Origin of the sequence: Enterococcus sp. DIV0174 (genome assembly GCF_050529065.1) — a bacterium.
Classification (GTDB): domain Bacteria; phylum Bacillota; class Bacilli; order Lactobacillales; family Enterococcaceae; genus Enterococcus_B; species Enterococcus_B thailandicus.
The window spans coordinates 57,672-114,488 of sequence record NZ_CP172881.1 but is presented as its reverse complement, the minus strand read 5'-3'; the positions used below and the strand labels follow the sequence as shown (position 1 = coordinate 114,488).

The following is a 56,817-nucleotide window of genomic DNA, read 5'->3' as shown; positions in this document are numbered from 1 at the left end:
TAAAGGGTGCTGTTCAAATGTTTTCGTCAATTGATTCGCCCGGGTGATTGCTGTTTGCTCAGCAATCACTTTTCCATAGTGACCAAATTGGACTGCCTCTTTTTGCGCCACTTTGATCTCTTCGGTCAATTCTTTTAAGTAATTATTTTGATGGACCTTTTCTTCTAACTCTTTATAGCGGATAATAATTTCATTGTTGCTTAGAAGTTTGGTCAGTTGCTCAACTGTTTCTTGTATCTCTGGTTCATTTTCTAAAAAAGCCATTGATCTGCCTCATTCCATAAATGGTCGGTCGTCATTGATTTGGATCAATTGGATATCTTTTGCTTTTCCAGTTGCATCATCAATTTCTAACAAACAACCACATAAAATAGCGCGACCTTCTTCCACAACTTCAAAACGTTTTGGCATTGCCGTTAAAAATTTTTCGATAATTACATCCCGACGCATTCCTAAAATACCATCATATGGTCCTGTCATACCGACATCCGTTAAGTACGCGGTTCCTTTTGGCAAAATCCGTGCATCATTGGTCTGGACATGTGTATGTGTTCCAACAACAGCTGACACTTCACCATCTAAAAACCAGCCCATTGCTTGTTTTTCGCTAGTCGTTTCTCCATGGAAATCGACAAAAATGATTGGCGTTCTTTTTCTTGCTTCAGCAACTAATGCTTGCATTTTACGAAATGGGTCATCCAAATCCGTCATAAATGAACGAGCTTGCATATTGATAACAGCAAGTTCCACTTGATTGACTTTGACAAATACCATTCCTTGACCTGGTGTTCCTTCTGGAAAGTTTGCTGGACGAACCATTTTTTTCGCGTCATCAATAAATTCAAAAATATCGCGATTGTCCCATGTATGGTTTCCCATAGTCACAACATCCACACCATCTTGTAAAAGTTTTTTATAGATTTTTTCAGTGATACCTCTTCCAGAAGCTGCATTTTCACCATTCACGATGGTTACTTGTGGACGATATTTTTTCTTTAAACGAGGGACATATTCCGTAATCATTTCTCTCCCCATCGAACCCACTACATCACCAATAAACAATACCCGCACATTGATTCCTCTTCTCTTTTAACATCATTCTATTATTATAGTAGTTTTTTTTAAGAAAGAAAAGCTCTCTGAGAAGGTTGTAACTATGAGGCGTAAGACAAACGATTGAACAAAAAAAGTCCGAGACGAAAGAAAGTCTCGAACTTTTTTATCAAGGGTCAACAATCACGAATTGACTATTTGTGTTTAAATTACAGCTAATTTTTTCAGTGCTTTCCAAATGCCATCTTGGTCATTCGTGTCAGTTACCAAATTAGCTGTAGCTTGAACTTCTGCTGACGCATTTCCCATTGCCACACCAATCCCCGATTCACGTAACATTTCTCGATCATTCAATCCATCACCAAAACTGATGATAGATTCGCGAGGAATTCCAACTTGGTCTGCCAAATGAAGAATCGTTGCAGCTTTTGAACCATCGTGTGGTACAACATCTACACTGTTTTCATGCCAACGAACAAAACGAAGTTTGTCATATTTTTGAAATTGTGTGTCGTAGCTTTTATTGAAGAATGCTAAAGCTTGATAAATGTCTTGGTCTTCAACAAAAAATTGATCCAACTCAGGCAACACAGCGCCAAATGAATGCATCGCCTCTTCCATGATTTGAACATCATTAGAAGAAGATCGTTTCATATTGTCCAAACTAACAAAGGCTGTATCAATTTCTTTTGTCTGCGCTTCTTCAACAAACGTATCTAGCTGGTCACGATCCAACAGATTTTTGTAAACTTGTTCGTGATCCAAGAACCCAGCTGCACCATTACATAAAATATAATTTTCAAATTCTAACTCACGAATAATTTCTTGCGCATGAAAACGACTACGCCCTGTTGCAATTGTCACTAAATGTCCTGCTCGACGCAATTGTTGCAATGCCTCTTTTGTACTATCCAATGCTTGCTTGTTCGTGTCCAATAACGTTCCGTCAATATCAAAGGCAAATAAGCCTCGTTTCATGTCTGCTCGTCTCGCTTTCTTATAAGTATTTACTGGCTTCTCTTACTGCTAACTTACTTAATGCTTCTTGTTCTAATAAATCTTTTACCCAACCAGGATTCGTTTTGCTATAATCGCGTAATGCCCAGCCAATCCCTTTTTGAATAAAAAATTCTGTTGTTTCTCGATCTTGCAGGATTGCTTTTTTCAATAGCGACTGGTTTACCTTTTCTTTTAATCCCAGCTGTAAAGTAATTGCGATCCTTCGCAGCCAAAAATCTTCTTGTTGAATGAACAAGTTAAATACTTGCTCTAGCTGATCTGGGTGAGCTTTACACCACGTCGTGTATACTTTACGCCAAGAATCAATACTGTCCCACCACTCTTTTTCTTGCACGAGTGATAACAGCATTACCAAGTCAGAGAATGCCAGACGCCTTACATTGAGTTGAATCAACTCAATTGCTACATATTGATATTCTCTTTCTGCTTTTTGATAATATTTTTTTGCAAGTGACAAAACTTCTGTCACTTCTAGTTGTTTGCTTTGTACCAAAAACTTTTTTTGTAAACGCGCACGTTCCGGCTTTGGCACGCCCGCAAACGGAAAATGATTTTTCATATACTTTGCCATGGGCACAGCTTGTTCTTCATTCCTAGGAAAAATAAGTTCTTCCAAGTTAGCTCCTCCGCTCAAAATAATAAGCGATTTTCCTTTACCGTTCCCTTACCATTTCATGATTTATGCTTATTTTAAAAATTTTCTTTACTGTCAGCTAAATTGATTTGACAGACACCTTCTCATTTTATAGAGCATCTGATCGTTTGTAAAGCGTTTTTACGTGTTTATCTACTTGACACTTGCCATTTAAATCAACTATACTGTAGTTTGTGTAAAATAATGCAGCAGGAAAATAATAGCTCGTCCCTAGTTTGTTGCCCCGATTCGGGTTCAATTGTGTAACCGCGGCTGCAAAGGTGAAGATTGAAGAACAAACTAAACGAATATGAATTTTTTAACGGATTATTTTACTCCAAAAACTAAATTTAATTTATTGGAGGAAATCTCAATGTCTCGTTATACTGGACCATCATGGAAAATTTCTCGTCGCTTAGGTATTTCATTATCAGGCACAGGTAAAGAATTAGCACGTCGCCCTTACGCACCAGGTCAACATGGACCTAACAGCCGTGGCAAACAATCTGAATACGGTATGCAATTAACTGAAAAACAAAAACTTCGTCACATGTACGGAATGAACGAACGTCAATTCCGTAACTTGTTCGTTAAAGCTAGCAAAATCAAAGAAGGTAAACACGGTGTTAACTTCATGATCTTACTAGAACAACGTTTAGACAATGTTGTTTATCGTCTAGGTCTTGCAACTACTCGTCGTCAAGCACGTCAATTAGTTAACCATGGCCACATTACTGTTGATGGCAAACGTGTTGATATTCCTTCATACCACGTAGAAATCGGTCAAGTAATCGGTGTTCGTGAAAAATCACAAAACATCGTAACTGTTAAAGAAGCTGTAGAAGCTACTGTTGGACGTCCAGCATTTGTAAGCTTTGACGCTGAAAAATTGGAAGGTTCATTAACTCGTTTACCAGAACGTGACGAACTATATCCAGAAATCGACGAAGCTCTTGTCGTTGAATACTACAACCAAAGCCTATAATTCATGGCTTCAAAACCAAAGCAACTATCTTCGGATGGTTGGCTTTGGTTTTTTTTTTGCAAAAAACACTTTACAAATTAAATTTTTTCTTCTAAACTATCGTTAACCAATATAAAAAACGAAGTTAACGAAAAGAGGAAATTATGAAAACGTCATTGAAGCCACTTATTATTGCTGCAGAATTTTCAGCTATTATTGCTATCTTATCTCAATTTACGATTCCATTAAGTATTGTTCCATTGACTGGGCAAACTTTCGCGATTGGACTAACAGCTACTTTATTGGGGCGACGTAGTGGGACACTTTCTGTCTTGATTTATTTATTATTAGGAATTATTGGACTACCTGTTTTCGCAGGACTATCAGGTGGATTGAGTATTGTTTTTGGACCCACTGGTGGCTATCTGATTGGTTTCATTTTTCAAGCATGGCTTACTGGCTACCTCGTTGAAAAAAATGTTTCTAGTTATACTTGGGTAATCTTTGCTAACGTGATTGGTTCATTTGTCACACTCATTTTTGGTGTCATTTGGCTAAAAGCTAGTGGCGATTTATCATGGAATACAGCCATAGTTAGCGGATTCATTCCATTTATTTTACCAGGAATCATCAAAGCAGTTGCTGCCGGTTACCTAGGAACAGTCATTCGTCATCGTTTACCAAAATATTTTTCATTTGAACAGCCACAGTCATAAAATAGAGGTTTTGCTTCATATCATTGACTCAAAAAAGTTCAAAGCAGAGCAACTTTCAGCAGAAAAAAGAGTGGAACAAAACGGCTTAGCGTTTCGTTCCACTCTTTTTCTGTCTTTAATTTGAACTAGAATCAAGCATTTCATTAATTTGTTCGTCGTATAAGTTTTCAACGCTTTCGACAAATTTTTCAACCTCAGCTTTCGTACTTGTCCCCTCTTCCCACTTTACATAAAAGAGAAAATATTCTTTTTCCAACTCGTTGATAAACTTAGAGATAGCTAACGTCTGCTCCTCAAAATTTTTCCACGTTTGCAACCCCTGAAGTACAGCCACGATTGCACTGATAATCGAGATGACCGTTAATAGATACATGTGCTCAGGCACCATTGATGCTAGAACGGGTATACAGGAAGACAAAACCAATTTCGATGCATTGCTAACAAAGATGACTTTCTTCAATCGTTTTCTTTTTTTGCGTAGATGAATAATTGGTTGTTTGATTCTTTTCTCTATGTATTCATTGAAATTATCTTTCGTTTGATTTTTTTCCATACACAAAACTTCTTTCATTTTTATCCTGTCGTTCTATTTAGTATAACTTTAACTCCAAAATAAAAAAAGAGCTTAAGACACTCCCTTAAGCTCTTCACGTAATCGTCCCCACTGCAAGTTCCCATCAAACTCACAATAGACGAATCATTTATTTTGTTAAATCAATTTTTTTACTCATCCAATAGATAATCACACCGCCGACTGCCATTGACACCAACTCTCCTAAAGCAATGATTGCCCAGTTAAAGAAAAAGGGAGCTTGATAGAAAAAAGTCAACTGACCTGCCACCGTAAACATTGAAAAAGCAAAAATCAATGCAGTAATAACCATTTTTATTTTCATATTCTTGACACGTTTGGTTACTTGATAATTAATTAGCAAAACAATCAATGTACTGACACTTCCAACGACGACATCGACGAGTCCCAATGGCGAAGCCAGATTGGCCAAGGCAACACCAAGAGTTACTGAAATAATATATTTCTTATTGTACAACGATAAATAATTAAACATTTCTGATAAACGAATTTGGATTGCACCAAAACTAATGACAGCTAAAAAGACGGTCACTGCCACATAAAGTCCAGTAACTAACGCCATTGTTGCCACTTCTTTCGTCGTCCAGCGACTAGCAGTCTGGCTATTTTTCTGTTCCATAATTGTTCTCCTTTGCAAGATCAACATCTTGGTAATAACTACGGCCAAAGGATGGGAATCTTCTTCCAACTGAAGTGCCGTAGTGCGGAAATTCCGCTACATTTATCATACAGGAATCAAGAAAAAACTCAAGATTATTTTAGCAACCAGCCACCATCGATTGGCACAACTGCTCCTTGGATATAACTCGCTTGGGGCGTCGCCAAGAACAAAGTCAGTTCTGCCACTTCTTCTGGTTTCGCCCAACGTTTAACTGGTGTTTCATCTGCTACCCACTGAGCCATTTCTCCTGTTCCTGCGAAATCAGCTGCGTTCATCGGTGTTTCGATTGCACCTGGCGCAATCGCCTTTATCCGAATCCCTTTTGCAGCATAATCCAAAGCAAGCTGTTTCGTAAAACCAACGATTGCATGTTTGGCACTCGTATAAGCAATTCCACCGCCGCCAGCTACTAAGCCGGCAATGGAAGCCATGTTGATAATCACACCAGCTTGCTGGGCGAGCATTTCAGGTAACAATACCTTCGTCACGCGAAACATGCTTTTTACATTTGTTTCATAGATGTTTTCCCACAAGTCTTCACTTGTTTCAAGTAGTGGTTTATAGTCGTCCAGAATGCCGGCAGTATTTAACAAAATAGTCACAGTGCCAAAATGCTCATGACATTGTTTAACTGCTTGTTCTACTGAAGCTTGATCTCTTATATCACCTACAAAAAAAGCAAACTGATCAGGGAAATGTTGCGCTACTGTTGCCATTTTCCCTGCTTGTCGATCAAACCCAAACACAAACGCGTCCTGCGCTAAAAAAGCGTGCGCTTGTGCTTCACCAATCCCTGAAGCCGCACCGGTGACAAAAACGACTTGTCTTGCTAAGTCCGGATACTGGTTGCTCATTCAACTATTTCCCAATCATCGGCTAAAATATCACACACAGTCGGTGCAAAACTTGAGAATCCTTCATCACTTGTCTTGATTAGAAAATAAGGCGTTACTGGACAACCATCAAATTCATCATCTGTGACTAAAACGACATACACCTCAAAGCCGCTCCAGCCTTTGCGAATCATTTTCGCACCTTGTTTCACTTTTGGTAAAATTTCTTCAAATGTCATTGTTGTACCCCTTCTCACTTTTTTCTTTTTGAATTGTCTGTAATTTTTGAGTCAACTGAATATAATCTGTCAACTGTAACTCTTGAGCAACAATAAAATAATCTAGGTCTGCCCAAGGTTTTTTATGCACCTTGCTCGTCGAAATCAGTAAATCAGCTTCTCGCCCACGATAATTCGCCGGTAGAAAAACCAGTCGATAATCATTACGGAAAAAATTATGAAGACTTGCCATCAACAATTCTTCTTCAAAAACGGGGAAATCAGTCATTAACAAAACAGTAATTTCTGGTAATTGTGTCATAAACGCACCTAACGTTTTCATGACCGTTAGATAACGAGCCATCAAAAACCCCTGATTTTGAAACGCTAAACTAGCTTCCGTTTCTCTTGCGTCTTCAAAAAAAGAGAGCAGCCATTGGTTTAATTTAGGATTTCTCACAATCAGATGATTATGAAAATCGCTACTGTTGCCATCAATCGTCGCCTTTGCATCTGGAAATAAAAAAGTAAAGATATGGCTACTAAATAAATAATTCTCTGCTTCCAATGACAAAGGTTCCTCAGGTAGATGCTGCTCTTTTTGATAAAGTAGCAAGGCACGCTCCGCTTCCCGCAAAGCTTTAAATGGCGGGGTTTCTGCTGAATGATGAAACGAGTAGATCATTTCTCTGATTTGAGGATTACAGTAGTACTCTTCCCTAGTCATCAACACTAAAAACAATGCACCTAATTCATCCTCAACTTGAAAATAATTTGGGAACACTGGTGCCATTGCTTGACAAAAACGTTTAAATAACAAATTGTTAGAAATAAGCTCGCGCTTCTTACGATTTAAAATAACAAAATGTTTTTGTGATTTCCGTAAAAAGAATGCACCTAGCATGTATTCGAGTCTTCTTTTTTTGATTTCATTAAGTTGAACGTGGAAAAAATCAATAATTTGATCTGCGATTTTTTTGACATCTGTTTGTGAAATTGTCTCAAATGGCCAGATTTTTCCGCGAAACAATTGCCAAAAAGTCATATGTAAATATAAGCGGATGATTTCTTCTTCCCCTTTTGCGACATAACTTCTCCGTTGTAACGTGATTCCATATGAATGTAACTCTTGTTTCCATTCATTGATTTTTCGGTGCGCTGTTGACTCACTGATATAATTTTTTTGAGCAAACTGGTACATCGTCCGAAACTCTTCAAAAAAAATGTCGTGCAATAACTGAAACTTCAGCGTACTTTGCACGAGATAGATTAAAAATCGTTCATGTTCTATCGGATCCAACGTCGTTGAAAAGTTGTAACCTGATCGCCGATTTTTACGAAAGAGCGCTTGTGTTTTTCCGCTGAAGCGCTGATAACTTTTTGTTAATTCACTTAAATATTTTGTGACACTCCGCGCGTCAAGCTGTACACTTTGTGCAAGCTGAGCCGCAGTGTGCCACTCATGATCCTCGAAGCTTTCCAGCAGGAGAATCTGATAATATAAGTCTTTATCAAACGTCTTGAGATAATCTGATGACAAATACATTTGCTATGCTCCTTTGTGCTAGAACTTTTTGGTTATTGTAGCACAAAACGCCATTTCCCGCATTAAAACCAACTAGCAAAGGGTTGGAAAATCAACGGTAGTAAGAAAACCGTGAGCATCCCGTTAACACAAATAGCAAGCCCAGAAATAATCCCTTCCACTTCACCAATCTCAATCGCTTTTGCAGTCCCAATGGCATGTGAGGTACTACCTAAAGCGACACCTCGTGCAACTGGACTTTTGATTTTAAACAAACGAAAGATGTGTGTTGCAATCAATGAACCAAAAATACCCGTTGATACAACAATTGCTAAAGTAACTGCGTTAACGCCACCCATTGTATGAGAAAGATCAACGGAGATTGCTGTTGTCACAGATTTTGGTAATAAAGAGATGACCATTTCCTTCTTCAACAAAAAAAGAGAGCCAATTCCAACACTAACTAAACAATTCGCCACAATTCCAGCCAGAATCGCTGAAATGACCGGAAAGAAATTTTCTTTGAGTAAATGTAGATTCTTGTATAAAGGAATCGCTAATGCAACTGTTGCAGGAGTAATTAACATCGTTAAAAAATTCCCGCCGACATTATAGTCTGCATAACTAATTCCTGTAAAATGTAAAAAGAAAATAATAACAACTATTGATAGCACTAAAGGATTGATAATCGGCAATTTGTATTTCCGCAAAAATTTATCTGATAATACATACACACCTAAAGTTAGGCTAAGACCAAACAATGGGTTTTTAAGAAACTCACTCAACTTGGTTATCCTCCACTTCATTTTTTTGAATTTTCCGCTCTTGTAAATAGTTGATTGCTGCTTCGACACCTTCTGCTGTTTTCCCAGCAGCAACCATCGTAACAATCGCACAAACAACTACTGCACCCAATAAGATAGGCCAGATGGTCGCAATATCATCATAATATTCCAATAATCCCACGCCAGCAGGTACAAATAAAATGGTCAGATTATTCAATAAAAAATCACCAGTTGCCCCAATTTTTTCAGGGTCTACTAATTTCATTTCAAATGCTAAAAACAAAAAGATAATACCTAAAATACTTCCCGGAATTGGTAGATGGGCAAACACTCGTATTCCCTCGCCTAAGACAGAGAAAAAAAGAATAATGAAAAACTCTTGAAAAAATTTCATGTAATACACTCCTTACGTCTGATTTTCATTTTACTAACAATCTTTTTCTGAAAGTTTCAAAACGTGTTGTTTCTAAGAAGCATCTTTTGAAAAAATAAATAAGTTTTCTTTGGTATATTTAAAAGTGAAGTTGGTGAGTTGTAGGGGACTTTTTTTCTAAAAAAAGGGTTAGCTTGTTCAAGTTGGTCGAAATCATTTTTTCTTTTGATTGATTGCACTTATTACGACCTCGAAGAATGACTAGCACGAGACACCGCACCTGCTTTTGTGTTGATGTTTCTTTTTTTTTGCACTTTTATAAATTTTTGGAGGTATATATGGATTACTCATTAATGACTCGTCTTGCGGCGGAAATGTTGGGTACAGCTTTATTGATTATTTTAGGTAATGGCGCTGTAGCGAATGTAGATTTAAAAGGTACAAAAGGTTATGGTAGTGACTGGATGTTGATTGCTGTCGGTTACGGCTGTGGGGTTATGATTCCTGCAATGGTATTTGGTGGAATCAGTGGAAACCACATCAATCCTGCGTTTACGATTTCTCTAGCAATGAACGGATTATTCCCTTGGGCAGAAGTTGCACCTTATATTGGCGCACAATTCCTTGGAGCAATCATTGGACAGTTAGTCGTTGTTGCTTGTTACAAACCTTACTACGATCAAACAGAAGACGTAAACCACGTGTTAGGAACTTTCTCAACGATCAATAGTGTTGGTTCTAAATTCAACGGTTTCGTTAACGAATTCTTTGGTTCATTTGTTTTATTCTTTGGCGCTTTAGGAATTACCAAAGCACCTTTCTTCCAAGATAATCTTGGAACTGCTCACTTAGCACTTGGTTTCCTTGTTTGGACACTTGTAGCTTCACTAGGTGGTCCTACTGGTCCTGGATTAAATCCAGCTCGTGACCTTGGTCCTCGTTTGTTACATGCAATTTTACCATTGAAACACAAAGGCTCATCACAATGGAGCTATGCTTGGGTACCAGTCGTTGCACCTATCTGCGCTGGGATCGTTGCAGTATTCTTATACAAAGCATTATTTATGGCTTAATCTTATCTATAAAAAAACTCACGATGAAATTTTTCATTGTGAGTTTTTTTTTGAATCAAATGCGTTGATTTTTCAATATAAACAGTCCCACCTTTCCAAATTAGCTTCACTTTCTTGGCGTACATTCATCCTTAACAGAATCATTGCGCTAGAAACAAGCTAGCATTGCAAAAAAGCATGCGAACAATTGACACATTTCAATGAAGGTAGCAGTTTTGTTCATATTTATAACTAAAACGGATGGGACAAAGCAACTACTTGTCCCATCCGTTTTAGTTATCCAATTAATAATCAATGATTGTTAGTGCTCGCTCAAACTCTTCTTGCAAATGCTTTTTTTGATAGGCCAAAAAGGCTGGATAATGATCACGTAAAACACCACGCAATTTCATTGGATTATATTTTTCTACCAGCTTTTCTTGTAACACAAATTGCCTTGTCAGTTGCCATTCATAATAATAACCAAATGGCCGACAACTATATTTCGTTCCTTGAATGACCTGGTCTTCAAATCGACGATGGGTATGCCCAAAAACAACTTGTTTTACATTGGTATATTGATCCAAAAGTTGCCCCATTGAAGCAGAACCCAAAAAAGCATTTAATTTATTCCAACGTTCATAAGGCGCAGATTGATATACAATAAATTCTTTTTTGGGCACAAAATGCGTAGCCAATATGACATCTAATTTTTTTTGCGTAAGTGTTTCAAGGAGTTGCTTGGTTGCTACAAGCACTTGCTCATTGACTTCCAAATCGGTTCCTTCTCGCTCGATCATTCGGTCATACCAGTACAATCGCTTCATCCGCAAAATTTGTTCCTCATCCGTTAGCTCAGAAAACTGATAATCATACCAGCCATTCATTCCAAGTAGAACTGTGTGATCATTTAATGCAAGGTAACGTTCATTCAAAAAATGGTTATCTGGGAAATGATTCATCATTGGTTCACCCGTCACGTCTGCTAGTTCATGATTTCCAAAATTAAACGTCGTCGGCAATCCTTTCATTGCAAAAAAATCAACAACTGCCAAAGCCTGATTGACCTTATTTGCAATGTCACCTGCTAAATGCAGGCGAGTGATTTCCTTTTTTTGTAACACTTGCCACAAATCATTCATTTGCGACTCGCCAAATTTATTAATATCTACGTGTAAATCACTAATTACTGCCAATTTCCCCATTTTTTGTTACCTTCTTATTTGAAATTTTTCAAGCTTTTCGAACGACTGGTAAGTTCCCTTTTAATAAACCACTTGGCCCTTTCAATTGTAAACTTTGATAAGTTGGTTCTAAAGCTAAAGTTGTTGGATCATCTAAATACATCTCGGCACTTTTCTTGATACGAATTGGCCCTAGAGGTGTGTCTGCCAAAATCGAATACAAACTAAGATCAGCCGTTGACTCTTTCTTGAGAAAAATCAAACGAAAAGCTGTATCTAATTGACAAGTAATCCGACTATCAGAAAACGGCCCGTCACCATTTTCTAAATCCAGCAAAATTTGTTCATCTTTTTCCCGATGTTTTTCTAACCAGCTTTGTGCTTCCTTCGTCACTATTAATTCCATGCTTGTTCCCCTCTCATTCATTGATGAGCTGCTGCCCATTCGCTTTTCGTAATGCCTCTTAATATAACCGAAATTACTTTTTCTTTCCAACGTCGCGCATCAGGAATCATTCCTTCTTGTTTCATCCCAAGTTTTTCCATTACGCGACCAGAGTTTGGATTTTCAACATCATGATAAGCAAAAATGCGTACGAGATCTAACTTGGTAAAGCCCAAATCAAGTAAAGCTTCCGCTGCTTCTGCAATATATCCATTTCCCCAATAGTTTTTGTTCAGTACGTAGCCTAACTCAGCAACTGCCGCAACGTCTTCGATTCTCAAATCAATGGTGCCAACCATCTTACCCGTTTCTTTGACTTCGATGGCGTACTTTCCCAGCGGTTCATTCATAAAATAATTGGCGATGGAAATTCTTGTCTCTTCTAGTGTTTGATGGCGAACAAAAACAAAACGAGTCGTCTCTTCATCATTCGCGTATTCAAACATGTCTTTTGCATCCATAATTGAAACGGGACGCAACCATAGTCGTGCTGTTTCTATTTGTTGATGTTCAGCAAAAATCAAGTTTCGGTTTACTTTTAATTCCATTTGCAACACGCACCAATCTCTAGTTTTCTAATTACTGTAGCGAAATTTGCTGTAAGAAGCAAGTATTTACCTAACTATCCTTAGACCTTCCTTAAAAGAACAAGCTGGAAAAGCAAAACAAGAAAGTTTTAATAACTAGTTGAAAAAGAATAATGATTTGTTCACAGTTTGTTAATATCTCTTAGTTATAGTTTTCTTATCAAAGCAAATCAAGTATTTGGAGGAACCATTATGAGCGAGCAAATCAAAAATATTTATTTTATTGAAGAAACTCAGAACATTGAAGGATCATATATTGAAGTCAAAACTCTTTTTGTCAATGAGAACAAAGAAACGGCTCTTCAATTTTACGAAACACAGGCAAAGAAACAACAAAAGTCCTTTGGTTTGACGTTAAGTGAATATAAAATCAAAGCTGAAGCAAGTTATTTTTATCAATTATTAAAACGCTGGAGTCATTTACCTGCCGACTTTTATCGTAAAATGAATATCGTTCAATACCAACCACTTGCAGAATACTATGCGTAAGGTAAGTTAAGCTTCCTTTAAGGTGAATCACTTATGATAGATTTACCCTAAAGGAGGCGATGAACGATGTTCTTACACTGGCTCGCAACTTTTTTAATCGATGAACCGCCGCGAATCAGTCCTTACGAGATTGATAGCGAATGCCTGTTACCAACTGATTTTACGGACTGAGTATGAAAATAGCAAAAAACCAAGGCAAAACGAATAATCGTTTTGCCTTGGTTTTTTCTTTCATCTTTATTCAAATGCTTGATTTACATCCTCTAACATCAATTTCATTGACTCTAATCCGCCACCGCTCAAATACCATACATCTGGTTGTAGTGAAATGATTTTTCCATTTTTACCTGCATTCGTTTGTGCAATCAATTCATTTTCTGCCAAATTATTTTGGCTGTCATCTCCACCAATTGCTTTGGTACGATCAATTACAAATAATAAGTCTGGATTTTTTTCTAACACATATTCAAATGAAACACTTTGACCGTGTGTTGAAGGTTCAATTTCATTATCTGCTTGCGGGAAGCCAAAAACATCATGTACAAATCCGAAACGTGAACCAGAACCATAAGCAGATAGTTGGCCTTCGTTAACTAAAACAACTAATACTTTTTTATCAAGGTCACTTGCTTTGTCTGCTGTCTTTTTGATTTCAGTAGATAGTTCTTTGATTTGTTTCTTCGCTCCAGATTCTTTATCAAAAATTTCACCTAGCGTTAAGACATTTTGTTGAATTGATTCCCATGGTTTTTCCGTATCAACTGATAAAAATAAAGTCGGCGCGATTTTACTTAGTTCTTCTTGAAAATCACTTTGACGACCAGAAATAATAATCAGGTCTGGCTTCATTTGATTGATTTTTTCTAAATCTGGTTCTTTGATTCCACCAGCAGATTCAACTTCTTTGTAACTTGATAAATAAGCAGGTAAATTTTGTGTTGCAGCACCAACAACATGGTCGCCTACGCCTAATGCGTCAAGTGTATCTAGTGACCCATTGTCAAAAACGACAACTTTCTGAGGATTCTTGGTTACATTTACCTCACCATTGCTGTCTTTGACTGTCAGCGTTGTTTCTTCGCTACTAGCAGTTTTTGTTGCTGTTGTTTCTTCTGATTTATTCCCTGTTCCACAAGCTGTTAACAATGATGCAACAACCACGAAACTAAACATCCATTTTTTCATTCCTTGTTCTCCTAACATTTATTTTTAGAAATAAAGACAGAATCTACGACCTTCAATTTCGCAAATTCGAATGTCCATTTCATATAATTCATCGAGTACAGCTTTTTGGATAATCTCATTGGTTTTTCCTTGCGTAAACAATTGTCCTTCTTTCATTGCCACAATTTCATCTGCATAACTAGCCGCAAAATTAATATCATGTAGGACAATTACGACTGTTTTGCCAAGCTCGGTCACCAATTTTTTTAAAATTTGCATGATTTGAACTGCAAAATTCATATCTAAGTTATTCAACGGTTCATCCAGCAAGATATAATCGGTATCTTGAGCTAAGACCATCGCAATATATGCACGCTGAAGTTGTCCGCCAGATAAGGTATGAACGAATTGATCTGTTAGCTTAGTTAACCCCAAATGTTTGAGCGCTTCTTCCACAAGTTGATGGTCTTCTTGTGTCAAGCGTCCTTTTGTATAAGGAAACCGACCAAATTCAACCAATTCTCTAACTGTAATTTGTAAATTCAATTCATTTGATTGACGTAAAATGGCTAATTTTTTCGCTAATTCATTTGACTTCCACGTCCGCACTTCATTATGATCTAAATAAATTTCACCTGTATCTTTAGGAACTAAACGGCTAGCCAAGGAAAGCAAAGTTGATTTTCCCGCGCCATTTGGTCCAATAAAAGCCGTTAATTGTTGTTCTTGAATCGTCAAGTTGATATTATCTACCACTGACTTTCCTTGATAAGCTTTATTCACACCAGCTAAATCAATCATCCTGCTTGCTTCCTTTCACGAATTAATTTTAGTAAAAAGTAACTCCCCCCCAGAAATTCAATCACTACACTAATTGTTGTGTTCCAACCAAAAAGTTGTTCAACAAGCAACTGCCCACCTGTCAGTAACAGCATTGCCACTAAAAAACTACCGACAAATAAAACTTTGTGTTGATATGTTGCAAATAACCGGTAACTAACATTTGCTACGATAAACCCTAAAAAGGTCATAGGACCTACTAACGCTGTCGCTGTTCCCGTCAGTAAGCTAACCACAAACAGCACAAGAAATTGTAATCGTGCAACATCTACACCTAAGTTCATCGCTTTTTCTCTTCCCAAGTGAATAACATCTAGAAAACGATGCAAATAAAACAGCAGACACCAGCCAGCAACAATCAAACAAGTGGCTGGCAAGAGATATTGACTCTGAATATTCCCAAAACTTGCGAACAGCCGACCTTGTAACAAATCATATTCATTAGGATCCATTATGACTTGTAAAAACGTACTCATGCTGCCAAACAACGTTCCTAAGACCATCCCAGTCATCAATAATAAAAATAAGCTAGCTTGCATTTTTTTTAATAAAAAATAGAATAAACTCAAACTCAAGCCAACCATTAGACTAATTGTCAGCAAAAAAAAGACAAGACCTGTTTGCTGTAGCATCGTCACGCCACCTAACAAGAAAAATAAAATTGTTTGAACAAGTACATACAACGAATCTAGTCCCAAAACGGACGGGGTCAAAAATTGATTTTGACTGATTGTTTGAAAGCTAATTGTTGCTCCACTCACTGCTAGTGAAACCAAGAAAAAAGCACCAATTTTTTTACTTCTTAATGCCCAAGCAAACGACCAGTTTCCATAAGTGTTGATGATTAAATAACTTATCGTAACCAAGCACACCACACCAACTAATAACAATAAACGCCAGCGTAGATTGTTTTTCATCGTTTCTCCCCCTTCACTAATAAAAAGAGGAAAATAATTCCGCCAATTATTCCAACAATGACACTCACTGGAATTTCATAAGGATAAATTAGAACGCGAGCCAAAATATCGCAAATTAATAAAAAAATACTTCCGAATAATGCAGTTATTCCTAAAGTTTGATGGACTTGATCCCCATACATTCTCGCCACTAAATTGGGAACAATAACGCCTAAAAACGGCATTGTTCCAACCATAATTAACACGACTGCACTAGCTAAAGAAACTAATCCGACACCTAACAACTGCATTTTGTGATAATTCATACCAAGATTCACCGCAAATGACTCACCCAATCCAACGATCGTAAATTGATACGCAAAATAATAAATAATTCCTAACAAAGGAATCGTTAGATAAAGCAGTTCATAATTGCCACGCAGAATGGTAGAAAAATTTCCTTGCAACCACGAAGACATATTTTGCACCAACTGATATTGGTAAGCAAAAAAAGTTGCGATGGAACCAATAATATTGCCCCACATCACACCAATCAATGGCAGCATCAACTGATTTTTTTGTGGAATCATTCTTGCAAAATAAAGAAACAATCCTGTCCCTAAAAAAGCAAATGCAAAAGCCGTTGCTGAACGTGTGACAATCGACGCATTCGGTAGAAAAAGCATTACAATCAAAATTCCTAAGCGTGCACTGTCCATTGTTCCAGCAGTCGTTGGTGAAACAAATTTATTCTGAGTCAAGTGCTGCATAATCAACCCACAAATACTGCTTGTAGCTCCCACTAGCACAATACAAATGGTACGAGGCAAACGACTAATAAGAAATAATTGCGCACTTTGTGTATCTGCCTGAAAAAATTCTGTTAATTGGACCGATGACACTCCTATCAATAGTGAAAGAAAACTGAGTCCCACTAAGCTGGCAATCAACCAGCGATAACGCATAAAATCCCTCTTTTCTAATTGAGAATGATTTTCATTCTTATTCTAAGTGAGAAGTTGAGCAAAAGCAACCGCTTTTTTACCATTTATCTTATTTCAAGTAATTTGTGTTATAATCGCTGTATCAATCGCTATAAAGGAGGGCTTCTTTTGCCACAAGATGAATTGCAAAGTCACTTGGACAAAGGTCGTTACGGGACACCTTTGGTCAACCCAGATGAACAACATAAATATCTAGGAACTTTTCGTGAGCGTTGCTATGTCAGTATGACCATTGGTGAAATGAAAAAAGCTGAGAATCAAGCAAACTTCACTAAGGAACTTGAAAAATACCCAGATGAACAAATTTTATTAAATGGCAGTATGCCTGAAGACCTTCAAGCACGCTATATCCAATTGGCAACAAAACAAAAAGTTCGTTTCACAGTTATCAATGATTTTGTTAAAAATGATGACGATAGTCTTGGTCTGATTTTAGCTGCTAAAGAAGCGGTCAATGAGCCCGTCATTGATATTGAAAAAAAATATCCAAAAGTTCAAGAACCTGAACAATCAGAAAAATCGAAAAAAAGTCTTTGGGACAAATTATTCCACTAATAAAGCAAAAAGCTCGTGTAAATTCATTAACGAATTTTACACGAGCTTTTTACTTTATTTAAATCAACTTATTTTTCTTTCTCGTTCCAATGGTTCAACGCCCAGACTTCCGGATACAAAAGTTTCAACACCGCTAAAGTTAATCGTCGTCCTGTCCCAGAAAATGGATAAACATGCATGTGCATTGCAGGATTAAAATTGGCTTCGATGATACCATAAGCCTTCTCATCTGTTGACGGATCAATTTCTTTGTCTGGAATAATCAAATCGATTCCGCTGACTTTTGCCCCCAACGCCGTAACGGCTGCGACTGCAATTTCTTTGTACGCATCAGAAAACTCAGCTGTTACATCAATTGAATCTCCACCAGTACTGATATTGGAATTTTCACGTAAATAAACGATTTGATTTTTCGCAGGAATAGAATCAATTGTTAATCCTTGTTCTTTCAACATCAATTGTTCAAGATCACCCAACTGAATTAATTCTAATGGTGCACGATGATTTGTCCCACGTAAAGGATCTTGATTTTTTTGAGCAACTAATTCCGTCACAGTTTGCTCGCCGTTGCCAATAACGTTTGCAGGTATCCGAAGTAAAATTGCTTGAACTTGTCCATCAATCACAAAAAAACGATATTCTGTTCCAGGTAAAAATTCCTCTACTAAAACGGAGGTATCTTCCCGAAAAGCAATTTCTAACCCTTTATGATAATCTTCTTCACTCGCGCCCTCTTTAAAAATTGTGATACCTAATCCATAATTCGTTGACTTTGGTTTAATGACAAATGCTTCCTTTGCAAAACGAGAATAGGCACGTTTTGCTTCAGCCATCGAAGTAAACTCCGCACCAGCAGGAACACGGAAACCTGCTTCTGCTAGAATTTTTTTGGTCACCGTTTTATTTTCCATAATCAAAGGCACAATGTAACTATCTTTACTTGTCATATTCGCATTTTTAACGTATTCGACATGATTTTCAAATTGCAAACGTAAAAACTGATCTGCTTCGTCAATCACTTTCACTTGAATTCCTTTTTGAATTGCATCAAATAGGAAAATTTGTGTGGATAGTTCCATCTCACGAAAGCCCGCCAATTGATATGGTCGCTCATGGCTTTCAGCATCGTATTTTCTGCCTAAGGCAACTGCAACAGCTTTTTGGCTATCACTTTGTGCTTCTGTGTATAATTGGGCAGCAATCGTCTGAGAAGGGTTATTTAAACGTTCAGCTAATTTGTCAATTGTAGGTAACAATTCTTCATGTTGCAAAGCTTGAACCATCTCTTTCATTTGTGTAAAGAGCATTAGACCTTCTTCGTACATCGCGGTTTGATCCAATGGTCCTTCCAAAGCAACTCGATTGTTGTAAAGCGTTCCTTCTTCCACCCACTCGTCGACAGATGATCCTTCGGGTGCCCAGAGCATAAATACTAAAAATAATTGTAAAAACTGGACTTGTTCTTTACTAATTCCTAAATGATGATACGGGTTCAAATCAATATTCCGCAACTCGATATAACGTACACCCATCTTTGCAACGTCCGCAACTCTTTTACCTCCACGGAAACGTACAGGTGCATAGAATTCTTTTTCTTCAGATAACTTGCCTTCTTCAATCATTTGTTCAATATCTGCTAAGTACTGCTCCATTGAGGCATAAGAAACTTTTACATTTGAATGATTAGTGTAGCCATATTCACTATTTCGAATACTACGAACAGGTTCATGAGGATGTAGTTCATCAACGAAATAATTTGCCTCGCTTAATGGAGAAGCTCCATATAAATACGTAATCAACCAGCGATAGCGCAAAAAGTTTCTTGCTACTTTTAAATACACTTCTGTTTTAAAAGCTGCAAACTCTTGAATCTCTGTTTGCTGAACAAACAGAGAACGAATTAATTCCTCACCAAATTCAAAATTAAAATGAATGCCACTGACCATTTGTTTTCGTTTACCATATTCTTTTGCTAAATAGCGACGATACAAAACATCTTCAAATGTTGCTAGTTTGGCAATCATGATTTCCTCATCTTTTTGTGGCAAAGCAGGTGGCATACTTAGTGGCCAAATCATTTCCTCATCTGACATTGACCGAGAAGTCACATCATAAATTGCATCTAAATATTGAAAAAGTTCATCAATGGAATCTGTTACTGGTGTAATCATTTCCACTTGAGTCTCACTAAAATCAGTTTGAATATATGGATGATACGTGCGATCACCAAAAATAGCTGGATGATCTGTTCTTGCTAACTTTCCGTCATGTGTTACCCGTTGTCCTTCACGTTCAATTCCAAATCGAGCTTGATCGATAAACGGTATCGCACTTGAATGTTCTAATAATTTTTTAAAGTTCATCATTACATGTCCTCCACTTCATACATTGACATTATAGTAAAAAACAATCAGAAAAAGAACGATCTTGCCTTAAAATGAGGAGATTATGAAAAACTGCACAAAAAAAGAAGTATACCAGTCTTTTTCCGGCATACTTCTTACATTTAAAACGTCATGTTCCCATGATTTGTTCATAAGTTAATTGATTATTCTTCTTTCAGTAATCCTTTAAACAATCCAACAACAAAATCATTTGGATCAAACGGTTCTAGATCATCTATTCCTTCACCTAATCCAACTAATTTTACTGGTAAATGCAATTCATTTCTGATAGCTAACACAATTCCACCTTTAGCAGTTCCATCTAATTTAGTCAAAACTAGCCCAGTTACATCTGTTGTTTCTTTAAATTGTTTTGCTTGAACCATTGCATTTTGCCCTGTTGTTGCATCTAATACCAATAATGTTTCATGTGGTGCATCTGGTAGTTCACGTTGAATCACACGTTTGATTTTTTCTAACTCTTTCATCAAATTCACTTTGTTTTGCAAGCGTCCAGCTGTATCAACAAGTAAAACATCTGCTTCTTCTGCTTTGGCACGTTCCAATGCATCATAAACAACTGCTGCTGGATCGCCACCAGCATTTCCGTGAACGACTTCCACACCAGCGCGTTCACCCCAGACTACTAATTGGTCAATCGCTCCCGCACGGAATGTATCAGCTGCTGCCATCAAAACTTTTTTGCCTTCATTTTTGTATTGATGTGCAAGTTTCCCAATGCTTGTCGTTTTACCCACACCATTCACACCAACAAAAAGCATTACCGTCAGTCCTTCTGGTTGGATATTCAACTCATTCACTTCATTAAGACCTTCTTGTTCGTACAAATCAACCAGTTTTTCAATGATGGCATTTTGAACTTCTGCTGGTTTCTTCGCATTACGCAACTTCACTTCTTGACGTAAAGACTCTGTAATTTGAATTGCTGTTTCAAAACCAACGTCCGCGCCAATCAATGTTTCTTCTAATTCTTCAAAGAAATCTTCATCAACTGTTCGGAAATTAGCAAACAATTCATTCATTCGCTCGCCAAAAGTTTTTCTCGTTTTTTCTAATCCTTTGTCATACTTTTCTTGGACTTCAACGACTTCTTCTGGTTGCTCTTCACCAGTAAACGCTCGCTTGATTTTGTCAAAAAATCCCATTTGATTCCCCCCTATACTAAAACAAATTTTTCAATTGCTTGTGCAACACCGTCGTCATCATTACTTGCAGTCAAATAGTCTGCACTTTCTTTAACTAAAGGAACAGCATTTGCCATTGCGACACCCATTCCTGCATATTCGATCATTGGTAAATCATTTTCTTCATCACCAATTGCCATGACTTCTGCTTGGGTGATTCCTAGCTCTTCTGCTAATAAAGAAATTCCATACGCTTTAGTAACACCTTTTGGCATAAATTCTAGCAGCATACTACGTGTCTTGATGATTTCAAATTGTTCATGAAACACATTTGGAATTTCTTGAATTTTTGGATCTAATTCTTCTTGTGCATAAGCAATAACTGCTTTGTTCAAAACATCCGCTTTCTTAACATCCAGCAAAGTTCCCGGACGGAAATCCAAAACTTTATTCAGCACATTATAAAGCGATTGTTTTTCAGGAGCTGTTGGTAACTGATAAACAATCCCATCAGATAACACATCTAGTGGCAAAGACAACGCTTGTGCTAACTGGGTCAATTGCTCAACGTCTGCAATAGTCATTACTTTTTTCGCCATGATTTCGCCTGTGTCATTTTTTTGAACAAGCCCACCATTAAACGTAATGCTATAGTCACCTGAATCAAGCAAATCCAATTCCGTTAAATAATGTGCCATAGCCGCCAGTGGACGACCTGTACACAAAACAATTTTAACTCCTTGATTTTTTGCTTGCGCCAAAATTTCTTTATTTCTAGCAGAAATTTGTTTTTCTTCGTTTAGTAATGTTCCATCTAAATCAATGGCAACTAATTTAATCATATTTACTTCCTACTCTTTCACAACAAGATTCTCATCTTCTTTAAGATCTTCCATACGGACAGAAACGATTTTTGAAACACCTGATTCTTGCATCGTTACGCCATACAAAACATTCGCAGCTTCCATTGTTCCTTTACGGTGGGTGACCACAATAAATTGGGTATCATTTTGGAAATTACGCAAATAGTTCCCAAAACGTGTCACGTTTGCCTCATCTAAAGCTGCTTCTACTTCATCAAGAATACAAAACGGTACCGGACGCACACGAATGATTGAAAATAGCAAAGCAATTGCCGTCAATGCGCGCTCTCCACCAGAAAGTAGACTTAGACTTTGTAGTTTTTTACCTGGAGGTTGAACTTCGATTTCAATTCCTGTTTTTAATAAATCAGTGGGATCAGTCAAGACAAGTTCTGCTCGTCCACCGCCAAACATATTCGGAAAGACCACTTTGAATTCTTTGCGGATTGCTTCAAAAACTTCTTTGAAACGAGTGCGAACTTCATCATCCATTTCATCCATTGTATCAAATAACTGATTTTTCGCAGAAAGCAAATCATCTCTTTGAGTAGATAAAAAGGTATAACGTTCATTCACTTGTTCATATTGCTCAATGGCATTCAAGTTAACTGGTCCTAGTGCTTCAATACTTCGTTTCAATGTCGCTACTTTTTCTTTGCTACCGGAAACATCTACTGTTGGTTGATAATCAATCACAGCTTTCTCAAAAGTCATTTGATATTCTGTTTCTAAATACGTAACGTGCTGATCTAGTAGCATCTCTGCACGATCTTTTTTCACTTCAAGTTTTGATTGCTCAGTCAAGCGAACTTTGTGTTCTTGGTTTTGTTGTGCCAATACTTCTGCTAGCTGGTCAATTTCTTTTTGTGTTGTGTCACGGGTTGCTTTCACTTCCTGAAGTTCAGCTTGTAGCTGTTCACGTTGCACAGATAATTCACGAATTTTTTCGTCTAAGCTTTCTTCTGTCAACTCATGATCAGAAAAGTTTGCCGTTAACGCAGCTAGCTGTTGTTCTAAACTTGTCTGGCGTTCCATTGCCTCTGTTTTTTGGACACGTGCACCACGTAACTGGATCTGCAAGTGATTAAACTGTTCTTTTAATACGGCAAGATCCGCTTGTTCTTGCGCTTTTTGTCCTTGGATTTGCGCGCGACGAGCTTCCATTTGATCGCTTTCTTGACTTAAAGATTTGATTTCTTCGTCAATTTTCGTGCGTTGTTCTTCCAATTCTTGTTGCTTCGTTGCTAATTCTGTACGTTGTTTTTCATAAGTTTCGATAAATTGATTTAACTCACGTGTCTCAAAATTAGAAATCTGTTGTTCTTTTTCAAAACGTGTTAAATCATTTGAGATATTTTGAAGTTTATTTGCAACTTCTTGTTCTTCGAAACGCAACTGTTCCATAACACTTCGGGCAGCTTCGTATTCTTCACTAAGTGTCGTAACTTTTTCTTGTAAAGCTTGAACTTTCTTTTCTTGAACTTGTAGTTCTTGATTTGCTTGGTCAAACTCACTAGTCAATTGCTTCAATTCTTGATTTTGAGCGAATAAACTTCCTTGGTTTCCACGCTTATTGGCTCCGCCTGTCATTGAACCACCTGCGTTCATAACGTCTCCCTCTAAAGAAACCACACGATATTGATAATGAATCGTTTGTGCAATCGTATTAGCACTAGCTAGGTCTTTTGCTAAAAGGATCGTTCCCAATAAATTATTCACTACTGATTGGACTGCATCTGGGTAAGTCACTCGTTCACTTGCTACGCCTAAAAAGCCCTCGATAGTAGCTGCTTGTGCCGCAACATGAGCAGGTAATTGACGTGGTTTAATCGTTGTCAATGGTAAGAAAGTTGCACGTCCACCTTTTTGTTGCTTCAAATAAGTGATTGCTTGTCTTGCATCCACTTCATTTTCAACAATAATATGTTGTGCAGCTCCTCCTAATGCGGTTTCGATTGCTAAAGTGAAATCAGCTGGAACATCAATTAGTTCTGCGACTGCACCTACAACGCCAGATAATTGTTGCTTGTGTTGTAACACTAAACGTACACCTTGATAAAAGCCAAAATAGTTTTCTTGGATTTCTTGTAAACTCTTTTGTCGTGCACGTAATTGTTGCACCTGATTCATCAATTGATACATTTTTGGGTGTTCAGTATTCAACTGTTCTTGGAATTTCTTTCCTTCTGTCTGAATAGCTGTCACTTTTGTTTTTGTTTCTTCTGATGATTGAGTCAGTTTCGTTTGTTGCTCCACTAATTCTGCTTTTTTTGCCGACAATTCTGCAACAGTTGCTTGAACTTCTGTTTGCTTTGCCAATGTTTGTTGGCTCTTTGCTGTCTCTTGCTGATACTGACGTTCTAAGTATTTCAATTCATTTCCGACAGCTGCTTGTTCTTGCATTAAATCGACATATTGATCGCGTAATTCGGCTAATAATTCTTTTGTCGATTTTTGATATTTTTCAAGTTCCTGTTGGGTTACCATCAATTGTGCTTCTGCTTGCTGGATTTCCGCTTCTTTTTTATCAACATCTTTTGTTAAACTAGCTTGTTGTTTTTCAAAGTGTTGAACTTTTTTCTGTGCTTCCGCTAAAGATGCTTGATATTCTTGTGTACTTTGTTTGGTATGCTTTGAGCGTTCCAGTAAAACATCTTTTTGTCCTTCTGTTTGCTTTAGGCTTTCTGACAAAGCAAGTAATTTTTGCTGATTCTTTTCAATCAAACGATCAGCTTGCGCATTTTGTTTACGCCAAGTTGCCAGAGTTGATTCACGCACTTGGATTTGCTCGGTTACGGTCGCTAACTCTTGATTAAATTGCTTTAGTTCAGCTTCTCGTTGGGTCCACTCAGTTCTTGCCGCTTTGATTTCTGCAATCATTAGAGCAATATCTGTTTCGGTCAATTCTTCTTTTAAGCGTAAAAACTCCTTTGCTGCCTTACTTTGAGTAGCTAAAGGAGTTAGCTGTTCTTCTAATTCATAGATAATATCTTGAACTCGGCTAAGGTTATCTTCTGTTTCAAAAAGCTTTTGTTCTGCTTTTTTCTTACGTTGTTTATACTTTAAAACACCCGCTGCTTCTTCAAAGATTCCACGACGATCTTCTGGTTTGCTACTAAAAATCGCTTCAACTTTTCCCTGTGAGATAATTGAAAAAGATTCTTTTCCTAAGCCAGAATCTAAAAACAACTCTTGGATATCTTTCAACCGACAAGATTGTTTATTGATAAAAAAATCGCTTTCTCCTGTTCGACGGTAGCGACGTGTCACACTTATTTCATTGTATTCCAATGGTAGATAATGGTCTTCATTATCTAAAATGACCGTTACTTCTGCTACGTTTAGTTGTTTACGAGAATCTGAACCTGCAAAAATAATATCTGGCATTTTTCCACCACGTAAACTTTTTGCTGATTGTTCACCTAAGACCCAGCGAATGGCTTCCGTGATGTTACTTTTTCCGCTACCATTGGGGCCAACAACTGCTGTGACACTGTTTTCGAAGTCAATCACTGTTTTATCAGCGAATGACTTGAATCCAGCGATTTCAATTCGTTTCAAATACACGAAAGCTTTCCCTCACTTACTCTTCCAAGGCTGCTAATGCATTTTCAGCAGCAGCTTGTTCTGCTAATTTTTTTGATTTTCCTTGGCCCGTACCAATCAATTGATCATCAACATAGACTTCAATCCAAAAAATACGTTCATGGGCTGGTCCTTCTTCTTTAATCAAGCGATATTCAATAAAAACATCCCCTGATTTTTGCAAGACTTCTTGCAATTTGGTTTTGTGATCCATCTCATGTGAAAAAGCACCTGCTTTGACTTTTGGGAAGATAACTTGCTTGATGAATGCATGCGCTACTTCGAAGCCTTGGTCCAAATATAAAGCACCTAGAAACGCTTCAAATAGGTCACATAATAACGCAGGACGTGTTCGTCCACCAGAGTTTTCTTCACCTTTACCTAACATGACGTGTTGATCAAAATGACATTCTTTTGCGAATTTTGATAAACTGTCTTCACGAACGATTGCTGCACGCATTTTTGTTAATTTTCCTTCTGGTAAATCGGGATACAAGCGATACAAATACTGAGAAACCATTAATTCTAACACTGCATCTCCCAAAAATTCTAAACGTTCATTGTCTGATAGGTGTAGATTGCGATGCTCATTCACATAGGATGAATGGGTAAAAGCTTGTTCAAGTAAATTTAGATCGTGAAAAACGATTGTATATTTTTCTTTAAGTTCTTTTGTCAGCTGATTGTCCATTTTCCACATTCCTTTTATAGGATATTTTTCATACTTCCTTATTATACTGGTTTTTTGATAATTTTGAAATGTTTGGCTAAAAAGTAAGAAAGCTTTAAGAAAAATGCTGTCGTTCAAAACAGGTTGCTTTACTAATTGGGATTTTTTTAGAAAAGGTTGCTCAAATTTTTGAACAGCTTTGTTCTGATCTGTCACTCTTTTTTCCTTTTAGTATCCAACAAAAAAATAAGGTCAACCAGCAAGTGGTTGACCTTATTCATTGTAAAATTATAAACGAAAATAGTTTCTGTTAAAAATTTTGATTAGCGTGAAGCATCTGTTACAGAAACTTCTGCCCAAGGATTACGTTCGTCGTATGCCCAGTTCCAGTCTTTTACGCGATCATTCACAGGTAAGACTTCATTACGGAATAATGTTGGAATTGCAAAAGCTTCTTTAAACGCATATTCTTGCCATTTTTGGTATGCTTCTTTTTGGAAATCTGCATCAAACGCATCACTTGAATTGATTGCATCAATTAATTTTGTGTTTTCTTCAGATTCGTAACGAGTGTAGTTGAATGCTGCATTTGGTCCCCATAGTCCACTTGGATTTGGATCAGTTCCTGTATTCCAAGCTGCTTGATAAACATCAATTTCAGGATCATCATTTTTTAGTTTGTCATAGAATGAGTTAAACTCAATTAGACGTCCAGTTGTGTATTCAACATTTAAACCAATTTGTTTCCATTGTTGTACATAGTAATCAGCTAATGGTTGTGCTGTTTCGCCACCTGACATTGAAGCAAATTTGATTGTGAATTCTTTGCCATCTTTGTCTTCGCGAATACCATCGCCATCAACATCTTTGAATCCTGCGTCATCTAATAATTTGTTTGCTTTATCAATATCTTGTGTATACCCTTTTAGTTTAGAATCATGGTAAGATTCGAACACTGGAGGAATCAATGACGTTGCGTTGCTTCTTAAACCAGCGTAGAATTTGCTACCAACAGAGTCATTATCTAAAGCGTAACCCATCGCTTGACGTAATGATTTGTCAGCCATTTTTGAATTAGGATCGTATTCAACTGTGCTTTCTTCGTTGTTCCATTTACCTAATTTAAATCCAAGGTAAGTGTATGAAGTTTGTTCACGACCTAAGTTTGTATAGCCTTCAATATCTTTATATGTTTCGTAAGTATCTGTTGGCATTTGGAAAATCATGTCATACAACTTAGAGTTCAATGCTTCTGTTGCACTAGCTGTTTGCACTGACTTCATTGTGATTTTTTTCAATTTTGGTTTGCCATTCCAATAGTACTCATTTGGCAAGTATTCTACTGATTCACCAGCAACAATATTACTCATGTAATAAGGACCAAAAGTTACAGGGTGTTTACGAACTTGATCACTTGATTCCATGTCTTTGATTGCTACGCCTTCAAGTGTATGTTTTGGAGCAGCATATGAGTAAACACCACCGCCGGCTTGTAACATACTTGGCTCAACTTTTTTATATTCAATTTCAACTGTTTTGTCATCTACTTTTTTGATTCCAGAAATCGTATCTGCTTTGCCATCATGATATTCTTCCATACCAATTACATTACGGAAAGTATCGTCATAACGAATACCTGTATAGTCTTTGTGACCAATGATTTCGTAAGAGAAAATTACGTCATCCGCCGTAACATCCACTCCGTCAGACCACTTCACATTGTCTTTCAGTTTGATTGTCGCAACTTTTTTATCTTGGTCTAAGTCTAAAGTAGCTGCTCCATCATCAGTGATTTTGAAATCTGTATCATTTGAGAATAATGCTTCATGTGATGGTGCCATGAATGCCGCATCAAACGCATCTTGATAGAATTCCCATTGGAACAACCCAGCGAATTGACTATCTGTTGCAACTGCGGCTTCTAACTCACCATCTTCAATTGCATCTTTATCATTTTTTGTTGCAAGTGGGAATGATAAAGCTTGGCTATCCCCTTTATCTCCTGAAGCATTTCCAGAAGAATCAGTACCGCTGCCGCCGCCACAAGCTGCTAGTGTTACGACAGATAACAATGTTACTACTCCAAAAATCGTTTTCTTCATTCCTATATCCCCCTTATTTCGTTCTATCCTAAACGTTGACGCGCATCAGCAGAACGCTTAAATGCTTGACCAACATAGTTTATACACAACATCAAAACTAGAATTAGCATTGACGCGGGTAACCAGATCCATTGACGATTTACTAACACTTCACCACTACTTGCGTAACCAATTAAAGTTCCTAAACTTGGTACATTCGTAGGTAATCCAAATCCTAAGAAAGTCAAAGTAGTTTCAATTCCAATATTTGCTGCAAAGTTCATCGTTAAGTTGGTAATAATCAATGAACTTAAATTGGGCATAATTTCACGGAACATGATTTTAAAATCACTTGTTCCCATTGTTTTCGATGCACTGACGTAATCACGTCTTGCTTCTGATAATGTTTTACTTCTAAAGAGTCGCGCTTTCGCTACCCAGTAGAATGCACTCATGATAAAAATGAATGACCAAACATTGTATTTAGGAATAATTGAAACAAATACGATAATAATCAGCATAATTGGTAAAATCATGACGAAATCAACGATTCGCATCAATATATTATCAATCATTCCACCGTAATACCCAGAAATGATTCCTAATCCTACCCCGATGATCGAAGTAATGATCGTAATCGCAAAACCAATTAAAACAGAGTTTCTAGCACCAATCACTAATTGACCGAATACATCTCGGCCACCTTCATCTGCGCCAAGCAAGAACTTATGACCTTGAGTAGAAATCGCTCCAGGTTCAGCGTATTTATCAAAAATACTTACATACATTACTTTATCTTGATCTGTTAAAATAGCGCCAATAAAGACAAACAATAATAAAAGAACTAACAAGCCCAATGAAAACATGGCTATTTTGTCTTTTTTAAATTCACGTGCAATCATGCGCAGGCCCATTGGTGGGACACTTTCTTGCGCTACGACATCTTTCTTTTCACTCATTTGACTCATCCTCCTTTTTTGATTGATTTTTATTGGATTCTAATACGTGGATCAACAATACTCATGATAATATCTGAAAGCAAGGTCCCCACTAATGTTGCAATCCCTAAAATCAATACTAAAGAAGTAATAACAGCATAATCACGTTGGCCAATAGCATCAATAAATAACTTACCAACACCTGGATAACCAAAAATCTTCTCGATAACCACTGAACCAGCAATCAACGAAGTAATTTCGTACCCCATCTGTGACGCCATTGGTAAAGCAGCATTTCTAAAGATATGACGACTGAAGACTTTCTTAGTTGGTACACCTTTCGAACGTGCTGTTCTTACAAAGTCTAATGATTTTGAATCAATTACTTCACTTCGAAGATACTGAATCGTAACCGCCGTAGCCAAAAATGCTTGCGTGATTGATGGTAATAAAATATATTTCATTCGATCGGCAAACTGAGCAAAGAATCCGCCACTTAGTCCTAAAGTCTGTGAACCACTTGTTGGGAACCAACCTAGACGGTAACCAAAAATGAATAACATGATTAGACCGAAAATAAACAATGGTACAGCAAAGCTGAAGAAGTTATAGATAACTACGACTTTGTCTAAAATCGAATTTTGGTAACGACCTGCTAACATTCCTAACGGTACAGCAATCAAATACGTTAAAATAACTGTCAAAATAGATAAGTACAACGTATTGACGATACGCTCACCAATCAAGTCAGCAACTGAACGTTTGTATAAGAAACTTTGACCAAAATCTCCATGCAATGCGTTTCCAATCCAACGGAAATATTGTTCGTACCACGGATCATTTAGTCCAGCAGCTTGTCGCATTTGCTCAATCACAGCTGGATCTTGGTTTGGATTGATTAATCCAGTAAATGGATCACCTGGCATCGCTTTTGCCAACATGAAAATTAAAACACTAAGAATAATAACTTGAGGAATCATCAATAACACACGACGTAGGATTGTTTTCCACATTAGCTAGCACCTCCATCTTTTAACGCTACTTTATGAGTAGTTGATAATGCACGCAAATCGTACACCCGACCAGTTGAATCGTAATAATCTTTTTGACTATTGATGTATTCTTGTTCAACTCTTCGGCGATTCTCTTTATGCAATTCGCGATTCTCAACATCGATTCGAGGAATTGCAGACAGTAAACGTTTTGTATAGATGTGACGTGGGTCATTGTAGATATCTTCCCTTGTTCCGATTTCAACGAAACGGCCTTTATACATGATAGCGATATTATCACACATGTGTTTAACAACACCTAAGTCATGAGAAATAAATAGATAACTAAGTCCAAATTCTTGTTGGATTCGTTTCATAAAGTTCAAAACTTGCGCTTGTACAGATAAATCAAGCGCTGAAACTGGTTCATCCGCTACAATCAATTTTGGATTTGTTGCTACGGCACGAGCAACACCTAAACGTTGACGCTGACCACCAGAAAACTCATGTGGATATTTGTATAACGCATCCTCTGGCATCCCAACAATGTCAAGTAAACTTTTTACTTTTTTCTTTTCTTCTTGATCACTTAAACGTTCAAAATTACGAATTGGTTCCGCAATAATATCTAATACCCGCTTTTTAGGGTTTAAGCTAGACATTGAATCTTGGAAAATCATTTGAACATCTTTGTTGTATTCGATTTTCTTGCGATTACTACGTTTTGTTACATCTGTTCCTTGATAAATGATTTGACCATCCGTCACTTTTTCTAGCCCAACAATCGCCTTACCCGTCGTTGATTTTCCTGAACCAGATTCTCCAACTAAACCATACGTCTTTCCTTTTTCAATAACGAAGTCGACGCCATCTACAGCATAAACATAATCATTTACTCGATTGAAAAAACCGCTGCGAATCGGATAGTGAACTTTTAAATCATTAATTGTGATTAATTCTGTCATCTACACCTCTCCTTTTTCGTCTCTAAAATGAAAATGCTTATAGCATGAGCAACGAACGAGATGGTTCGGTGCTACTTCATGAAGAATTGGGTCTTTCTCATGATCACTTTCTGGAATCCATGGAATCCGTGGAGCGAAACGACAACCCCGACGTGGCATATTTTTCAATGAAGGAACAACTCCTTCAATCACATGTAGTTCTTCTTCATGTTGTCCTTCTTGAGGAATTGAATTCAATAATGAACGTGTATATGGATGTTTTGGATTTTCAAACAATTCTTCAACTTCAGCAACCTCAACGAATTGTCCACCGTACATAACAGCTACGCGATCTGCCATTTCAGCCACAACACCTAAGTCATGGGTAATCAAAATAATTCCTGTTTTTGTTTCTTCTTGTAAGTCTTTTAATAAATCAAGAATCTGTGCTTGAATTGTCACGTCTAACGCTGTTGTTGGTTCATCAGCAATGACAATTGGCGGTTTACATGCAATCGCAATCGCAATAATTACACGTTGACGCATCCCACCAGATAATTCATGAGGATATTGACGTCCCACTCGAGTCGGATTAGGAATCCCCACTTGGTCTAACAATTCAAGTGCTCTTGCTTGACGCTCTTCTGCATTCATCTTTGTATGATAAGAAAGACCTTCTTTAATTTGGTCTTCAATTCTCATTAGAGGATTCAACGCTGACAATGGGTCTTGGAAAATCATTCCAATATCATTTCCACGAATCTTGTTATAAAGTGTTTCATTCAAATCAATTAGATTTAAATCATTATATAAAATTTCTCCTGTAATCTTGGTATTGTTAGGATCCAACAGCCCCATAATAGTAGTGGCTAATGTACTTTTTCCGCAACCAGATTCTCCAACGATTGCTAAGATTTCGTTTTTATCTAAAGTAAAAGAAACGTCGTCTACTGCATCGTAAAATTCATCTTTGATACGGAAGCCTGTGTGTAGGTTCTGAACATCTAATAATTGATTATCCGACAATCGAATACCCCTCTCTGCTCCCTAGATGGAAGTTTTTCGTTAATAAAATAATACTCACACAGAATAAAATCATTTAAACCAATCCTATTCTTAACGAAGTATAATATTTTCTTAATAATTATATAGAAAACCGTTTTACTTTGCAAGCACAATTGAAATTGTTGCCTGAATTGTCTGAAAACTAAATCTACTACAACCGCTACCATTTGCATTAGATTAAAAAAGGTGCTTTTAAAACAAAAGAAAAAGACCTAAAAATCAACGAAGATTTTTAGGTCTTTTGGTTATACGTGGGTTTAACTTATTTTAGATGTTCTGAGATATAATTTACTGCGCCGCCCACCGTTTCAATTTGTTCTGCGTCTTCATCCGAAATTTCTGTTCCAAATTCGTCTTCAAGCTCCAAAACAAATTCCATGATACTAATTGAGTCAGCTTTCAAATCATCCTTGATATTCAAGTCATCTGTAACTTTATCTGTATCCATTTCAAAGTGGTTTGAAATAATTTTCGCTACTTTATTAAATATTTCTTCACGAGTCAATGTTTTCACCTCCAACAATCGAGACAACTGCCTTAACCAAGGCTAATTTTACTGACATTTTTTGAAAATGTCTACCTTTTTTTCATTATCTCATATTTCACATCGTTTACATTAAATGATAATTAATCTGCAGAGCTTTCAAATTGCTCAACTAACTGTCCAACAACGTTCGTTTCTAACATTGTATGGATTTGACGAATCGTATAACGAACGGCGTCTGGTCCAGTTGCGCCATGTGTTTTGATCACAGGAGCTTTTAATCCAAATAAAACCGCACCGCCATGTTTTGAATAATCCATCTCAGATTTTAATGAACGTAACCCATCTTTTAATAATAAAGCGCCCATCTTCCCTTTGATTCCTTCATTCAAAATTGCAGATTTCAATAAATCCATCATATTTAATGCTGTTCCCTCAATTGATTTCAAAACAGCATTTCCAGTAAAACCATCTGTCACAACCACATCAGCAACACCATTCAACAATTCACGTGCTTCTACATTTCCAATGAAGTTCAAGCTTGTTTCATTTTGCAATAACTCATAAGCACGTTTCGTTAACTCACTACCTTTTGTCGCTTCTGTTCCATTATTCAATAAGGCTACGCGAGGACGTCCGATTCCACGAACTTTTCGTGCGTAAAATGAACCTAAAATCCCATATTGGAGTAAGTGTTCTGGTTTATTTTCAGCATTCGCACCTAAATCTAACATATCAAAGCCAGCATTTTCTTTTCCAATGACTGGTAAGGTTGACATCAAGCCAGGACGTTCAACATTTTTGATTCGGCCAACGATAAATAAACCAGCGGCAAGTAGCGCACCCGTATTTCCTGCTGAAAAAACCGCATCTGCTTCGCCATTTTTAACAGCTTGTGCAGCAAGAACCATTGAGGCCATTTTTTTACGACGGATTGCTTTCACTGGCTCGTCATCACTACTAATTTTTTCATCTGTATGAATAATTGTAATATTTTTTTCATTTGTTAAATATTTTTTGATTTCTGACTCTTTCCCATACAATAAAAATTCAACTTCTGGGAAATCTTGTTGAGCTAAAGCAACACCTTCCACAATTGCTTGTGGTGCATGATCACCGCCCATTGCATCTACCGCAATTCTCATTGTCTTCACTCCTCTTTCGTTCATCATTTCAAAGTATAGCACATCCGCTAATCAAAATAACGATTGTCTTGACTTTCTAATTGTAAGCTTTGGACTAATACTCGATATTCTGGCAAAATTTGCCAATTAGCCTTCTGCCAAATTTGTGTGGCTTCATCCCGAGCTACTTCTAAAATATTTCCGTCTGCTACCAAGTCTGCAATTGCAAATTGTGGTAACCCAGATTGACGGAAACCAAAAACTTCACCTGGTCCTCGTAATTCTAAATCTTTTTCACTTAAAACAAAACCATTATTCGTTTCCGTCATAATTTTCATCCGTTCCACACCCATTTCGTTTTTCGGGTTAGCAACTAAAATACAAAATGAAGCGTCACTTCCACGACCAACTCGACCACGCAACTGATGCAGCTGTGCCAAACCAAAACGATCTGCATCCATGATTAGCATAACCGTTGCATTTGGAACATTCACCCCAACCTCGATTACTGTGGTAGAAACCAAAATTTGTGTTTGATTTTCTTTAAAGTCTTCCATGATTCTTTCTTTTTCTTGATTCTTCATTTTTCCATGTAATAAACCTACTTCGTACTCTGGCGCGAATAAATCATTGAGTTTTTCATAAATTTCTACAGCATTTTTAACATCTAGTGCTTCGGATTCTTCAATCAACGGACAGATTACATACATTTGATGTCCTTTGCCTAACTCTTTTCTGGTCCACTCTAAGACACTATCTAATTGCGGCGTACGAATCCATCTAGTTTCAATCGGTATTCGCCCTGCAGGAAGTTCATCAATAATGGATACATCCATTTCACCATAAGCAGTAATAGCAAGCGTTCTCGGAATCGGTGTCGCTGTCATAAATAAAACATCTGGTCGCCATCCTTTTTCTCGTAAAACCTTTCGTTGGTTAACACCGAAACGATGTTGTTCATCCGTGATAACTAGTCCAAGGTTCTTAAATTCTACACCTTCTTGAATCAATGCATGGGTACCAATCACCACATCTATTTTGCCACTTTCCAAGCGCTCTAATAGTTCACGTCTTTCTTTTGCTTTTGTTGAACCCGTTAACAGGGCAACAGAAAGCTTATCTGAAAATAATTGTACAAAACTTTCCATGTGCTGCTGGGCTAAAATTTCAGTTGGAACCATCAGCGCACCTTGGAACCCTGCTGTAACAGCTGCGTACAATGCAATTGCTGCTACCACTGTTTTTCCGCTACCAACATCCCCTTGCAAGAGACGTTGCATATGTTGAGGACTCCGTAAGTCACGACAAATTTCATTTGTTACTCGTTTTTGAGCATCAGTTAATTCAAATGGCAAACTTTGAGTGAATTCTTTGAGCTTTTGAACATCATATAAAACTTCGATTCCATTTTTTTCAGATTTTTCTGCATGTTTAAGTCCTTGCAGCTGCATTTGGAATAAGAAAAATTCTTCAAAAACAACTCGGCGCTTGGCTTGATGATTTTCTTCATGATTTTTGGGAAAGTGCATGCTTCTAACTGCCGTTTGACGATCAAGCAAACGATACTTCTCCACTAATGTATACGGAAGATTTTCCTCAACTAAGTCACCATACTCGTCGAACCCTTTTTTGATCAAATCAACCAACGTTGTTTGTCTGATTGACTTATTGACATGGTAAATTGGTGAAAAATCATCTAACGTCTGCGAGCCAAGAACTTTCATCCCGCTTAGTGCTTTTCTTTTTGAATCCCATTTACCATACACTGCAATTTCTTCAGACAAAATAATTTTATCTTTAAGATAAGGCTGGTTAAAAAAAGAAACATTAAAAACAGCATGATCTTGCATCATTCGAAACTGCAATCGACTTTTTTTGTATCCAAAGCGACTCAATACGGGTGGTGAAACAACCAATCCTTTTAACGTCACTTTTTCTTGATCTTGGATTTCTGTTAAATTTCTTTCTTGTATATCTTCATAACGAAAAGGATAGTACGTCAGCAAATCTTCAATTGTATGTATACCTAAACTAGCTAGACTCTCTGCTCTTTTTTGTCCTACACCAGCTAGCACAGTAACTGGATCCGTTAACGCTCGCATCGACTTCACTCCTTTCTTAACAAAAAAAGGACTTTGGTTTTCGATCAAAGTTAATCGAAAACCGAGGTCCTTCATACTTTCTGCACCATGAAATGATGGCTTTGTGACAAACTTTCCTATTCAGCAGAAAACAGATAAGGATAGACTGGTTGGTCTCCTTGGTGAATCTCGATTTCTAAATCAGGATATTTTTCTGTTAGCGTTGCTGCCAACTCCTCTGCCTGTGCGACTGTACCGCCTTCACCAGCAAGGATTGTCACAATTTCAGTATCTTCATTAATCATTTGTTTTAAAGTAGTTAAAGAAGTATCCACAATATCAGGATTTGAAATAACGATTTTTCCATCAATCATTCCTAAAAAGTCGCCTTCGACAATCTCTACTCCATCAATTGAAGTATTTCTAATAGCATGTGTTACTTGACCACTTATGACACTACTTAATACATCAGTCATCGTTGCTTTGTTTTCCTCTAATGAAACTTGATCGTTGAATGATAACATCGCTGTCAAGCCTTGAGAGATTGTCCGTGACGGAACAACTGCTACAGGAATTTCGGCAACTTCAGCTGCTTGATCTGCAGCCATGAAAATATTTTTGTTATTTGGTAAAACAATTACTTGATCAGCATTAACATCTTTAATTGCTTTCAAAATATCTTCTGTACTTGGATTCATTGTTTGCCCACCGCTAATCACATAGTTGGCACCTAGACTTTCAAAAAGTTCTTGGATTCCTTGGCCTGCTGCGATAGCTACCACGCCATAAGGAACACGTACTTTTTCTTCTGTAAATTCTTGGACATCTTCATCATGTTCTAAAATTGTTTCGTGTTGTAGACGCATGTTATCCACTTTTACTTTAATCAATGAACCGAATTTTTGACCATAATTCATTACTTCACCTGGATGCTCTGTATGAACGTGCACTTTGATGATCTCATCATCATTTACAACTAATAATGAATCACCAAGTCCGTCCAAGTAGTTACGGAAGCCTTCATAATCAAACTGGCTATCAACAGTTGGACCTTCGCCAATTTTAACCATGATTTCTGTACAATAACCAAAATGGATATCTTCCGTTGCCAATTGTCCTTGTACACTACGGTGATGCTCTGCATTAACCATTTCATCCATTTCTGCAGGAGATGGTTCATAGATGTCATCGACTTGGAATTCACCATTTAATGCACTCAAGAAACCTTCATATACAAATAACAAACCCTGACCGCCACTATCTACTACTCCAACTTCTTTTAATACAGGTAATAAATCAGGTGTTTTCGCTAATGCGCGTTTTCCACCTTTAACAACAGCAGTCATTACTTCGATTACGTCATCCGTAGATTTTGCTTTCTTTTCACCTGCTTTGGCTGCTTCTCTGGCAACAGTTAAAATCGTTCCTTCAACTGGTTTCATTACTGCTTTATAAGCAGTTTCGACCCCATGTGTGAAAGCTGCTGCTAAGTTTGTTGCATTCAATGTTTCTACTTCTGGGATTTGTTTTGAAAACCCACGAAATAGTTGAGACAAAATAACTCCTGAGTTTCCTCGAGCTCCCATAAGAAGTCCTTTAGAAAGCACAGCGGCTAATTCGCCAACTTTTTCAGAAGTTGAGTCGACTACGGCTTTTGCGCCACTAGTCATTGATAAGTTCATATTTGTTCCAGTATCTCCATCTGGTACTGGAAAGACATTTAATGAATTGACATATTCTGCATTTGCTTGCAGACGATTCGCACCGGCCTGAACCATTTCTTGGAACTGGCTTGCACTGATTTCTGTTACACTCACCTGGATAATCCTCCTTCAGATCGACTGCTGAGTTACTAGCAAGTCTCCTGCCTAGTCTGGCAGTACACGAACACCTTGTACAAAGACATTAACTGAATTGGCTGTTACACCTAATAATGCCTCTAAGTTGTATTTTACTTTTTCCTGAACATTACGTGAAACCTCAGAAATTTTTGTTCCATAACTAATAATTGTATATACATCAACTGCAATACCATTTTCTTCTTGACGAACAACTACTCCACGAGAATAGTTTTCTTTGCGCAAAATCTCAGTAATATTATCTTTAATTTGATTTTTGCTGGCCATACCAACAACACCAAAAACGTCCGTTGCAGCGCCACCAACAACTGTTGCAATCACATCATTGGTAATTTCAATGGTTCCAGCTGAAGTTTGAATTTTTACAGCCATGAATAAGCCTCCTTAACGGGCACAAATAGCCCATTTTTCTTCTATAATATTTTATCATAGCATAACGTGAAATAAAAGGCAGTTACTTTCAAAGTACCTTAAAACCCTCAAAATGTTTATTAGCAACCCTGTATAATTTACAATTATTATGCGGAAATGTCAATTATAACTCGATAAATATGCTTGCAAATTGCCTTCTTATATGATAAGTTAGTTTGGTATGAGCTTAATTATTCTATTGCTCCAATATCAAGGCAAAGGAGGAAATTTACATGGCTAAAGTTTGTTACTTTACAGGTCGCAAGACTTCAAGTGGAAACAACCGTTCACACGCTATGAACTCAACAAAACGTACTGTTAAACCTAACTTACAAAAAGTTCGCGTTATGATCGACGGTAAACCTAAAAAAGTTTGGGTGTCAACTCGTGCTTTGAAATCAGGAAAAGTTGAACGCGTTTAATTGAATCAGGACTGCGAACCGTTCATCGTATGAACGGTTTTTTTCTTGGATTTATGTCCAAGATTATTATTGATTCCTCAAAAAAGAAGTTGTGCTTTAAGCACAACCTCTTAAACCGTTCTTACATATATGATTCAGCTAAAAAGTAGAAAATTTATTTTTCGTCTTTTGGTTAATCGACCTGATATCATTCAGCTAAAACACATTTTTCCAAAAGAAAAAGAACTTAGAGCAATTATCCATTGAGATAGCTGTTCTAAGTTCTTTTTTATGTGCCACTTGCCTCTAATGCAAGCGAGTAATATATGTTTTTTTTACAACTAAAATATACGCTTATATACAAACGCTGTCAATAGCAAAAAGCTTGTAAAATTAACTAAAATATTGATTTGTTTATTTTTTAACAAATCGTAAATTCCTAGGTTTTTTAAACTTACCATCGTTATTTATTTCATTTTTTTATTTTTTAATGAAAATTAGGCTCATTTTTGGTGGAGAAAAACCTGAGTATGATAAACTTAAAACAACTTCATAGAAATTTGGTGAAAAATAAAATGAAAAAAAATTATAAACTATTCTTCAAAGAAAATTGGCCATACATGGCTGCTAGCTTTTTCATTCCACTAATTATTCTGGCACTTATTTATTTAAGTATTGGAATTTATCCTGGTAGTAGCAGAAGTATTTTAGCGAGTGATGCATTCTCACAATTTTCGAATTTCCATGCCAGCTTCCGCAATATGCTTTTTGGAAAACAAAGTATTTTCTACACGTGGAACGCTTCATTAGGTTTAAATTACTTATCCTTGATCTCCTACTATCTTGGAGGTATTTTTACACCCTTAGTTTTCTTTTTTCCAAATCAATACATGCCTGACGCACTTTACTTTTTAACCTTAATCAAAGTAGCCAGTGCTGGTTTAGCTTTTTGGTTTTTAGGAAGAACTTTTAAAATCCCACGCTGGGGGCAAGTGGCGTTAAGTATCAGCTATGCGTTGATTTCTTTTGTCACCGCGCACTCAGAAATCATTATGTGGTTAGATGCCTTCGTATACCTACCCTTAATCATCTTAGGTATTCATCGTGTGATGGATTTAAAAAAACCGCTTGTCTTATTTGTTAGTTACTTATTACTATTTTTGTCTAGCTTTTATATGGGCTTCATGATTGGTGTCTTTTCTTTTCTTTATTTCTTTGCGAGACTTTTTACCAACTGGTCCAAATACAAAAAAACCATTCTACCTTATGGAATTACTTCGTTATTAGCTGGTGGGGCATCAATGATCATCATCTTACCTGCTATACTTGATTTACGATCTAATGGTGAAGAGCTGAGCCAAATAACTGCTTTAAAAACAGAAGCAACTTCTTTCTTAGATTTAGCAATGAAAAACATGATTGGCGTCTATGACACAACGAAATATGGATCAATTCCATTTGTCTACGCGGGATTATTTCCACTAGTTCTTTGTATTTTTTACTTTGTTAGTCGAAAAATCCAATTAAAAAATAAACTTTTGTTTGGAAGTTTGTTCATAATTTTAATCGCAAGTTTTTATCTAGTTCCATTAAATCTATTCTGGCATGGTATGCATGCACCCAATATGTTCTTATTCCGTTACGCCTACTTGTTTTCTTTTCTGGTCATTTTGCTTGCCGGTTATGGTTGGGAAAAATTGGAACAGAACGATCACGGACTTTTTGTCGGCATCACACTTATCTTAGCTGCTATTTTCTCAATTTCTTGGGCGCTTAAGCCAGCTGAAAGTTACACTTATGTAACGACAACGTCCTTTATTTTAACAGTTGTCTTTTTAGTTCTTTATGCTATTGCTGTTGGATTTTTCCAACTCAAAAAAATCCCTATGAAACAGTTAAGTATTTTATTATTACTTCTAATGTCTTCTGAGGCGATAGTCAATACGAACAGCATGATTCATGGTATTTTAGACGATTGGAACTATGCTTCACGCAGTTTATTTACAGATCCTTATCCAAACATCCAAGAGCTAGTAACAAAAACGAAAAAAGAATCCGATACATTTTATCGATTAGAAAATTTGGATCCTGTTTCTGCCAATGATTCATTAAACTATGGATATAGTGGTATCAGTATGTTTTCTTCCATCCGTAATCGTAACTCTTCTTCTTATCTTGATCGACTTGGCTTTCGTTCACGCGGTACCAATCTAAATATTCGCTATGCAAATAATACATTGCTAATGGATGGGTTTACTGGTATTAAATATAACATCAGCAAAAACGAAAATACATTTAGCAAATACGGCTTCAATCAAGTTGGACAAAGTGGTGATTACACACTGTATGAAAATATTAATGCTCTACCACTTGCTTTCACTGCTCCATTGACAATTGATGACGTCGAGCAACCAGCAACTGATAATTTAACAAGTCAAACAAACTTAATCAATGAACTTTCTGGTTTACAAGAAGATTATTACTCTTTCTATAAGCCTACATTGAAAAAACAAACGAATACGAAAATCACAAATACAACAACTGGTGTCACTTACTCTGAAATAACCAGTAACCAAGCAAAAGAATTAACTTGGGAAGTTCAAGTTCCTGCAAATACACAAGCTTACTTAAGTTTATTCCCAACGAACTATGCTCAGTTAGAAAGTTCGAGCGCAACTATTACAGTAAATGGAACTTCAAGGCAAACACAAATTAACATTTCTGGTCAATATTACGATCTTGGTTACTACCCTACTGATACTACAGTAACTTTTACAGCTAGTTTTTATGGAACAAAAGAAGTCAGCTTCATGGAACCAGAAGTGGTTGGACTAAATCTTATTGCCTATCAAGCTGCGATGAATCAGATTAAAAATAAAGGTGTCGATTTAACCACTTCAGGTCGCAAAGCCACGGGTACAGTTACTTCAGACCAAGATGCCATGCTTGTAACAACAATTCCTTATGATGAAGGTTGGCAAGCAAAAGTTGACGGAAAGGCTGTCGCTATTGAAAGCTTCCAAAATGCTTTTGTAATGGTCAAAGTTCCAAAAGGCAAACATACGATTACTTTTAGCTACTTGCCAAAAGGATTTAAGCTCGGAAGTATGTTATTCGTAATTTGTATCTTACTCTTTGCTCTTTATTCTTATCTTTTAGCTCGAAAAAGAATTTTAGATGGCACAGATTCTCTTAAATAAATCATTTAGACAAAAAAAGCACACCAAACAAAGTTGTTTGGTGTGCTTTTTAGTGTACTATTAACTGTTTAACGAAGTGTAATACTATTTATTCATATTTCACTTCGTACAAGTACAAGCCCTCTGGATGTGCCGTTGGACCTGCTAAATTGCGATCTTTTTTTGCAATAATTTCTGGAATTGCATCTTCTGGTATTCGACCATTTCCAATTTTCAATAATGTACCTACCAAAATACGAATCATTTTGTACAGAAATCCGTTCCCTCTAAATGTAAATAGCAGTTCGTCTCCTGCATCATTTACTTGCATTGTTGCTTCATAAATCGTCCGCGTTTTATCTTCAATGGAACTTCCTGCAGCACAAAATGAAGTGAAGTCATGCGTTCCAATTAAATCTGGCAAAGCTCGTTCAATCTTCTCCAAGTCTAATGGATAAGGATAATAACTCGCGTAATGTCGACGAAACGGGCTTCTTGGTTTACCAATATCTACTCGAAATTGATACGTTTTTTCATGAACCATATAACGTGCATGAAAATCTTCGGGAACAATTTCCACTTTCTTAACTGCAATATCTTCTGGCGATTGAGTATCTAGAGCAAATCGCATACGTTCTAAAGGTCGTTCTTGCGGATAATCAAAGTGAATAACTTGTCCAACTGCATGAACACCAGAATCCGTTCGACCAGAACCAAAAACTGTAATGCTTTGTCCATTTGCCATTTTTTTTAATGTTTTCTCCAACTCTTCTTGAACAGTTCGACCATTTGGTTGCTTTTGAAAACCATGAAAATTTGTACCATCGTACGCAATGATTGCTTTGTAACGTACCATTTTTTCTCTCCTTATCTTCCCATAAAAAAGAGGCTGTGACATCGTCACGGCGCCTCTCTTTTTTCATATAATAATTAATTTACTGATTTTTATCAACCACGTAAAAATACTAAAATAACTGTTAATAAACCAAAGGCGATCATAACCAGAGTATCTTGATTGTGCCAATGAAGCACTCGATACTTCGTGCGTCCTTCGCCCCCTTGATAACCTCGAGCTTCCATAGCAGTTGCTAAATCTTCCGCTCGATTAAAGCTGCTTACAAATAAAGGAATCAATAAAGGAATAATTGCCTTCATTTTTTGAACTAAGCTACCTTCGCCGAAATCAACACCACGTGCGCGTTGCGCATTCATAATTTTTTCCGTCTCATCCATTAATGTTGGAACAAAACGCAATGCAATGGATAACATCAGCGAGATTTCATGGACTGGAAAACGAACAACTTTTAGCGGACGCAATAAATATTCAATTGCATCAGATAATTCTAACGGTGGAGTTGTCAAAGTAAGTAATGTTGACATAAAAATAATCAAAACAAATCGGCAAAAAATAAAGAGTCCATTCAATACACCAAACTGAGTGATATTAAAAATTCCCCAGTGCCAATAAACTTCGCCTCCGCTTGTAAATAAAACTTGTAGTGCAACAGTAAATAAAATTAACCAAATCAATGGGCGAATACCACGGATGAAAAATTTCATATCCACTTTTGATAATGAAACAGCAAATAAAGTAAACATTGCCAATAAAAGATATGTTTGCCAATTATTTGCTAAAAAGATGATCCCAATAAAATAAAAACTAGCTAATAACTTTGCTCGAGGATCTAATCTGTGAATGAATGAATCACCTGGCATATACCGCCCAAAAATCAATTTATTCATCATGAGCATTTCCTCCAGACAAGCGTACAATTTCATCCGCTAATTCCTCAGCTGTTAAAGGTAGCTTAGCCATTTCAATTCCTTTTTCACTCAATAGCTCTGAAAATTCCGTTGCAGTAGGCACACCTAGTTGTTTTTCTTTTAACCAATTTAAATCTTGAAAGACTTTCCTTGGTTCACCACTTTTAACGATTTTCCCTTTTTCCAAAACATAAACAAAGTCTGCATAGTTAGCCACATCATCCATTAAATGAGTGACTAATACAATAGTAATATTTTGTTCCTTATGAAGTTGCCAAAACATCTCCATCATTTCTTTTCTTCCTTGAGGATCCAAACCCGCAGTAGGCTCATCCAAAACCAACACTTCAGGTTTCATTGCAAGAACTCCTGCAATGGCAACCCGACGCATTTGTCCACCAGAAAGTTCAAAAGGTGAGCGATTCAAGTATGTTTCATCTAAACCAACTTGAATTAAGGATGCCTTAGCAATTTCTAACGCTTCTTCTTCACCTACGCCAAAGTTTTTTGGTCCAAATGCGATATCTCTAGCAACTGTTTCTTCAAATAATTGTGCTTCTGGAAACTGGAATACAATTCCCACTTTTTTACGAATTGGTTTTAGATTCTTGTTATCCGTTTCAGGAGTTATTTTTCGATCACCAATTTGTACAGAACCACTCGTTGGTTTAACCAAAGCATTCAAGTGTTGTAATAATGTCGACTTTCCACTGCCTGTGTGCCCAACTAACGCAGTATAACTTCCTTCTTTGATTAACAGATCAATGTCAAATAATGCTCTTTGTTCAAATGGTGTATTGGGTTGATAAGTAAAACTTACTTTTTCAAAATGGATGTCCATAACCAATTCACCATCCTTTCTTCCGTCATGTATTCATCAGGAACAGTGATTCCACGCACTTTTAACGCACTTTTTAATTTTTCAGGGAATGGTAAGTCTAGTCCTAGACGAATCAAATCTGGTCCGGCAGAAAAAATTTCTTCTGGTGTTCCCTCGCCAACTAGTTCACCTTCACGCATTACTAAAATACGATTCGCATTTGCAGCTTCATCAATATCATGCGTAATAGAAATGACAGTTAATTGGCTTTCTTCTTTAATTTTTTTGATAGTTGAAATAACTTCTTCTCGACCTTCAGGATCAAGCATACTAGTTGCTTCATCTAAAATAATAATATCTGGTCGTAAAGCAACTACGCCAGCAATTGCTACACGTTGTTTTTGTCCACCAGACAAGCGAGCAGGTTCTCGAGTTGCAAACTCACTCATACGAACTTTTTCTAATGCATCTTTTACACGTACGAGCATTTCTTCACGAGGAATACCTTGATTTTCCAATCCAAAAGCAACATCATCTTCCACAGTTGAACCCACAAATTGATTATCTGGATTTTGAAATACCATCCCAACCATTTGTCGAATCGTCCAAATATTTTCTTCATTAAGTGTTTGCTGTTCTACTGCTACTGTACCAGACTCTGGTAAAATCAAACCATTAATCGTTTTAGCAAGAGTTGATTTTCCAGAACCATTGTGCCCAATAATTGCAACCCATTCTCCTTTGTTAATTGTAAAAGAAACATCTTTTAACGCTGGTCGAAGGTCATCAGGCTGATATGTGTAATTTATATTTTTCAAATCAATAATTGGCTCCATGCTTACTCCTTCTTCATCCTAAAGTTCTTTCTAACACTATCAAAAAAAAACTAAATTTTCAATTATTTATTGTTTGAATAAAATGTTTTTTTGTACCTTCAATAGAACCTGTCAAGACAGTTAATTAAAGGTACAAAAAAACACTTTATGATGAGTGCATACTCCCCAAGCTAAAAACTTGGGGAGTAGCGCTGAGCTAGACTCGGAGCAAAGCTCCAACATCATAACACTCTAAAAGAATCATCTATAAAGTGATGTTATTAGTGTGATTTTAGACAAGTTCTAAGATAACCATTGGTGCACCATCACCGCGTCTTGGTTCTGTTTTCAAGATACGAGTGTAGCCACCTTGACGTTCTGCATAACGAGGTGCAATGTCATTGAATAATTTTTGTAAAGCTGATTCAATAACGATGTCTTCGTTTTCTTCGCGCACGCTAGCAACTTCATTACGTACAAAAGTAGCCGCTTGACGACGAGCATGCAAATCTCCACGCTTACCTAAAGTGATCATTTTTTCTGCAGTTGAGCGAACTTCTTTCGCACGAGCTTCAGTTGTCACAATACGTTCGTTGATTAATAAATCAGTTGTTAAATCACGCAACATCGCTTTACGTTGACTAGATGTGCGTCCTAGTTTACGATAACTCACGTTGGTTTCCCTCCTTCGTAAAAGGTTTTAATCTTCTTTACGTAAACCTAAACCTAAGTCATGCAATTTTGCCTTAACTTCTTCCAATGATTTACGGCCCAAATTACGGACTTTGATCATTTCTGGCTCAGATTTATTCGTAAGTTCTTGTACAGTATTAATTCCTGCACGTTTCAAACAATTATAAGAGCGAACAGATAAGTCTAATTCTTCAATTGTCATTTCCAACATTTTTTCTTTTTGTGTCTCTTCTTTTTCGACCATGATTTCAGCATTTTTTGCTTCATCAGTTAAATTCACAAAAATATCTAGATGTTCAGTCATGATTTTTGCAGATAAACTCATTGCTTCCAATGGTTCAATTGAACCATCTGTCCAAATCTCCATCGTCAATTTATCAAAATCTTCACGGTGTCCAACACGTGTGTTTTCTACTTGATAGTTCACACGACGAACTGGTGTGTAGATTGAATCGACTGGAAGAACACCGATTGGCATATCTTCTTTTTTATTTTCATCTGCTTGAACATAACCACGTCCAGGTTTCACAGTTAAGCGAGCATGGAACGTAGCTCCTTCAGAGACACTACAGATATACATATCTTTGTTCAGAATCTCTACATCACTATCAACGATAATGTCGCCAGCAGTTACTGTAGCAGGTCCGGTAATATCGATTTCAAGGGTTTTTTCTTCTTGGCCATACATTTTAAGCGCTAAGCCTTTAATGTTCAAGATGATTTGAGTGACGTCTTCTCTAACACCTTTAATAGTAGAGAATTCATGCAGTACACCATCGATTTGAATATTAGTGATGGCAGCACCTGGCAAAGAAGATAATAAAATACGACGTAGGGAATTCCCTAAAGTAGTCCCATACCCTCTTTCAAGAGGTTCAACGATGAACTTGCCATAATCTTTTTCTTCATCAATTTTTGCGATTCTTGGTTTTTCGAACTCAATCATTCTTATCTTTACCCCTTTCAAAACGAAAAGTGTCTTGTTCAATGACGTTACTATAGAAACTCAAAATGAGCGGCACTCATTAAACACGACGGCGTTTTGGAGGGCGGGCACCATTATGAGGAACTGGAGTCACGTCACGAATTGCAGTCACTTCTAAACCTGTTGCTTGTAATGAACGAATTGCTGCTTCACGTCCAGAACCAGGTCCTTTAACTGTTACTTCAACAGTTTTTAATCCGTGTTCCATTGCTGCTTTAGTAGCAGTTTCTGCTGCCATTTGAGCGGCAAAAGGAGTTGATTTTTTGCTTCCTTTGAAACCTAATGAACCAGCTGATGACCACGCTAATGCATTTCCGTGAGTATCAGTGATCATGATGATTGTGTTGTTGAAAGTAGAGTGGATATGTGCAATCCCTGCTTCTACATTCTTTTTCACACGGCGTTTACGATTCACTTTTTTTGCTGCCATGAAGTTCTAACCTCCTTCACTTAAGAATTATTTTTTCTTGCCAGCGATAGAACGAGCTGGACCTTTACGAGTACGTGCATTGTTTTTTGTGTTTTGTCCACGAACTGGCAAACCACGGCGGTGACGGATACCACGGTATGAACCGATTTCCATCAAACGTTTGATGTTTAAGTTCACTTCACGACGAAGATCACCTTCAACTTTTAATTTATCAACTTCAGCACGGATAGCATCTGTTTGTTCATTCGTTAAATCACGAACACGAACATCTTCAGATACGCCAGCATCAGCCAAGATTTTTTGAGCAGTAGTGTTACCAATACCATAGATATAAGTAAGTGAAACTACTACACGTTTATCACGAGGAATATCTACTCCTGCAATACGAGCCATACTTGTTACACCTCCAATTATCCTTGACGTTGTTTATGTTTTGGATTTGCTGGGCAAATCACCATAACGCGTCCTTTACGACGAATTACTTTACAATGTTCACACATTGGTTTTACTGATGGTCTTACTTTCATGATAATACCTCCTGTAGTTTTACGGAGTACAATTATTTAAAGCGATAAGTGATACGGCCACGGCTTAAATCGTATGGAGATAATTCAACCGTTACTTTGTCACCAGGTAAGATACGGATGTAATGCATACGAATTTTACCTGAAACAGTAGCAAGAACTTGGTGTCCGTTTTCTAGTTCAACTTTAAACATTGCATTCGGCAAAGTTTCGACGACTGTACCTTCGACTTCAATCATATCTTCTTTTGCCACGCACAGTACCTCCTTGTACTTGTTTCGCATTTTCACACGATAAAATGGCGGAAACTGCAGTTCCCACCTCAAAATTCTCAAAATGGATCATCTAGAGGAATCTCTAGAAGTCGGACTGACATATTCTATCATAATTTATTGAACTTTACAAGAGTAACTGCATAAAGCAAGTTGGCTACGGGCAATCATGCTATTTTTCAATGATTTTTTGTACATCAGTAAATACAGCATCGATTTCACGATCACCATCAATAGTATGAAGCAAACCATGTTCTTTGTAAAAAGCAAGGATTGGTTCACTATTTTTGATGTTGATAGCCAGACGATTTTTAACCGTCTCAGGTTTATCATCTTCTCTTTGATAGAATTCATGCCCCCCACAACGATCACATGTATCTTCAACTTTTGTAGGATTGAAAATTTTGTGATAAGTTGCTCCACAATTGCTGCAGATGAAACGGCCAGCTAATCGCTCAACCAAAACTTCTTCACCAACATGGATATCAATGACAGCATCAATTTTTTTATTTAAATCTTTTAGCATTGCATCCAGAGCTTCAGCCTGCTCAATTGTACGAGGAAAGCCATCTAATAAGAAGCCTTTCTCTGTATCAGATTCTGCTAGGCGCTCTTTCACGATTCCATTTGTTACTTCATCAGGAACTAGTGCACCTTTATCCATATAAGACTTTGCTTCCAAGCCTAGAGCTGTTTCATTTTGGATAGCCGCACGAAACATGTCTCCAGTTGAGATATGAGGAATACCATAAGCATCAATAATCTTCTCAGCTTGTGTTCCTTTACCCGCACCTGGTAGCCCCATTAAAATGAGGTTCATTGCTTTCCCTCCTAATAAATGTGAGAACGTGTGTTGAGGAGAAACCTCAACACGCTTTCTTACTTATTCGATAAAGCCAACATACTTGCGTTTCAGCATTAAGCCTTCTAACTGTTTCGCAGTTTCTAAAGCTACACCAATGACAATCAGTAAGCTTGTACCACCTAACCCAATAGATTGTGGTAAATCCCAAATCATCTGAGCGATAATTGGTAATAAAGCCACAAGTCCAAGGAAGATTGCACCAACTGTGCTTAATCGCATTAATAAGCTTGAGACATACTCCTCAGTCCCCTTACCAGGGCGCACGCTAGGTATATAACTTCCTTGTTTTTGTAAGTTTTCCGCTAATTTCTCAGGGTTAACTTGAACAAAAGCGTAGAAAAATGTAAATGCAATAATCAAAACAGTATAAATTGTTGCACCAGGCACCGTATTATAGTTGAAAATTTGCATCATGATTTTATACCAATTTTCAGACCCAAATCTACCACTTAAAGCTTGTAAAACAGCATTAGGGGTTGCAATAAACGAACTAGCAAAAATAACTGGAATAACACCAGCTGCATTTACTTTTAATGGCAAATAACTACTTGTTGGCGCACCTGCCACACGTTTCGTATATTGAATTGGAATCTTGCGTTCAGCTTGTTGGAAAAATGTTACAAATGTCACGATCAATAAAACCGCGACAAGTAAAACGGCAATAAAAATTGCAGATTTCCAAATATCAGAAGAATCAATATTTACAAAATAATCTTCATAAATTTCTTTGATACTATCAGGCAATCGAGAAATGATCCCTGCGAAAATAATCATTGATACGCCGTTCCCAATTCCTTTTTCTGTAATTTGCTCCCCTAACCATGTAACAAACATTGTACCGGCAGTTAAAATTAAACCAATCGTTACATATGTAGACACGTTTGGATTGCTTACAAAACCTAATTGAGCATATTGATTAAATCCAGCGGTAATCCCTACTGATTGAACAAAAGCCAAAACTAATGTTAAATAGCGAGTTGCTTGATTTAATTTCTTACGACCGACTTCTCCTTGTTTCGACCACTCAACAAAACGAGGAACAATGTCCATTTGTAATAATTGAATGACGATTGAAGCAGTAATGTATGGTGAAACCCCCATTGAGAAAATAGAAAAGTTTTGCATTGCACTACCACTTACCAAGTTCAACATGTTGAAAAATGGTAAAGAAGAAAGATTTTGTAATGTACTAGCATTCACGCCTGGTACCGTAATGTGGGCACCCAGACGGAAAACAAATAGTACAAATACAGTAAAGAAAATTTTAGATCGAATGTCTCTTACTTTAAAAGCATCTTTTAATAGTTTAAACATTAGATCACCTCGATTGAACCACCAGCCGCTTCAATAGCGTCTTGAGCTGCTTTCGAGAATTTAGCTGCTTTAACAGTTAATTTTTTAGTTAATTCACCGTTAGCTAATACTTTAATTCCAGCTTTTTCGTTTTTAACGATTCCAGCTTCAACTAAAGCAACAGGTGTTACTTCTGCACCATCTTCAAAACGGTTCAAAACATCTAAGTTGATGACAGCATATTCTTTACGATTTACGTTAGTAAAACCGCGTTTTGGTAAACGACGGAATAATGGAGTTTGTCCACCTTCGAATCCTAAACGTACACCACCGCCTGAACGAGCTTTTTGACCTTTTTGTCCGCGTCCAGAAGTTTTTCCGTTACCAGATGAAGTACCACGACCAACACGATTGCGTACTTGGCGTGAACCCTCTGCAGGTTTTAATTCATGAAGTTTCATAGGTTTGGCACCTCCTTAAATAATCTAGTTCTTAATTATTAGACTTCTTCAACGTCCACTAGGTGAGAAACAGTATTGATCATACCTTTAATAGCTTCATTAGAAGGCTTAACCACTGAACTGTTAATCTTTGTAAGACCCAACGCTTTGACAGTGTCACGTTGGTTTTGAGGACGTCCGATAATACTGCGTTTTAAAGTAACTTTTAATTCAGCCATTATTTTTGTCCTCCTTATCCGATAATTTCTTCAACTGATTTGCCACGAAGTTCTGCAACTTCTTCAGCACGTTTCAATTGTTTCAAACCTTCAACAGTTGCACGAACAACGTTGATAGGTGTATTTGAGCCTAATGATTTAGAAGTGATATCAGCTACCCCTGCTAACTCTAATACGGCACGAACTGGTCCACCAGCAGCAACCCCAGAACCTTCTACAGCAGGTTTCATTAGGATTCTACCACCACTAAAAGTACCGATAACTTCGTGTGGGATTGTTGAACCGACCATTGGTACTTCAACTAAGTTTTTCTTCGCATCTTCAATTGCTTTACGGATTGCTTCTGGTACTTCTTGAGCTTTACCAGTACCGAAACCTACGTGTCCGTTTTTGTCACCGACAACAACTAAAGCAGCAAAACGTAGACGACGTCCACCTTTAACAACTTTTGTTACACGGTTGATTGCAACAACGCGGTCTTCTAATTCCAAATGTTTTGGATCAATGTAAACCATGAATGGTATTCCTCCTTCTTCTAAAATTCTAGTCCATTTTCGCGAGCAGCTTCAGCTAAAGCTTGCACACGGCCATGGTAAAGGTATCCACCACGGTCAAAGACTACTACTTTAATGCCTTTTTCAGCTGCGCGTTCAGCAACTAATTTACCCACAGCAGTAGCTGTTTCTGTTTTTGTTCCACCTGAAATTTCTTTATCCAAGGTAGAGGCACTTGCTAGCGTCACACCCGCTACGTCATCAATTAATTGCGCGTAGATGTTTTTGTTAGAACGGAAAACGTTCAAGCGTGGGCGCTCAGCAGTACCAGAGATATTATTACGTACACGACGATGTCTCTTTTGACGTGTTTTATTCTTATCTGGTTTTGTAATCACAATTGTCACCTCTTTAATAATGCTAGCCATTAGGCCGCGAATCGTAATTTAAATAAATTACGATTATTTACCAGTTTTACCTTCTTTACGGCGTACATATTCACCAACATAGCGAATACCTTTACCTTTATAAGGTTCTGGAGGACGAGTACCACGAATGTTCGCAGCTAATTCGCCAACTGCTTCTTTGTTCGCACCTTTAACAATCACTTGTGTATTGGCAGGAACTTCAACTGTAACACCAGCTGGTGGTGTAATTTCTACTGGATGAGAGTAACCAACGTTCAATACAAGTTTTGAACCTTGTAATTGTGCACGGTACCCAACCCCGATAAGTTCTAATGCTTTTTGGAAACCTTCACTAACACCGACAACCATGTTGTTGAAGTTAGCACGAGTTGTTCCGTGGATTGTTTTCATTTCTTTACTGTCGTTTGGACGAGTGAAAGTAACTTCGTTTCCTTCAATATTCATAGTAATATCTGAAGAAAAAGTACGTGTTAATTCACCTTTAGGTCCTTTAACTGTAATATCATTTCCATCTTGAGTAACAGTTACTCCTGCAGGAATGACTACGATTTTATTTCCGATACGGCTCACTTAAAGACACCTCCTTGTAGATTCTACTTAATTACCATACGTAAGCGATAACTTCGCCGCCGACATTTTTTTCACGAGCTTCTTTGTCAGTGATAACACCGTCAGAAGTCGAAATAATTGCGATACCTAAACCATTCAATACTTTTGGTACTTCGTCAGCTTTGACATAAGCACGCAATCCTGGTTTAGAAATACGTTTTAAGTTTGTGATAACACGTTCACCGTTTTTACCAAATTTTAGGAAAACACGGATTACGCCTTGTTTGTCATCTTCGATATATTCAACATCACGGACGAAACCTTCACGTTTCAAGATTTCAGCGATGTCACGTTTGATTTTTGATGCAGGTACTTCTAAAGACTCATGTTTAACCATGTTTGCATTACGGATACGAGTTAGAAAATCTGCAATTGGATCTGTCATGACCATTGAACTAATTACCTCCTTCTTATGCGAATTTACTTTTTACCAGCTAGCTTTCTTCACGCCGGGAATTTGACCTTTATAGGCAAGTTCGCGGAAGCAAATACGGCAAAGATGGAACTTACGATAAACTGAATGTGGACGTCCGCAACGTTCGCAACGAGTATAAGCTTGTGTTGAATGTTTTGCAGGACGTTTGTTTTTAGCAATCATTGATTTTTTAGCCACGTAGTTCGCCTCCTTTAATTATTTTTGGAATGGCATACCTAATTGTGTTAACAACTCACGAGATTCTTCATCTGAGTTAGCTGTTGTTACAATAACGATGTCCATACCGCGTACTTTATCTACTAAATCATAATCTACTTCTGGGAAGATCAATTGTTCTTTAATACCTAAAGTATAGTTTCCACGACCGTCAAAGGCTTTTTTACTTACACCATGGAAGTCACGTACACGTGGTAGTGAAACTGAAACCAATTTGTCTAAGAATTCATACATTCTTTCTCCGCGCAAAGTAACTTTTGCACCAATTGGCATTCCTTCACGTAAACGGAATCCAGCGATTGATTTTTTAGCTTTAGTAATCATTGGTTTTTGTCCAGTGATTAAAGTTAATTCTTCAACTGCTTTGTCTAAGTTTTTAGCGTTTGATACCGCATCACCAACACCCATGTTGATGACGATTTTTTCAACTTTAGGTGTTTGCATAACAGAGCTATAGTCGAATTTTTCCATCAATGATGGAGTAATTTCTTTAAGATATTTTTCTTTTAGGCGGTTCATTCAGTAAGACCCTCCTTCCTTAAAATTATTATTTATCTAGAACTTCACCGGTTTTTTTAGAAACACGGACTTTTTTGCCATCTACTTCTTTGTAGCCAACTCGGCCAGCTACACCAGTAGAGTCGATCACCATCACGTTAGAAACATGAACTGGAGCTTCCATCTCAACAATACCACCTTGAGGAGCAGCCTGAGAAGGTTTTTGGTGTTTTTTGACAATATTCACACCTTCGACAATGACTTTATCTTTTTTAGGAAACGCTGCTAATACAACGCCTTCTTTATTTTTGTCTTTTCCAGTGATAACTTTAACTTTATCGCCTTTTTTAACAAACATAACTGTTTCGCACCTCCTTTGATAAGTGTCTCAAGATTATAAAACTTCTGGTGCTAGTGAAACGATCTTCATGAAGTTGTTTTCACGTAGTTCACGTGCAACTGGCCCAAAGATACGTGTTCCACGAGGGCTTTTATCATCACGAATAATCACTGCAGCATTTTCATCAAACTTAATGTATGAACCGTCTGTACGACGAGCTCCTGATTTTGTTCGAACGATAACGGCTTTAACGACGTCACCTTTTTTGACAACCCCACCTGGCGTTGCTTGTTTAACCGTAGCAACGATAACATCACCGATATTAGCAGTTTTACGACCAGATCCACCAAGGACTTTGATCGTCAAAATTTCACGTGCGCCTGAATTGTCAGCGACTTTTAAACGACTTTCTGCTTGGATCACGTTGTGTATCCTCCTTTCAGATTTTGCATTCAATCTATATAGGAAAATCTCGTGTTATTAGATAATAACTGCTTCTTCGACTACTTCTAGTAAACGGAAACGTTTTGTAGCTGATAATGGACGAGTTTCCATAATTCTCACGATATCTCCAACTTTGGCAGTGTTGTTTTCATCATGCACTTTGTATTTCTTAGAATAGTTCATGCGTTTGCCATAGATAGGGTGATTTTTCTTAGTTTCGACAGCAACGGTAATTGTTTTATCCATTTTGTCTGAAACTACACGACCTTGATAAACCTTGCGTTGATTTCTTTCTTCAGTCATACGCTTAATGGCCTCCTTCCGTAATTACTTAGCTTGTTCACGCAATACAGTTTTGATGCGTGCAATCGATTTACGTACTTCTTTAATACGTGCAGTGTTTTCTAATTGACCTGTTGCTAATTGGAATCTAAGATTAAACAATTCTTCTTTCAATTGTTTTTCTTGATCAAGCATTTCGGCAGTGGTTAATTCTCTGATTTCTTTAACCTTCATTCGATTCACCACCCATTTCCTCACGTTTTACGATCTTAGTTTTCATTGGTAATTTGTGAGAAGCTAGACGTAACGCTTCACGAGCTACTTCTTCAGGAACGCCTGCAATTTCAAACATGATTTTACCACGTTTTACTGGTGCAACCCATCCTTCAGGTGCCCCTTTACCAGAACCCATACGTACCCCAATTGCTTTGGCAGTATAAGATTTGTGAGGGAAAATTTTAATCCATACTTTCCCACCACGTTTCATGTAACGAGTCATTGCGATACGAGAAGCTTCGATTTGTCGGTTTGTAATCCAATGTGAATCAACAGCTTGTAAGCCATATTCACCAAATGCGATTTCTTTACCACCTTTAGCTTCACCACGCATTTTTCCGCGGAATTCACGACGGTGTTTTACACGTTTAGGTACTAACATGATTATTTCCCTCCTTTCTCAGTGTTTTTTTTAGTTGGAAGAATTTCTCCACGATAGATCCACACTTTAACTCCTAGTTTTCCGTATGTTGTATCTGCTTCTTCCCATGCATAATCGATATCCGCACGCAATGTATGAAGAGGAACAGTTCCTTCTGAGTATCCTTCTGAACGTGCAATATCAGCACCGTTTAAGCGTCCAGATACTTGAGTCTTGATTCCTTTAGCGCCTGCGCGCATTGAACGTTGGATAGCTTGTTTTTGTGCACGACGGAAAGCTACACGGTTTTCTAATTGACGTGCAATTCCTTCGCCCACTAATTTAGCATCTAAATCTGGTTTTTTGATTTCCACGATGTTGATGTGAATTCTTTTACCAGTTAATTTGTTTAATTCTTTTCTTAGGCTTTCAACTTCAGAACCGCCTTTACCAATAACCATACCTGGCTTAGCTGTGTGGATTGAAATATTTACGCGATTTGCAGCACGTTCGATTTCAACAGTTGACACAGCGGCATCAGCAAGTTTAGTTGAAATAAATTTACGGATTCTTAGATCTTCGTGTAAGAATTCAGCATACTCTTTTTCAGCATACCATTTAGCATCCCAGTCGCGGATGATGCCTACACGCATTCCAATTGGATGTACTTTTTGACCCACTGATTATCCCTCCTTATTTTTCTGATACGACTACTGTAATATGACTTGTACGTTTGTTGATTGGAGAAGCTGACCCTTTTGCACGTGGACGGAAACGTTTCATTGTTGGTCCTTCGTTAATAAAAGCTTCAGATACTACTAAATTTTCAACGTCTAAGTCAAAATTATTTTCTGCATTTGCAACTGCTGACATCAAGACTTTCTCGATGATTCCAGCAGATTTGTTCGGTGTGAATTTCAAAATTGAAATTGCATCCGCAACACTTTTACCTCTGATAAGGTCAATTACTAAACGGGCTTTTCGAGGTGAAGTGCGAACTGTTTTTGCAGTTGCTTTAGCTGATGTGATTTGTTCTGCCATTTGGATTTATCCTCCCCTCAAATTAGCGTTTAGTTTTCTTATCGTCTGCAGCGTGGCCACGATAAGTTCTTGTTGGTGCAAATTCACCTAATTTGTGTCCTACCATGTCTTCTTGGATGTAAACTGGTACATGTTTACGTCCATCATAAACTGCGATGGTATATCCAACAAAACTTGGGAATACTGTTGATCGACGTGACCAAGTTTTGATAACTTTTTTCTTTTCAACCCCCGCTTGAGCTTCAACTTTTTTCATTAAATGCTCATCGACGAAAGGTCCCTTCTTTAAACTACGACCCATGGTGAACCTCCTCTCAAAATGTGCGACACATGGTCAAAGAAATTATTTAGTCTTGCGACGACGTACGATAAGTTTATCTGATTGGGCTTTCTTGTTACGAGTTTTGTAACCAAGAGCTGGTTGACCCCAAGGAGAAACTGGTGCTTTACGTCCGA

The 56,817-nt window shown here is 37.4% G+C and carries 69 protein-coding genes (2 of these 69 running past the window's edge); 7 read left to right on the top strand and 62 right to left on the bottom strand.

Annotated elements, in window-relative coordinates:
• From IGJ93_RS00620 to IGJ93_RS00605, 4 genes are all read right to left on the bottom strand, one after another.
• Positions 1–264: the 5' portion of a YlbF family regulator gene (locus tag IGJ93_RS00620; RefSeq protein WP_067483441.1), read on the bottom strand. 156 nt of this gene lie to the left of the window's left edge; the window shows 264 of its 420 coding nt (coding positions 1–264); it begins with the start codon at positions 262–264; the stop codon falls past the left edge of the window.
• Between the two features lie 9 nt (positions 265–273).
• The gene (locus IGJ93_RS00615; RefSeq protein WP_270492878.1) at positions 274–1,071 is read right to left on the bottom strand and encodes a TIGR00282 family metallophosphoesterase; all 798 of its coding nucleotides are present in this window, start codon (positions 1,069–1,071) and stop codon (positions 274–276) included.
• A 186-nt stretch (positions 1,072–1,257) separates the two neighbouring features.
• Complete coding sequence (locus tag IGJ93_RS00610; RefSeq protein WP_067483445.1) at positions 1,258–2,031, bottom strand: Cof-type HAD-IIB family hydrolase; 774 nt, start codon at positions 2,029–2,031, stop codon at positions 1,258–1,260.
• A gap of 19 nt (positions 2,032–2,050) precedes the next feature.
• The gene (locus IGJ93_RS00605; protein WP_067483446.1) at positions 2,051–2,689 is read right to left on the bottom strand and encodes a DNA alkylation repair protein; all 639 of its coding nucleotides are present in this window, start codon (positions 2,687–2,689) and stop codon (positions 2,051–2,053) included.
• 391 nt (positions 2,690–3,080) lie between these two features.
• Between IGJ93_RS00605 and rpsD the strand changes: the two genes are divergently transcribed.
• On the top strand, positions 3,081–3,692 hold the full coding sequence (gene rpsD / locus IGJ93_RS00600; RefSeq protein ID WP_067483447.1) for a 30S ribosomal protein S4: 612 nt from the start codon (positions 3,081–3,083) through the stop codon (positions 3,690–3,692).
• A gap of 143 nt (positions 3,693–3,835) precedes the next feature.
• The gene (locus IGJ93_RS00595; protein ID WP_430596964.1) at positions 3,836–4,387 is read left to right on the top strand and encodes a biotin transporter BioY; all 552 of its coding nucleotides are present in this window, start codon (positions 3,836–3,838) and stop codon (positions 4,385–4,387) included.
• A gap of 115 nt (positions 4,388–4,502) precedes the next feature.
• On the opposite strand, the gene IGJ93_RS00590 is transcribed toward IGJ93_RS00595, so the two are convergent.
• The 7 genes from IGJ93_RS00590 to IGJ93_RS00560 all read right to left on the bottom strand — a co-directional run bounded on the left by IGJ93_RS00590 (position 4,503) and on the right by IGJ93_RS00560 (position 9,395).
• Positions 4,503–4,940 (bottom strand): SLATT domain-containing protein, encoded by a 438-nt coding sequence (locus IGJ93_RS00590; protein WP_218658022.1) that lies wholly within the window; start codon positions 4,938–4,940, stop codon positions 4,503–4,505.
• Between the two features lie 148 nt (positions 4,941–5,088).
• The gene (locus tag IGJ93_RS00585) at positions 5,089–5,598 is read right to left on the bottom strand and encodes a QueT transporter family protein (protein ID WP_075491311.1); all 510 of its coding nucleotides are present in this window, start codon (positions 5,596–5,598) and stop codon (positions 5,089–5,091) included.
• A 134-nt stretch (positions 5,599–5,732) separates the two neighbouring features.
• Positions 5,733–6,494: a 3-oxoacyl-ACP reductase gene (locus IGJ93_RS00580; RefSeq protein ID WP_413124081.1), complete on the bottom strand. Its 762-nt coding sequence runs from the start codon at positions 6,492–6,494 to the stop codon at positions 5,733–5,735.
• Positions 6,491–6,712, bottom strand: a complete 222-nt coding sequence (locus tag IGJ93_RS00575; RefSeq protein ID WP_071868746.1) for a DUF2829 domain-containing protein — start codon at positions 6,710–6,712, stop codon at positions 6,491–6,493. Before IGJ93_RS00575 ends, IGJ93_RS00580 begins: the two co-directional genes overlap by 4 nt.
• Positions 6,702–8,237 carry a helix-turn-helix domain-containing protein gene (locus IGJ93_RS00570; protein WP_067483455.1) on the bottom strand — a complete coding sequence of 512 codons (1,536 nt, stop codon included), beginning with the start codon at positions 8,235–8,237 and terminating at the stop codon, positions 6,702–6,704. The genes IGJ93_RS00575 and IGJ93_RS00570 overlap by 11 nt, the downstream gene beginning before the upstream one ends.
• 62 nt (positions 8,238–8,299) lie before the next feature.
• Positions 8,300–9,001, bottom strand: coding sequence for an LrgB family protein (locus tag IGJ93_RS00565; RefSeq protein WP_067483457.1), 702 nt, complete (start codon positions 8,999–9,001; stop codon positions 8,300–8,302).
• A complete protein-coding gene (locus IGJ93_RS00560) occupies positions 8,994–9,395 on the bottom strand; it encodes a CidA/LrgA family protein (protein ID WP_067483459.1) in 402 nt (133 codons plus the stop codon). Before IGJ93_RS00560 ends, IGJ93_RS00565 begins: the two co-directional genes overlap by 8 nt.
• A gap of 317 nt (positions 9,396–9,712) precedes the next feature.
• On the opposite strand from IGJ93_RS00560, the gene IGJ93_RS00555 reads away from it, so the two are divergent.
• Positions 9,713–10,447 carry an MIP/aquaporin family protein gene (locus IGJ93_RS00555; RefSeq protein ID WP_067483461.1) on the top strand — a complete coding sequence of 245 codons (735 nt, stop codon included), beginning with the start codon at positions 9,713–9,715 and terminating at the stop codon, positions 10,445–10,447.
• Between the two features lie 284 nt (positions 10,448–10,731).
• Here the strand turns inward: IGJ93_RS00555 and IGJ93_RS00550 are convergent, their stop codons facing one another.
• From IGJ93_RS00550 to IGJ93_RS00540, 3 genes are read right to left on the bottom strand one after another with little or no spacing between them, the layout of a single operon-like run.
• A complete protein-coding gene (locus IGJ93_RS00550) occupies positions 10,732–11,631 on the bottom strand; it encodes a metallophosphoesterase (protein WP_071868747.1) in 900 nt (299 codons plus the stop codon).
• A gap of 28 nt (positions 11,632–11,659) precedes the next feature.
• Complete coding sequence (locus tag IGJ93_RS00545) at positions 11,660–12,016, bottom strand: iron-sulfur cluster biosynthesis family protein (RefSeq protein ID WP_067483465.1); 357 nt, start codon at positions 12,014–12,016, stop codon at positions 11,660–11,662.
• Positions 12,017–12,033: 17 nt separating this feature from the next.
• Complete coding sequence (locus tag IGJ93_RS00540) at positions 12,034–12,603, bottom strand: GNAT family N-acetyltransferase (RefSeq protein WP_067483700.1); 570 nt, start codon at positions 12,601–12,603, stop codon at positions 12,034–12,036.
• A 231-nt stretch (positions 12,604–12,834) separates the two neighbouring features.
• Here IGJ93_RS00540 and IGJ93_RS00535 point away from each other — a divergent pair, with 231 nt between their 5' ends.
• Positions 12,835–13,131, top strand: coding sequence for a hypothetical protein (locus IGJ93_RS00535; protein WP_285700753.1), 297 nt, complete (start codon positions 12,835–12,837; stop codon positions 13,129–13,131).
• 237 nt (positions 13,132–13,368) lie between these two features.
• On the opposite strand, the gene IGJ93_RS00530 is transcribed toward IGJ93_RS00535, so the two are convergent.
• Genes IGJ93_RS00530 through IGJ93_RS00515 form a run of 4 tightly spaced genes read right to left on the bottom strand, consistent with a single transcriptional unit; the run spans position 13,369 to position 16,996 of the window.
• On the bottom strand, positions 13,369–14,316 hold the full coding sequence (locus tag IGJ93_RS00530) for a siderophore ABC transporter substrate-binding protein (protein ID WP_285700752.1): 948 nt from the start codon (positions 14,314–14,316) through the stop codon (positions 13,369–13,371).
• Between the two features lie 24 nt (positions 14,317–14,340).
• Positions 14,341–15,096 (bottom strand): ABC transporter ATP-binding protein, encoded by a 756-nt coding sequence (locus IGJ93_RS00525; RefSeq protein WP_430596963.1) that lies wholly within the window; start codon positions 15,094–15,096, stop codon positions 14,341–14,343.
• Entirely contained in the window at positions 15,093–16,052 is a 960-nt protein-coding gene (locus IGJ93_RS00520; RefSeq protein WP_095803343.1) for an iron chelate uptake ABC transporter family permease subunit, read from the bottom strand. The genes IGJ93_RS00525 and IGJ93_RS00520 overlap by 4 nt, the downstream gene beginning before the upstream one ends.
• On the bottom strand, positions 16,049–16,996 hold the full coding sequence (locus IGJ93_RS00515; protein ID WP_075491305.1) for an ABC transporter permease: 948 nt from the start codon (positions 16,994–16,996) through the stop codon (positions 16,049–16,051). The genes IGJ93_RS00520 and IGJ93_RS00515 overlap by 4 nt, the downstream gene beginning before the upstream one ends.
• A 147-nt stretch (positions 16,997–17,143) precedes the next feature.
• Between IGJ93_RS00515 and IGJ93_RS00510 the strand changes: the two genes are divergently transcribed.
• Positions 17,144–17,590: a YueI family protein gene (locus tag IGJ93_RS00510; protein WP_430596962.1), complete on the top strand. Its 447-nt coding sequence runs from the start codon at positions 17,144–17,146 to the stop codon at positions 17,588–17,590.
• A 68-nt stretch (positions 17,591–17,658) separates the two neighbouring features.
• Here the strand turns inward: IGJ93_RS00510 and gshAB are convergent, their stop codons facing one another.
• The 15 genes from gshAB to IGJ93_RS00435 form a co-directional block, all read right to left on the bottom strand.
• Positions 17,659–19,956 (bottom strand): bifunctional glutamate--cysteine ligase GshA/glutathione synthetase GshB, encoded by a 2,298-nt coding sequence (gene gshAB, locus IGJ93_RS00505; RefSeq protein ID WP_071868753.1) that lies wholly within the window; start codon positions 19,954–19,956, stop codon positions 17,659–17,661.
• 182 nt (positions 19,957–20,138) lie between these two features.
• Entirely contained in the window at positions 20,139–21,140 is a 1,002-nt protein-coding gene (gene ftsY / locus IGJ93_RS00500; protein ID WP_067483481.1) for a signal recognition particle-docking protein FtsY, read from the bottom strand.
• A gap of 11 nt (positions 21,141–21,151) precedes the next feature.
• Positions 21,152–21,961, bottom strand: coding sequence for a Cof-type HAD-IIB family hydrolase (locus IGJ93_RS00495; RefSeq protein ID WP_067483482.1), 810 nt, complete (start codon positions 21,959–21,961; stop codon positions 21,152–21,154).
• 9 nt (positions 21,962–21,970) lie between these two features.
• A complete protein-coding gene (gene smc, locus IGJ93_RS00490; protein ID WP_071868754.1) occupies positions 21,971–25,549 on the bottom strand; it encodes a chromosome segregation protein SMC in 3,579 nt (1,192 codons plus the stop codon).
• Between the two features lie 16 nt (positions 25,550–25,565).
• The gene (gene rnc, locus IGJ93_RS00485) at positions 25,566–26,258 is read right to left on the bottom strand and encodes a ribonuclease III (RefSeq protein WP_067483701.1); all 693 of its coding nucleotides are present in this window, start codon (positions 26,256–26,258) and stop codon (positions 25,566–25,568) included.
• A 302-nt stretch (positions 26,259–26,560) separates the two neighbouring features.
• Complete coding sequence (locus IGJ93_RS00480) at positions 26,561–28,339, bottom strand: oligopeptide ABC transporter substrate-binding protein (protein WP_067483487.1); 1,779 nt, start codon at positions 28,337–28,339, stop codon at positions 26,561–26,563.
• 23 nt (positions 28,340–28,362) lie between these two features.
• Positions 28,363–29,277 carry an ABC transporter permease gene (locus IGJ93_RS00475; RefSeq protein ID WP_067483489.1) on the bottom strand — a complete coding sequence of 305 codons (915 nt, stop codon included), beginning with the start codon at positions 29,275–29,277 and terminating at the stop codon, positions 28,363–28,365.
• A gap of 29 nt (positions 29,278–29,306) precedes the next feature.
• Complete coding sequence (gene opp4B, locus IGJ93_RS00470) at positions 29,307–30,269, bottom strand: oligopeptide ABC transporter permease (RefSeq protein WP_067483491.1); 963 nt, start codon at positions 30,267–30,269, stop codon at positions 29,307–29,309.
• Entirely contained in the window at positions 30,269–31,213 is a 945-nt protein-coding gene (locus tag IGJ93_RS00465) for an ABC transporter ATP-binding protein (RefSeq protein ID WP_067483493.1), read from the bottom strand. The genes opp4B and IGJ93_RS00465 overlap by 1 nt, the downstream gene beginning before the upstream one ends.
• A complete protein-coding gene (locus tag IGJ93_RS00460) occupies positions 31,214–32,218 on the bottom strand; it encodes an ABC transporter ATP-binding protein (RefSeq protein WP_067483495.1) in 1,005 nt (334 codons plus the stop codon).
• 301 nt (positions 32,219–32,519) lie between these two features.
• On the bottom strand, positions 32,520–32,762 hold the full coding sequence (acpP, locus tag IGJ93_RS00455) for an acyl carrier protein (protein ID WP_067483497.1): 243 nt from the start codon (positions 32,760–32,762) through the stop codon (positions 32,520–32,522).
• A gap of 122 nt (positions 32,763–32,884) precedes the next feature.
• Positions 32,885–33,886 carry a phosphate acyltransferase PlsX gene (gene plsX, locus IGJ93_RS00450; RefSeq protein ID WP_075491302.1) on the bottom strand — a complete coding sequence of 334 codons (1,002 nt, stop codon included), beginning with the start codon at positions 33,884–33,886 and terminating at the stop codon, positions 32,885–32,887.
• Between the two features lie 47 nt (positions 33,887–33,933).
• Positions 33,934–35,967 carry an ATP-dependent DNA helicase RecG gene (gene recG, locus IGJ93_RS00445; RefSeq protein WP_067483501.1) on the bottom strand — a complete coding sequence of 678 codons (2,034 nt, stop codon included), beginning with the start codon at positions 35,965–35,967 and terminating at the stop codon, positions 33,934–33,936.
• 116 nt (positions 35,968–36,083) lie between these two features.
• Complete coding sequence (locus IGJ93_RS00440; RefSeq protein WP_067483503.1) at positions 36,084–37,763, bottom strand: DAK2 domain-containing protein; 1,680 nt, start codon at positions 37,761–37,763, stop codon at positions 36,084–36,086.
• Between the two features lie 51 nt (positions 37,764–37,814).
• Complete coding sequence (locus IGJ93_RS00435) at positions 37,815–38,177, bottom strand: Asp23/Gls24 family envelope stress response protein (protein WP_067483505.1); 363 nt, start codon at positions 38,175–38,177, stop codon at positions 37,815–37,817.
• Positions 38,178–38,449: 272 nt separating this feature from the next.
• On the opposite strand from IGJ93_RS00435, the gene rpmB reads away from it, so the two are divergent.
• Positions 38,450–38,638, top strand: a complete 189-nt coding sequence (gene rpmB / locus IGJ93_RS00430) for a 50S ribosomal protein L28 (RefSeq protein WP_067483507.1) — start codon at positions 38,450–38,452, stop codon at positions 38,636–38,638.
• A gap of 554 nt (positions 38,639–39,192) precedes the next feature.
• Positions 39,193–41,817, top strand: coding sequence for a YfhO family protein (locus tag IGJ93_RS00425; protein WP_270346039.1), 2,625 nt, complete (start codon positions 39,193–39,195; stop codon positions 41,815–41,817).
• An 88-nt stretch (positions 41,818–41,905) separates the two neighbouring features.
• On the opposite strand, the gene truA is transcribed toward IGJ93_RS00425, so the two are convergent.
• The 29 genes from truA to rplB form a co-directional block, all read right to left on the bottom strand.
• Positions 41,906–42,652 (bottom strand): tRNA pseudouridine(38-40) synthase TruA, encoded by a 747-nt coding sequence (gene truA, locus IGJ93_RS00420; RefSeq protein ID WP_067483509.1) that lies wholly within the window; start codon positions 42,650–42,652, stop codon positions 41,906–41,908.
• A 92-nt stretch (positions 42,653–42,744) separates the two neighbouring features.
• The gene (locus IGJ93_RS00415; protein ID WP_067483511.1) at positions 42,745–43,542 is read right to left on the bottom strand and encodes an energy-coupling factor transporter transmembrane component T family protein; all 798 of its coding nucleotides are present in this window, start codon (positions 43,540–43,542) and stop codon (positions 42,745–42,747) included.
• Positions 43,532–44,401 carry an energy-coupling factor ABC transporter ATP-binding protein gene (locus IGJ93_RS00410; protein WP_071868757.1) on the bottom strand — a complete coding sequence of 290 codons (870 nt, stop codon included), beginning with the start codon at positions 44,399–44,401 and terminating at the stop codon, positions 43,532–43,534. Before IGJ93_RS00410 ends, IGJ93_RS00415 begins: the two co-directional genes overlap by 11 nt.
• Positions 44,377–45,216: an energy-coupling factor ABC transporter ATP-binding protein gene (locus IGJ93_RS00405; protein ID WP_067483514.1), complete on the bottom strand. Its 840-nt coding sequence runs from the start codon at positions 45,214–45,216 to the stop codon at positions 44,377–44,379. Before IGJ93_RS00405 ends, IGJ93_RS00410 begins: the two co-directional genes overlap by 25 nt.
• A gap of 271 nt (positions 45,217–45,487) precedes the next feature.
• Complete coding sequence (gene rplQ / locus IGJ93_RS00400; protein ID WP_067483516.1) at positions 45,488–45,868, bottom strand: 50S ribosomal protein L17; 381 nt, start codon at positions 45,866–45,868, stop codon at positions 45,488–45,490.
• A gap of 27 nt (positions 45,869–45,895) precedes the next feature.
• Entirely contained in the window at positions 45,896–46,834 is a 939-nt protein-coding gene (locus IGJ93_RS00395) for a DNA-directed RNA polymerase subunit alpha (RefSeq protein WP_002288715.1), read from the bottom strand.
• A gap of 79 nt (positions 46,835–46,913) precedes the next feature.
• The gene (gene rpsK / locus IGJ93_RS00390; protein WP_067483518.1) at positions 46,914–47,303 is read right to left on the bottom strand and encodes a 30S ribosomal protein S11; all 390 of its coding nucleotides are present in this window, start codon (positions 47,301–47,303) and stop codon (positions 46,914–46,916) included.
• A 27-nt stretch (positions 47,304–47,330) separates the two neighbouring features.
• A complete protein-coding gene (gene rpsM / locus IGJ93_RS00385; RefSeq protein ID WP_067483520.1) occupies positions 47,331–47,696 on the bottom strand; it encodes a 30S ribosomal protein S13 in 366 nt (121 codons plus the stop codon).
• A gap of 17 nt (positions 47,697–47,713) precedes the next feature.
• Positions 47,714–47,830 carry a 50S ribosomal protein L36 gene (rpmJ, locus tag IGJ93_RS00380; protein ID WP_002288710.1) on the bottom strand — a complete coding sequence of 39 codons (117 nt, stop codon included), beginning with the start codon at positions 47,828–47,830 and terminating at the stop codon, positions 47,714–47,716.
• 32 nt (positions 47,831–47,862) lie between these two features.
• The gene (gene infA, locus IGJ93_RS00375) at positions 47,863–48,081 is read right to left on the bottom strand and encodes a translation initiation factor IF-1 (protein ID WP_010767960.1); all 219 of its coding nucleotides are present in this window, start codon (positions 48,079–48,081) and stop codon (positions 47,863–47,865) included.
• 190 nt (positions 48,082–48,271) lie between these two features.
• Positions 48,272–48,919 carry an adenylate kinase gene (locus tag IGJ93_RS00370; protein WP_067483522.1) on the bottom strand — a complete coding sequence of 216 codons (648 nt, stop codon included), beginning with the start codon at positions 48,917–48,919 and terminating at the stop codon, positions 48,272–48,274.
• A gap of 63 nt (positions 48,920–48,982) precedes the next feature.
• Entirely contained in the window at positions 48,983–50,278 is a 1,296-nt protein-coding gene (secY, locus tag IGJ93_RS00365; RefSeq protein ID WP_067483524.1) for a preprotein translocase subunit SecY, read from the bottom strand.
• Positions 50,278–50,718: a 50S ribosomal protein L15 gene (gene rplO, locus IGJ93_RS00360; protein ID WP_067483526.1), complete on the bottom strand. Its 441-nt coding sequence runs from the start codon at positions 50,716–50,718 to the stop codon at positions 50,278–50,280. Before rplO ends, secY begins: the two co-directional genes overlap by 1 nt.
• Before the next feature lie 38 nt (positions 50,719–50,756).
• On the bottom strand, positions 50,757–50,936 hold the full coding sequence (rpmD, locus tag IGJ93_RS00355) for a 50S ribosomal protein L30 (protein ID WP_002290455.1): 180 nt from the start codon (positions 50,934–50,936) through the stop codon (positions 50,757–50,759).
• A gap of 14 nt (positions 50,937–50,950) precedes the next feature.
• Positions 50,951–51,451, bottom strand: a complete 501-nt coding sequence (gene rpsE / locus IGJ93_RS00350; protein WP_067483528.1) for a 30S ribosomal protein S5 — start codon at positions 51,449–51,451, stop codon at positions 50,951–50,953.
• A 20-nt stretch (positions 51,452–51,471) separates the two neighbouring features.
• Positions 51,472–51,828 carry a 50S ribosomal protein L18 gene (gene rplR, locus IGJ93_RS00345; protein WP_075491300.1) on the bottom strand — a complete coding sequence of 119 codons (357 nt, stop codon included), beginning with the start codon at positions 51,826–51,828 and terminating at the stop codon, positions 51,472–51,474.
• Positions 51,829–51,891: 63 nt separating this feature from the next.
• The gene (gene rplF / locus IGJ93_RS00340; protein ID WP_067483530.1) at positions 51,892–52,428 is read right to left on the bottom strand and encodes a 50S ribosomal protein L6; all 537 of its coding nucleotides are present in this window, start codon (positions 52,426–52,428) and stop codon (positions 51,892–51,894) included.
• 31 nt (positions 52,429–52,459) lie between these two features.
• On the bottom strand, positions 52,460–52,858 hold the full coding sequence (gene rpsH / locus IGJ93_RS00335; RefSeq protein WP_067483532.1) for a 30S ribosomal protein S8: 399 nt from the start codon (positions 52,856–52,858) through the stop codon (positions 52,460–52,462).
• A 36-nt stretch (positions 52,859–52,894) separates the two neighbouring features.
• Positions 52,895–53,080: a type Z 30S ribosomal protein S14 gene (locus IGJ93_RS00330; protein WP_002356214.1), complete on the bottom strand. Its 186-nt coding sequence runs from the start codon at positions 53,078–53,080 to the stop codon at positions 52,895–52,897.
• 18 nt (positions 53,081–53,098) lie between these two features.
• Positions 53,099–53,638, bottom strand: coding sequence for a 50S ribosomal protein L5 (gene rplE / locus IGJ93_RS00325; RefSeq protein ID WP_067483534.1), 540 nt, complete (start codon positions 53,636–53,638; stop codon positions 53,099–53,101).
• Between the two features lie 28 nt (positions 53,639–53,666).
• On the bottom strand, positions 53,667–53,975 hold the full coding sequence (gene rplX, locus IGJ93_RS00320; protein ID WP_067483536.1) for a 50S ribosomal protein L24: 309 nt from the start codon (positions 53,973–53,975) through the stop codon (positions 53,667–53,669).
• Between the two features lie 36 nt (positions 53,976–54,011).
• Positions 54,012–54,380, bottom strand: a complete 369-nt coding sequence (gene rplN, locus IGJ93_RS00315; protein WP_002288669.1) for a 50S ribosomal protein L14 — start codon at positions 54,378–54,380, stop codon at positions 54,012–54,014.
• A 57-nt stretch (positions 54,381–54,437) separates the two neighbouring features.
• Positions 54,438–54,704: a 30S ribosomal protein S17 gene (gene rpsQ / locus IGJ93_RS00310; protein ID WP_067483538.1), complete on the bottom strand. Its 267-nt coding sequence runs from the start codon at positions 54,702–54,704 to the stop codon at positions 54,438–54,440.
• Between the two features lie 24 nt (positions 54,705–54,728).
• Complete coding sequence (rpmC, locus tag IGJ93_RS00305; protein WP_002288664.1) at positions 54,729–54,917, bottom strand: 50S ribosomal protein L29; 189 nt, start codon at positions 54,915–54,917, stop codon at positions 54,729–54,731.
• A complete protein-coding gene (gene rplP / locus IGJ93_RS00300) occupies positions 54,907–55,341 on the bottom strand; it encodes a 50S ribosomal protein L16 (protein ID WP_067483541.1) in 435 nt (144 codons plus the stop codon). Before rplP ends, rpmC begins: the two co-directional genes overlap by 11 nt.
• Positions 55,342–55,343: 2 nt before the next feature.
• Positions 55,344–56,000, bottom strand: coding sequence for a 30S ribosomal protein S3 (rpsC, locus tag IGJ93_RS00295; RefSeq protein ID WP_067483543.1), 657 nt, complete (start codon positions 55,998–56,000; stop codon positions 55,344–55,346).
• Between the two features lie 13 nt (positions 56,001–56,013).
• Positions 56,014–56,361, bottom strand: coding sequence for a 50S ribosomal protein L22 (rplV, locus tag IGJ93_RS00290; protein ID WP_067483544.1), 348 nt, complete (start codon positions 56,359–56,361; stop codon positions 56,014–56,016).
• Between the two features lie 22 nt (positions 56,362–56,383).
• Positions 56,384–56,662, bottom strand: a complete 279-nt coding sequence (gene rpsS, locus IGJ93_RS00285) for a 30S ribosomal protein S19 (RefSeq protein ID WP_002288655.1) — start codon at positions 56,660–56,662, stop codon at positions 56,384–56,386.
• 42 nt (positions 56,663–56,704) lie between these two features.
• Positions 56,705–56,817: the 3' end of a 50S ribosomal protein L2 gene (gene rplB, locus IGJ93_RS00280; RefSeq protein ID WP_067483545.1), read on the bottom strand. The gene runs 721 nt beyond the window's last position; the window shows 113 of its 834 coding nt (coding positions 722–834); its start codon lies beyond the right edge, outside the window; its stop codon occupies positions 56,705–56,707.

Excerpts from the sequence above, each read along its gene's own strand:
- IGJ93_RS00610 (WP_067483445.1), bottom strand. The coding sequence starts at position 2,031 with ATGAAACGAGGCTTATTTGCCTTTGATATTGACGGAACGTTATTGGAC.
- rpsD (WP_067483447.1), top strand. The coding sequence starts at position 3,081 with ATGTCTCGTTATACTGGACCATCATGGAAAATTTCTCGTCGCTTAGGT.
- IGJ93_RS00595 (WP_430596964.1), top strand. The coding sequence starts at position 3,836 with ATGAAAACGTCATTGAAGCCACTTATTATTGCTGCAGAATTTTCAGCT.
- IGJ93_RS00590 (WP_218658022.1), bottom strand. The coding sequence starts at position 4,940 with ATGGAAAAAAATCAAACGAAAGATAATTTCAATGAATACATAGAGAAA.
- IGJ93_RS00585 (WP_075491311.1), bottom strand. The coding sequence starts at position 5,598 with ATGGAACAGAAAAATAGCCAGACTGCTAGTCGCTGGACGACGAAAGAA.
- IGJ93_RS00580 (WP_413124081.1), bottom strand. The coding sequence starts at position 6,494 with ATGAGCAACCAGTATCCGGACTTAGCAAGACAAGTCGTTTTTGTCACC.
- IGJ93_RS00575 (WP_071868746.1), bottom strand. The coding sequence starts at position 6,712 with ATGACATTTGAAGAAATTTTACCAAAAGTGAAACAAGGTGCGAAAATG.
- IGJ93_RS00570 (WP_067483455.1), bottom strand. The coding sequence starts at position 8,237 with ATGTATTTGTCATCAGATTATCTCAAGACGTTTGATAAAGACTTATAT.
- IGJ93_RS00560 (WP_067483459.1), bottom strand. The coding sequence starts at position 9,395 with ATGAAATTTTTTCAAGAGTTTTTCATTATTCTTTTTTTCTCTGTCTTA.
- IGJ93_RS00555 (WP_067483461.1), top strand. The coding sequence starts at position 9,713 with ATGGATTACTCATTAATGACTCGTCTTGCGGCGGAAATGTTGGGTACA.
- IGJ93_RS00550 (WP_071868747.1), bottom strand. The coding sequence starts at position 11,631 with ATGGGGAAATTGGCAGTAATTAGTGATTTACACGTAGATATTAATAAA.
- IGJ93_RS00545 (WP_067483465.1), bottom strand. The coding sequence starts at position 12,016 with ATGGAATTAATAGTGACGAAGGAAGCACAAAGCTGGTTAGAAAAACAT.
- IGJ93_RS00540 (WP_067483700.1), bottom strand. The coding sequence starts at position 12,603 with ATGGAATTAAAAGTAAACCGAAACTTGATTTTTGCTGAACATCAACAA.
- IGJ93_RS00535 (WP_285700753.1), top strand. The coding sequence starts at position 12,835 with ATGAGCGAGCAAATCAAAAATATTTATTTTATTGAAGAAACTCAGAAC.
- IGJ93_RS00530 (WP_285700752.1), bottom strand. The coding sequence starts at position 14,316 with ATGAAAAAATGGATGTTTAGTTTCGTGGTTGTTGCATCATTGTTAACA.
- IGJ93_RS00525 (WP_430596963.1), bottom strand. The coding sequence starts at position 15,096 with ATGATTGATTTAGCTGGTGTGAATAAAGCTTATCAAGGAAAGTCAGTG.
- IGJ93_RS00520 (WP_095803343.1), bottom strand. The coding sequence starts at position 16,052 with ATGAAAAACAATCTACGCTGGCGTTTATTGTTATTAGTTGGTGTGGTG.
- IGJ93_RS00515 (WP_075491305.1), bottom strand. The coding sequence starts at position 16,996 with ATGCGTTATCGCTGGTTGATTGCCAGCTTAGTGGGACTCAGTTTTCTT.
- gshAB (WP_071868753.1), bottom strand. The coding sequence starts at position 19,956 with ATGATGAACTTTAAAAAATTATTAGAACATTCAAGTGCGATACCGTTT.
- ftsY (WP_067483481.1), bottom strand. The coding sequence starts at position 21,140 with ATGGGATTTTTTGACAAAATCAAGCGAGCGTTTACTGGTGAAGAGCAA.
- IGJ93_RS00495 (WP_067483482.1), bottom strand. The coding sequence starts at position 21,961 with ATGATTAAATTAGTTGCCATTGATTTAGATGGAACATTACTAAACGAA.
- rnc (WP_067483701.1), bottom strand. The coding sequence starts at position 26,258 with ATGGACAATCAGCTGACAAAAGAACTTAAAGAAAAATATACAATCGTT.
- IGJ93_RS00480 (WP_067483487.1), bottom strand. The coding sequence starts at position 28,339 with ATGAAGAAAACGATTTTTGGAGTAGTAACATTGTTATCTGTCGTAACA.
- IGJ93_RS00475 (WP_067483489.1), bottom strand. The coding sequence starts at position 29,277 with ATGAGTGAAAAGAAAGATGTCGTAGCGCAAGAAAGTGTCCCACCAATG.
- opp4B (WP_067483491.1), bottom strand. The coding sequence starts at position 30,269 with ATGTGGAAAACAATCCTACGTCGTGTGTTATTGATGATTCCTCAAGTT.
- IGJ93_RS00465 (WP_067483493.1), bottom strand. The coding sequence starts at position 31,213 with ATGACAGAATTAATCACAATTAATGATTTAAAAGTTCACTATCCGATT.
- plsX (WP_075491302.1), bottom strand. The coding sequence starts at position 33,886 with ATGAGAATTGCGGTAGATGCAATGGGCGGTGATCATGCACCACAAGCA.
- recG (WP_067483501.1), bottom strand. The coding sequence starts at position 35,967 with ATGCGAGCGTTAACGGATCCAGTTACTGTGCTAGCTGGTGTAGGACAA.
- IGJ93_RS00435 (WP_067483505.1), bottom strand. The coding sequence starts at position 38,177 with ATGGCTGTAAAAATTCAAACTTCAGCTGGAACCATTGAAATTACCAAT.
- rpmB (WP_067483507.1), top strand. The coding sequence starts at position 38,450 with ATGGCTAAAGTTTGTTACTTTACAGGTCGCAAGACTTCAAGTGGAAAC.
- IGJ93_RS00425 (WP_270346039.1), top strand. The coding sequence starts at position 39,193 with ATGAAAAAAAATTATAAACTATTCTTCAAAGAAAATTGGCCATACATG.
- truA (WP_067483509.1), bottom strand. The coding sequence starts at position 42,652 with ATGGTACGTTACAAAGCAATCATTGCGTACGATGGTACAAATTTTCAT.
- IGJ93_RS00415 (WP_067483511.1), bottom strand. The coding sequence starts at position 43,542 with ATGATGAATAAATTGATTTTTGGGCGGTATATGCCAGGTGATTCATTC.
- IGJ93_RS00410 (WP_071868757.1), bottom strand. The coding sequence starts at position 44,401 with ATGGACATCCATTTTGAAAAAGTAAGTTTTACTTATCAACCCAATACA.
- IGJ93_RS00405 (WP_067483514.1), bottom strand. The coding sequence starts at position 45,216 with ATGGAGCCAATTATTGATTTGAAAAATATAAATTACACATATCAGCCT.
- IGJ93_RS00395 (WP_002288715.1), bottom strand. The coding sequence starts at position 46,834 with ATGATTGAGTTCGAAAAACCAAGAATCGCAAAAATTGATGAAGAAAAA.
- rpsK (WP_067483518.1), bottom strand. The coding sequence starts at position 47,303 with ATGGCAGCAAAAAAAGTGAATCGTAAACGCCGTGTGAAAAAGAATGTA.
- rpsM (WP_067483520.1), bottom strand. The coding sequence starts at position 47,696 with ATGGCTCGTATTGCAGGAGTAGATATTCCTCGTGATAAACGTGTAGTA.
- rpmJ (WP_002288710.1), bottom strand. The coding sequence starts at position 47,830 with ATGAAAGTAAGACCATCAGTAAAACCAATGTGTGAACATTGTAAAGTA.
- IGJ93_RS00370 (WP_067483522.1), bottom strand. The coding sequence starts at position 48,919 with ATGAACCTCATTTTAATGGGGCTACCAGGTGCGGGTAAAGGAACACAA.
- secY (WP_067483524.1), bottom strand. The coding sequence starts at position 50,278 with ATGTTTAAACTATTAAAAGATGCTTTTAAAGTAAGAGACATTCGATCT.
- rplO (WP_067483526.1), bottom strand. The coding sequence starts at position 50,718 with ATGAAACTTCATGAATTAAAACCTGCAGAGGGTTCACGCCAAGTACGC.
- rpmD (WP_002290455.1), bottom strand. The coding sequence starts at position 50,936 with ATGGCTGAATTAAAAGTTACTTTAAAACGCAGTATTATCGGACGTCCT.
- rpsE (WP_067483528.1), bottom strand. The coding sequence starts at position 51,451 with ATGGTTTACATTGATCCAAAACATTTGGAATTAGAAGACCGCGTTGTT.
- rpsH (WP_067483532.1), bottom strand. The coding sequence starts at position 52,858 with ATGGTCATGACAGATCCAATTGCAGATTTTCTAACTCGTATCCGTAAT.
- rplE (WP_067483534.1), bottom strand. The coding sequence starts at position 53,638 with ATGAACCGCCTAAAAGAAAAATATCTTAAAGAAATTACTCCATCATTG.
- rplX (WP_067483536.1), bottom strand. The coding sequence starts at position 53,975 with ATGTTTGTTAAAAAAGGCGATAAAGTTAAAGTTATCACTGGAAAAGAC.
- rpsQ (WP_067483538.1), bottom strand. The coding sequence starts at position 54,704 with ATGACTGAAGAAAGAAATCAACGCAAGGTTTATCAAGGTCGTGTAGTT.
- rpmC (WP_002288664.1), bottom strand. The coding sequence starts at position 54,917 with ATGAAGGTTAAAGAAATCAGAGAATTAACCACTGCCGAAATGCTTGAT.
- rplP (WP_067483541.1), bottom strand. The coding sequence starts at position 55,341 with ATGTTAGTACCTAAACGTGTAAAACACCGTCGTGAATTCCGCGGAAAA.
- rplV (WP_067483544.1), bottom strand. The coding sequence starts at position 56,361 with ATGGCAGAACAAATCACATCAGCTAAAGCAACTGCAAAAACAGTTCGC.
- rpsS (WP_002288655.1), bottom strand. The coding sequence starts at position 56,662 with ATGGGTCGTAGTTTAAAGAAGGGACCTTTCGTCGATGAGCATTTAATG.